General features: G+C 37.5%; 54 protein-coding genes and 3 riboswitches (2 of these 57 cut by a window edge). Of the genes, 40 read left to right on the forward strand and 14 right to left on the reverse strand.

From position 1 onward, the window contains the following. Positions 1-550 carry the 5' portion of a response regulator gene (locus ACT2CV_RS02765; protein ID WP_464972547.1) on the reverse strand. The gene continues 32 nt to the left of window position 1, outside the view, so only the first 550 of its 582 coding nucleotides appear in the window; the start codon lies at positions 548-550; the stop codon falls past the left edge of the window. Next, positions 535-2,253, reverse strand: a complete 1,719-nt coding sequence (locus ACT2CV_RS02770) for a sensor histidine kinase (RefSeq protein ID WP_464972546.1) — start codon at positions 2,251-2,253, stop codon at positions 535-537. Before ACT2CV_RS02770 ends, ACT2CV_RS02765 begins: the two co-directional genes overlap by 16 nt. A gap of 148 nt (positions 2,254-2,401) precedes the next feature. On the opposite strand from ACT2CV_RS02770, the gene ttrB reads away from it, so the two are divergent. The 9 genes from ttrB (at position 2,402) to rplT (ending at position 13,003) form a co-directional block, all read left to right on the forward strand. Further along, a complete protein-coding gene (gene ttrB, locus ACT2CV_RS02775) occupies positions 2,402-3,130 on the forward strand; it encodes a tetrathionate reductase subunit TtrB (protein ID WP_464972545.1) in 729 nt (242 codons plus the stop codon). 1 nt (position 3,131) lies between these two features. After that, positions 3,132-4,193: an NrfD/PsrC family molybdoenzyme membrane anchor subunit gene (gene nrfD / locus ACT2CV_RS02780; RefSeq protein WP_464972544.1), complete on the forward strand. Its 1,062-nt coding sequence runs from the start codon at positions 3,132-3,134 to the stop codon at positions 4,191-4,193. Continuing rightward, positions 4,186-7,275, forward strand: a complete 3,090-nt coding sequence (locus ACT2CV_RS02785) for a molybdopterin-dependent oxidoreductase (protein ID WP_464972543.1) — start codon at positions 4,186-4,188, stop codon at positions 7,273-7,275. Before nrfD ends, ACT2CV_RS02785 begins: the two co-directional genes overlap by 8 nt. A 261-nt stretch (positions 7,276-7,536) precedes the next feature. Beyond that, complete coding sequence (thrS, locus tag ACT2CV_RS02790; protein WP_464972542.1) at positions 7,537-9,468, forward strand: threonine--tRNA ligase; 1,932 nt, start codon at positions 7,537-7,539, stop codon at positions 9,466-9,468. Positions 9,469-9,704: 236 nt separating this feature from the next. Continuing rightward, entirely contained in the window at positions 9,705-10,658 is a 954-nt protein-coding gene (locus ACT2CV_RS02795; protein WP_464972541.1) for a bile acid:sodium symporter family protein, read from the forward strand. A gap of 111 nt (positions 10,659-10,769) precedes the next feature. Then, positions 10,770-11,582 carry a D-hexose-6-phosphate mutarotase gene (locus ACT2CV_RS02800; RefSeq protein ID WP_464972540.1) on the forward strand — a complete coding sequence of 271 codons (813 nt, stop codon included), beginning with the start codon at positions 10,770-10,772 and terminating at the stop codon, positions 11,580-11,582. Positions 11,583-11,735: 153 nt separating this feature from the next. Beyond that, a complete protein-coding gene (infC, locus tag ACT2CV_RS02805; protein ID WP_464972539.1) occupies positions 11,736-12,254 on the forward strand; it encodes a translation initiation factor IF-3 in 519 nt (172 codons plus the stop codon). 109 nt (positions 12,255-12,363) lie between these two features. Further along, positions 12,364-12,561 (forward strand): 50S ribosomal protein L35, encoded by a 198-nt coding sequence (rpmI, locus tag ACT2CV_RS02810; protein WP_005596065.1) that lies wholly within the window; start codon positions 12,364-12,366, stop codon positions 12,559-12,561. A gap of 88 nt (positions 12,562-12,649) precedes the next feature. Next, positions 12,650-13,003 (forward strand): 50S ribosomal protein L20, encoded by a 354-nt coding sequence (gene rplT, locus ACT2CV_RS02815; RefSeq protein WP_006249240.1) that lies wholly within the window; start codon positions 12,650-12,652, stop codon positions 13,001-13,003. A 241-nt stretch (positions 13,004-13,244) separates the two neighbouring features. Here the strand turns inward: rplT and arcA are convergent, their stop codons facing one another. Together arcA and ribA are read right to left on the reverse strand one after the other, a co-directional pair. Beyond that, entirely contained in the window at positions 13,245-13,952 is a 708-nt protein-coding gene (gene arcA / locus ACT2CV_RS02820; RefSeq protein ID WP_464972538.1) for a two-component system response regulator ArcA, read from the reverse strand. A gap of 144 nt (positions 13,953-14,096) precedes the next feature. Beyond that, on the reverse strand, positions 14,097-14,759 hold the full coding sequence (gene ribA, locus ACT2CV_RS02825; RefSeq protein ID WP_464972537.1) for a GTP cyclohydrolase II: 663 nt from the start codon (positions 14,757-14,759) through the stop codon (positions 14,097-14,099). Between the two features lie 70 nt (positions 14,760-14,829). Here ribA and ACT2CV_RS02830 point away from each other — a divergent pair, with 70 nt between their 5' ends. Beyond that, entirely contained in the window at positions 14,830-15,585 is a 756-nt protein-coding gene (locus tag ACT2CV_RS02830) for a phosphatase PAP2 family protein (protein ID WP_464972536.1), read from the forward strand. Positions 15,586-15,599: 14 nt separating this feature from the next. After that, on the forward strand, positions 15,600-16,511 hold the full coding sequence (gene nagK, locus ACT2CV_RS02835) for an N-acetylglucosamine kinase (protein ID WP_464972535.1): 912 nt from the start codon (positions 15,600-15,602) through the stop codon (positions 16,509-16,511). Positions 16,512-16,575: 64 nt separating this feature from the next. On the opposite strand, the gene purU is transcribed toward nagK, so the two are convergent. Next, positions 16,576-17,415 (reverse strand): formyltetrahydrofolate deformylase, encoded by an 840-nt coding sequence (gene purU / locus ACT2CV_RS02840; RefSeq protein WP_464972534.1) that lies wholly within the window; start codon positions 17,413-17,415, stop codon positions 16,576-16,578. Positions 17,416-17,456: 41 nt separating this feature from the next. Beyond that, the gene (locus tag ACT2CV_RS02845; protein WP_464972533.1) at positions 17,457-17,858 is read right to left on the reverse strand and encodes an H-NS family histone-like protein; all 402 of its coding nucleotides are present in this window, start codon (positions 17,856-17,858) and stop codon (positions 17,457-17,459) included. A gap of 168 nt (positions 17,859-18,026) precedes the next feature. Continuing rightward, positions 18,027-18,197: riboswitch (Lysine riboswitch) on the forward strand. A 109-nt stretch (positions 18,198-18,306) separates the two neighbouring features. Between ACT2CV_RS02845 and ACT2CV_RS02850 the strand changes: the two genes are divergently transcribed. From ACT2CV_RS02850 to torA, 5 genes are all read left to right on the forward strand, one after another. Next, a complete protein-coding gene (locus ACT2CV_RS02850; RefSeq protein WP_464972532.1) occupies positions 18,307-19,845 on the forward strand; it encodes a Na+/H+ antiporter NhaC family protein in 1,539 nt (512 codons plus the stop codon). Between the two features lie 277 nt (positions 19,846-20,122). Next, positions 20,123-21,859, forward strand: a complete 1,737-nt coding sequence (locus ACT2CV_RS02855; protein ID WP_464972531.1) for an acetolactate synthase 3 large subunit — start codon at positions 20,123-20,125, stop codon at positions 21,857-21,859. Then, the gene (ilvN, locus tag ACT2CV_RS02860; protein WP_464972530.1) at positions 21,852-22,343 is read left to right on the forward strand and encodes an acetolactate synthase small subunit; all 492 of its coding nucleotides are present in this window, start codon (positions 21,852-21,854) and stop codon (positions 22,341-22,343) included. The genes ACT2CV_RS02855 and ilvN overlap by 8 nt, the downstream gene beginning before the upstream one ends. A 348-nt stretch (positions 22,344-22,691) precedes the next feature. After that, the gene (locus ACT2CV_RS02865) at positions 22,692-23,810 is read left to right on the forward strand and encodes a NapC/NirT family cytochrome c (protein WP_464972529.1); all 1,119 of its coding nucleotides are present in this window, start codon (positions 22,692-22,694) and stop codon (positions 23,808-23,810) included. Between the two features lie 2 nt (positions 23,811-23,812). Further along, positions 23,813-23,948, forward strand: a riboswitch (molybdenum cofactor riboswitch). Between the two features lie 18 nt (positions 23,949-23,966). Beyond that, entirely contained in the window at positions 23,967-26,453 is a 2,487-nt protein-coding gene (gene torA / locus ACT2CV_RS02870; protein WP_464972528.1) for a trimethylamine-N-oxide reductase TorA, read from the forward strand. 59 nt (positions 26,454-26,512) lie between these two features. Here torA and ACT2CV_RS02875 read toward each other — a convergent pair whose 3' ends face one another. Together ACT2CV_RS02875 and dnaK are read right to left on the reverse strand one after the other, a co-directional pair. Beyond that, entirely contained in the window at positions 26,513-27,781 is a 1,269-nt protein-coding gene (locus ACT2CV_RS02875; protein ID WP_464972527.1) for an O-acetylhomoserine aminocarboxypropyltransferase/cysteine synthase family protein, read from the reverse strand. Between the two features lie 102 nt (positions 27,782-27,883). After that, the gene (gene dnaK, locus ACT2CV_RS02880; RefSeq protein WP_464972526.1) at positions 27,884-29,785 is read right to left on the reverse strand and encodes a molecular chaperone DnaK; all 1,902 of its coding nucleotides are present in this window, start codon (positions 29,783-29,785) and stop codon (positions 27,884-27,886) included. A gap of 267 nt (positions 29,786-30,052) precedes the next feature. Between dnaK and ACT2CV_RS02885 the strand changes: the two genes are divergently transcribed. Then, the gene (locus ACT2CV_RS02885) at positions 30,053-31,495 is read left to right on the forward strand and encodes a YdgA family protein (RefSeq protein WP_464972525.1); all 1,443 of its coding nucleotides are present in this window, start codon (positions 30,053-30,055) and stop codon (positions 31,493-31,495) included. A 42-nt stretch (positions 31,496-31,537) separates the two neighbouring features. Here the strand turns inward: ACT2CV_RS02885 and ACT2CV_RS02890 are convergent, their stop codons facing one another. Further along, the gene (locus ACT2CV_RS02890; protein ID WP_464972524.1) at positions 31,538-32,284 is read right to left on the reverse strand and encodes a YdcF family protein; all 747 of its coding nucleotides are present in this window, start codon (positions 32,282-32,284) and stop codon (positions 31,538-31,540) included. A 127-nt stretch (positions 32,285-32,411) separates the two neighbouring features. Between ACT2CV_RS02890 and ACT2CV_RS02895 the strand changes: the two genes are divergently transcribed. The 7 genes from ACT2CV_RS02895 to ACT2CV_RS02925 are packed head-to-tail and all read left to right on the forward strand — an operon-like array spanning position 32,412 to position 39,334. Continuing rightward, complete coding sequence (locus ACT2CV_RS02895) at positions 32,412-33,380, forward strand: polysaccharide pyruvyl transferase family protein (RefSeq protein ID WP_464972523.1); 969 nt, start codon at positions 32,412-32,414, stop codon at positions 33,378-33,380. Between the two features lies 1 nt (position 33,381). Beyond that, a complete protein-coding gene (locus tag ACT2CV_RS02900) occupies positions 33,382-34,590 on the forward strand; it encodes a lipopolysaccharide biosynthesis protein (protein ID WP_464972522.1) in 1,209 nt (402 codons plus the stop codon). 1 nt (position 34,591) lies between these two features. Next, positions 34,592-35,377: a glycosyltransferase family 25 protein gene (locus ACT2CV_RS02905; protein WP_464972521.1), complete on the forward strand. Its 786-nt coding sequence runs from the start codon at positions 34,592-34,594 to the stop codon at positions 35,375-35,377. Next, entirely contained in the window at positions 35,365-36,537 is a 1,173-nt protein-coding gene (locus ACT2CV_RS02910) for a hypothetical protein (RefSeq protein WP_464972520.1), read from the forward strand. Before ACT2CV_RS02905 ends, ACT2CV_RS02910 begins: the two co-directional genes overlap by 13 nt. Then, on the forward strand, positions 36,537-37,418 hold the full coding sequence (locus ACT2CV_RS02915) for a glycosyltransferase family 2 protein (protein WP_464972519.1): 882 nt from the start codon (positions 36,537-36,539) through the stop codon (positions 37,416-37,418). Before ACT2CV_RS02910 ends, ACT2CV_RS02915 begins: the two co-directional genes overlap by 1 nt. Further along, positions 37,418-38,227, forward strand: a complete 810-nt coding sequence (locus tag ACT2CV_RS02920) for a glycosyltransferase (RefSeq protein WP_464972518.1) — start codon at positions 37,418-37,420, stop codon at positions 38,225-38,227. The genes ACT2CV_RS02915 and ACT2CV_RS02920 overlap by 1 nt, the downstream gene beginning before the upstream one ends. A gap of 9 nt (positions 38,228-38,236) precedes the next feature. Beyond that, positions 38,237-39,334, forward strand: a complete 1,098-nt coding sequence (locus ACT2CV_RS02925) for a lytic murein transglycosylase (protein WP_464972517.1) — start codon at positions 38,237-38,239, stop codon at positions 39,332-39,334. A gap of 77 nt (positions 39,335-39,411) precedes the next feature. Here ACT2CV_RS02925 and ACT2CV_RS02930 read toward each other — a convergent pair whose 3' ends face one another. Further along, entirely contained in the window at positions 39,412-40,434 is a 1,023-nt protein-coding gene (locus ACT2CV_RS02930; protein ID WP_464974042.1) for a branched-chain amino acid aminotransferase, read from the reverse strand. 426 nt (positions 40,435-40,860) lie between these two features. Here ACT2CV_RS02930 and ACT2CV_RS02935 point away from each other — a divergent pair, with 426 nt between their 5' ends. Genes ACT2CV_RS02935 through truA form a run of 4 tightly spaced genes read left to right on the forward strand, consistent with a single transcriptional unit; the run spans position 40,861 to position 44,067 of the window. Further along, on the forward strand, positions 40,861-41,745 hold the full coding sequence (locus ACT2CV_RS02935) for a transcriptional regulator GcvA (RefSeq protein WP_464972515.1): 885 nt from the start codon (positions 40,861-40,863) through the stop codon (positions 41,743-41,745). Continuing rightward, the gene (locus ACT2CV_RS02940; RefSeq protein WP_464972514.1) at positions 41,745-42,167 is read left to right on the forward strand and encodes a DUF423 domain-containing protein; all 423 of its coding nucleotides are present in this window, start codon (positions 41,745-41,747) and stop codon (positions 42,165-42,167) included. Before ACT2CV_RS02935 ends, ACT2CV_RS02940 begins: the two co-directional genes overlap by 1 nt. Continuing rightward, positions 42,160-43,260, forward strand: coding sequence for a 23S rRNA (cytidine(2498)-2'-O)-methyltransferase RlmM (rlmM, locus tag ACT2CV_RS02945; RefSeq protein ID WP_464974011.1), 1,101 nt, complete (start codon positions 42,160-42,162; stop codon positions 43,258-43,260). Before ACT2CV_RS02940 ends, rlmM begins: the two co-directional genes overlap by 8 nt. A 15-nt stretch (positions 43,261-43,275) precedes the next feature. Next, positions 43,276-44,067, forward strand: a complete 792-nt coding sequence (gene truA / locus ACT2CV_RS02950; protein WP_464972513.1) for a tRNA pseudouridine(38-40) synthase TruA — start codon at positions 43,276-43,278, stop codon at positions 44,065-44,067. Between the two features lie 38 nt (positions 44,068-44,105). On the opposite strand, the gene bioB is transcribed toward truA, so the two are convergent. Then, the gene (gene bioB / locus ACT2CV_RS02955) at positions 44,106-45,113 is read right to left on the reverse strand and encodes a biotin synthase BioB (protein WP_464972512.1); all 1,008 of its coding nucleotides are present in this window, start codon (positions 45,111-45,113) and stop codon (positions 44,106-44,108) included. A 245-nt stretch (positions 45,114-45,358) separates the two neighbouring features. Between bioB and accD the strand changes: the two genes are divergently transcribed. Both accD and folC read left to right on the forward strand, forming a co-directional pair. Continuing rightward, positions 45,359-46,261: an acetyl-CoA carboxylase, carboxyltransferase subunit beta gene (gene accD / locus ACT2CV_RS02960; RefSeq protein WP_464972511.1), complete on the forward strand. Its 903-nt coding sequence runs from the start codon at positions 45,359-45,361 to the stop codon at positions 46,259-46,261. 19 nt (positions 46,262-46,280) lie between these two features. Next, the gene (gene folC, locus ACT2CV_RS02965; protein ID WP_464972510.1) at positions 46,281-47,612 is read left to right on the forward strand and encodes a bifunctional tetrahydrofolate synthase/dihydrofolate synthase; all 1,332 of its coding nucleotides are present in this window, start codon (positions 46,281-46,283) and stop codon (positions 47,610-47,612) included. Positions 47,613-47,641: 29 nt separating this feature from the next. Here folC and ACT2CV_RS02970 read toward each other — a convergent pair whose 3' ends face one another. After that, positions 47,642-48,280: a histidine phosphatase family protein gene (locus ACT2CV_RS02970; protein WP_464972509.1), complete on the reverse strand. Its 639-nt coding sequence runs from the start codon at positions 48,278-48,280 to the stop codon at positions 47,642-47,644. Between the two features lie 35 nt (positions 48,281-48,315). Between ACT2CV_RS02970 and ACT2CV_RS02975 the strand changes: the two genes are divergently transcribed. Both ACT2CV_RS02975 and ACT2CV_RS02980 read left to right on the forward strand, forming a co-directional pair. Then, on the forward strand, positions 48,316-48,975 hold the full coding sequence (locus ACT2CV_RS02975; protein WP_464972508.1) for a TIGR01621 family pseudouridine synthase: 660 nt from the start codon (positions 48,316-48,318) through the stop codon (positions 48,973-48,975). Between the two features lie 99 nt (positions 48,976-49,074). Then, positions 49,075-49,416: a YegP family protein gene (locus ACT2CV_RS02980; RefSeq protein ID WP_464972507.1), complete on the forward strand. Its 342-nt coding sequence runs from the start codon at positions 49,075-49,077 to the stop codon at positions 49,414-49,416. 15 nt (positions 49,417-49,431) lie between these two features. On the opposite strand, the gene ACT2CV_RS02985 is transcribed toward ACT2CV_RS02980, so the two are convergent. Then, a complete protein-coding gene (locus ACT2CV_RS02985; RefSeq protein ID WP_464972506.1) occupies positions 49,432-50,364 on the reverse strand; it encodes a gluconeogenesis factor YvcK family protein in 933 nt (310 codons plus the stop codon). Between the two features lie 190 nt (positions 50,365-50,554). Next, a riboswitch (molybdenum cofactor riboswitch) is annotated at positions 50,555-50,693 on the forward strand. Here ACT2CV_RS02985 and moaA point away from each other — a divergent pair. From moaA to ACT2CV_RS03015, 6 genes are all read left to right on the forward strand, one after another. Further along, a complete protein-coding gene (gene moaA, locus ACT2CV_RS02990) occupies positions 50,682-51,692 on the forward strand; it encodes a GTP 3',8-cyclase MoaA (protein WP_464972505.1) in 1,011 nt (336 codons plus the stop codon). (Overlaps the previous riboswitch by 12 nt.) Before the next feature lie 10 nt (positions 51,693-51,702). Next, the gene (moaC, locus tag ACT2CV_RS02995) at positions 51,703-52,179 is read left to right on the forward strand and encodes a cyclic pyranopterin monophosphate synthase MoaC (RefSeq protein ID WP_464972504.1); all 477 of its coding nucleotides are present in this window, start codon (positions 51,703-51,705) and stop codon (positions 52,177-52,179) included. Positions 52,180-52,203: 24 nt separating this feature from the next. Beyond that, on the forward strand, positions 52,204-52,449 hold the full coding sequence (gene moaD, locus ACT2CV_RS03000; protein ID WP_464972503.1) for a molybdopterin synthase sulfur carrier subunit: 246 nt from the start codon (positions 52,204-52,206) through the stop codon (positions 52,447-52,449). Next, the gene (gene moaE, locus ACT2CV_RS03005; RefSeq protein ID WP_464972502.1) at positions 52,450-52,902 is read left to right on the forward strand and encodes a molybdopterin synthase catalytic subunit MoaE; all 453 of its coding nucleotides are present in this window, start codon (positions 52,450-52,452) and stop codon (positions 52,900-52,902) included. It begins immediately after the preceding gene. 186 nt (positions 52,903-53,088) lie between these two features. Beyond that, on the forward strand, positions 53,089-53,892 hold the full coding sequence (gene xthA, locus ACT2CV_RS03010; RefSeq protein ID WP_464972501.1) for an exodeoxyribonuclease III: 804 nt from the start codon (positions 53,089-53,091) through the stop codon (positions 53,890-53,892). A gap of 12 nt (positions 53,893-53,904) precedes the next feature. Then, positions 53,905-54,708 carry a TIGR01619 family protein gene (locus tag ACT2CV_RS03015; RefSeq protein WP_464972500.1) on the forward strand — a complete coding sequence of 268 codons (804 nt, stop codon included), beginning with the start codon at positions 53,905-53,907 and terminating at the stop codon, positions 54,706-54,708. Positions 54,709-54,756: 48 nt separating this feature from the next. On the opposite strand, the gene sixA is transcribed toward ACT2CV_RS03015, so the two are convergent. Then, entirely contained in the window at positions 54,757-55,215 is a 459-nt protein-coding gene (gene sixA / locus ACT2CV_RS03020) for a phosphohistidine phosphatase SixA (RefSeq protein ID WP_464972499.1), read from the reverse strand. Positions 55,216-55,420: 205 nt separating this feature from the next. On the opposite strand from sixA, the gene pyk reads away from it, so the two are divergent. Together pyk and sspA are read left to right on the forward strand one after the other, a co-directional pair. Then, positions 55,421-56,860, forward strand: a complete 1,440-nt coding sequence (pyk, locus tag ACT2CV_RS03025; RefSeq protein WP_464972498.1) for a pyruvate kinase — start codon at positions 55,421-55,423, stop codon at positions 56,858-56,860. A gap of 201 nt (positions 56,861-57,061) precedes the next feature. Continuing rightward, positions 57,062-57,671 carry the 5' portion of a stringent starvation protein SspA gene (gene sspA, locus ACT2CV_RS03030; RefSeq protein WP_464972497.1) on the forward strand. 29 nt of this gene lie beyond the right edge of the window, so only the first 610 of its 639 coding nucleotides appear in the window; its start codon is at positions 57,062-57,064; the stop codon falls past the right edge of the window.

Below are 57,671 nucleotides of genomic sequence, written 5' to 3' on the forward strand. Positions count from 1 at the left end.
CCGCAATAGTTTGTGCCTGCATTTTCTCCATAATATGTGAACGATGTACTTCCACTGTTCTTATAGAGATATTGAGTGTTTCTGCAATTTGTCTATTAATTTGTCCTTGTAATAATAAATTTAAAATTTCAATTTCTTTATTACTCAATTGCTGATAACAAGTTTGAATGTGGTGACGTTGTGTATTGGCTAGCGTTTTTTCTGTTGCTAATTTTAACGTAGCCTGTAATTGTGAAAACTGAACAGGCTTTTGTAAGAAGTCCACTGCACCTTGTTTTAAGCCTTGTACGGCCATTGAAACATCAGCATAAGCAGTCATGATAATGACTGACATAGTGCTTTGTTTTTCACATAAAAATTGATGTACTTGTCTACCATCAAGCTCAGGCATATTCATATCTAAAATGACTATGGCTGGCTCGAAGTGTGATGCGTTTTCGATGAATTCTTTACTCTTCGACCAAGTTTTCACTTGATATCCTGCTTGTTCAAGTAAAAAGCGAGTAGCATCCAAGACATTAAGATCATCATCTACTAAATGGATCTGCATTTTTCCTCCTTCACCAAAGTTAAAATCACCTCGGCGCCTTGTTTATCTTGGCGATTTTGTAGGTGAATATCACCTCCAATAGTGTGAATTAAACGTTGACATAATACTAAACCTAAGCCTAAACCTTGATTTTTACTGCTACGAAAAGGTACGAAAGGAAAACGTAACTCAGTATCACTAAATCCGGTACCGTTATCTAAAATATGGATGTTAATTTTTTTATATGAAGGATTAACAACAATATGAATTTGACTTGAATGTGCTTGTGAAGCATTTAATAAACAGTTACATAAAATTTGTTCTAATAGAGTAGGTTGTATTCTTATTTTTAATTTTTCAGGGCAACTCAATTGTATTTTACTCATAGCGCTATGTTGCAATGTCATAAAATGGATTGTGCGTTGCAAAAATTTTTTCAGCTCAATACACTCTATATTTTCATTATTTTTTCTTTTTACCCAATCCATCAAATTACGAATAATGTCGGCTGTTTTATCCACTTGGTTAAGGATCTTATCTAAAATTTCCATAGACTTTTTATCTTGTTGTAGTTGTGGTAGATATTTAACGCCCTCGACATACATTCTAATGGCAGATAAAGGTTGATTAATTTCGTGGGCAATGCCTGCGCTCATTTCGCCTAAAATACTTAAACGATCTGCTTGAATAAGTTGTTGTTCATACTGACGCATTTCCTCGTAAGCAGTTTGTAGTGCCTTGCTTTTACGATAAATTTGAATCCTAATCCAAAGATAATTTAATATTAATAATAAGACGATGATAATGATCCAAAATCGATATTGATAAAACCAGTAGCGTAAGCTATCCCATAAATTTTGTTGTGGATGTTTATGTAATTGGCGCAATAGGCTGTCTGCTTGACTGGTGGAATAAGGCGGTGTCCATTGTGGTAAGTGCGGTGGAATTTCACTGAGTAATAGACGAACTAACTGCGCTGCCAGTGATTCTGGCACTTGTGGCATGGCAGCCAGCGACCAATTAGGCAGTAACACCGTGCTAGCAAGGCAATCTAGATCATTCGTTTTACTGTCTAATAAACGGAAATTTTCACTTTTAATTGTCCCTTCTTTCACTAATTCCTCAAAAATACAAACGGGAACAATGGCGCCATCTACTTTTTTCTCTTGTAGTAAAAGTAAAGTGTTATCAACCGGGAAACCAGTAAAAACAAGTTTAAAATCTTTATTTTCAATGAGTCCTTGTTGATAAAATTCGTTATAACCTAATAAAAACCCACCAAAGGCATTTTTTCCAACAGCGCTAATAGTATGAGATTTTAAATCTGACAGTTGCTTAAAATCGCTGTCTTGACGTACAAAAATAGCGCTACCAATTCTTCCTCGACTATGTTGACGAATTTGGCGAGGAGACATCAGAGTCACTAACCAACGTACCGTATTATTATTTTTTAAGTAAAAGAATTGAGCTTGATTCGTGAGAATAAAATCTACACCTTGTGCTTGCTCTTGTTCAAGATCGTTTAGATCGAGAGTGACAAGAGAAAAATATTGTTCAGGTAATTGTTGATTGAGCCAATCAATCCAAGGCTGCCATGTGGTGTGAGCATGAGAGACACCTCGTTGTGCTAATATGCCAATACGCCATTCCTGTGCGTATAGGATGCTAGGTAGTAAAGTACAGAACAAAATAAAGCTTTTCAAAAATAGACCGCACTTTTTCACATTTGTTTCCTTTTTTTGATAGAGATCAAATTCACTTATTTTTTATGTGGAAAACCACAATGGTTTTCTTAGTTAGATTACTGAACAATACGTGAAAAAAAATGATAACTCAATGGAATTATATGGGGAATGATACAAGGGGGAGGAAATGCAAGTAACAAAACGGACTTTTTTGAAAAGTTTATCTGCTTTAACTGTGGGGCAGGCTTTTATTCCTTTCAGCCAAGCTGAAAGTCAATTTCAACCTAAACGGCGTGCAGGTAATGAAAAACATCGTTATGCTATGTTGATCGATTTAAGACGTTGTATTGGTTGCCAATCTTGTACAGTGAGCTGTGCTGTAGAAAATAACATTCCAATTGGACAGTTTCGTACTACTGTTCGTCAGTATGAAGTGAGCTATGCACAACAAGTGAATAATGTGTTGTTACCTCGCTTATGTAATCATTGTGATAATCCTCCTTGTGTGCCCGTTTGTCCTGTACAAGCTACTTATCAGCGTAAAGACGGGATTGTAGTGGTTGATAACAAGCGTTGCATTGGTTGTGCTTACTGCGTGCAAGCTTGCCCTTATGATGCGCGTTTTATCAATGAGGAAACTAAAACGGCAGATAAATGTACATTTTGTGCCCATCGCTTAGAAGTAGGATTATTACCTGCTTGTGTGGAAAGTTGCGTTGGTGGTGCGCGTATTATCGGCGACCTGCTTGATCCCAATAGCCAAATTAGCCAAATGGTAAAAGAATTTAAATCTCAACTTAAAGTACTAAAACCTGAATCAGGCACATTACCTCAAGTATTTTATTTAGGACTTGATGATGCCTTTGTGAGCCAAGTGCAAGGGCAACCTATGTTATGGCAAGGAAAGGAGGCATAGTATGACTATTCGTGAAATTCTTGTTGAACCACAGGGTGTTACATGGTTACCTTGGGCTGTAAGTTATTTTTTCTTTATTGGACTATCGTTTTCCTCTGTATTTATTGCTTTTTTTCTTTATCAGCGTGAAAAGCACATAAGTAAAGAATTTATAGCGATTGGCGTTGCGTTGGTTTGTGCTTTTGTTGCATCTATAGCTTTAATAGCTGATCTGCACCAACCAAGCCGTATAATAAATTTTTATTTACATCCAACACCTTGGTCATGGATGGCATGGGGCGCTTTATTTTTACCATTCTTTATTTTCTGTCTATTAACCTATTTTGTTTGTTTATTGCGTCAAGTTATCCCCATGGACATATTGCCGAAGTGGTTACACGTGCTTTATAAAGGGCAATTGAATTTACCTCGTTGGGTATCAGTATGTCGTCTTTCTAGTCTGATATTGGGCTTATTAATCTTACTTTATACCACCATGGAAGTATTTGTTGTGGCTGCTCATCCATTATGGCATCAGTATTGGTTAATGCCATTGATTTTATTTAGCGTTCTACCAACTGCCAGTATGCTTTGTGAATTTTGTATTCAGCTCTGCTTACCTACGCAGACGTCAACTTTATTACATCGTATAAACTTAGTGAGTTTAGTACTTTTAATCTGTTCGATAATTGGTCTCTATTTCTTCTCAAATCAGACCGCACTGCAGCTCACTCAACTTTGGCAGTCTAGTGGTTTACCTTTAATAATTTGCTTGTTGATTGGCCTATTAATGCTTTTTGTAAGCTTACCAAATAATTTCATCACTCGTTTACTAAACTTATTGATGGCTGTAGGTATGACTTGGCTCGTGCGTTGGGTGCTGCTCATTCAAGTGCAATTGTTATCTAAATATAGTGCAGCCATTCATCCATATACATTAAATTGGGAAGTGGATGGCATTATCGGCATATTGGCTATGTTCAGTTTATGGTTTTTTATTACCTTTGTATTCTGGCAATATGTTTATAGACAACTTTACTTACAGAATGGTGTGCAATCGATGGTAGGGGGACAATATGAATAAGCAAAAAAGAAATTTGTTAAAAGGTGGGTTAGCGGTGGGCACAGCCACTGCATTTTGTGCGGGCTATGTCCCTAAATTAAAAGAAATTGCCGTAGGTCTTACAAAAGGTACTTCGGGAGAAGTAACAAAAGATGCTATTTATGGCAATGCCTTAACTCCTGAATATCAAGTTAAAGATGGACAACTGATTGGTAATAATCAACAAGTTGTGTGCAATACACAATGTATGGGTTGTTGGACATTATGTGGTTTACGTGTACGCGTGGATGTCGAACAAAATAAATTGTTACGTATTAACGGCAATCCTTATCATCCACTTTCTGCCGAAAAATATATCAATTTTAATCAACCAGTTCGTGAGGCAGAGTTAAGCGTAGCAGGGGAAAATGGATTAGTGCAACGCTCAACGGCTTGTGCGAGGGGTTCTGCATTTTTAGAAGGTATCAATAGCCCTTATCGTATAACTCAACCTTTAAAACGCGTCGGTAAACGTGGAGAGGGGAAATGGCAAACTATCAGTTTTGAACAGCTTGTTGACGAAGTTGTCAATGGAGGGGATTTATTTGGTGAAGGTCATGTGGAGGGCCTAAAGTCAATTCGTGATTTAAAAACCCCTGTGGATCCGATAAATCCAGAGTTTGGTGCGAAAGTAAATCAGTTAATGGTTACTTTCGCAGGTCCTGAAGGACGGCAACCTTTGCTTAAACGTTTTGCTAATAACAGTTTTGGTACCATTAATTTTGCTTCTCATGGCTCTTTTTGCGGATTATCTTATCGTGCAGGTTCTGGAGCATTTATGAATGATTTAGATAACAATGCTCATGCGAAACCTGATTGGGATAATGCCGAGTTTATTTTATTTATGGGAACATCGCCAGCTCAAGCAGGAAATCCGTTTAAACGTCAGGCAAGACAATTAGCAAAACAACGTACGGAAGATAATTTTGATTATGTCGTCGTGGCACCACGTTTAGAATTAAGTTCTATTAAAGCTACGGATAATAACCGTTGGATTCCTATTATACCTGGGACGGATCTTTCTTTATCATTAGCTATGTTACGTTGGATTATTGAGAATGAACGCTATAATGCAGACTATTTACGCATACCAAGTGAAACAGCAATGCAGCAAGTAAATGGTGCCAGCTTTTGTAATGCCACCCATTTATTTATTGCCGATCAAACAGATAAAAATTATGGAAAAGCCCTTCGTATTCAAGATTTACAAGATGTTGCAGAACCTGAAAAAGCGGAAGATGGCGATATTATGGTTAAAGACGGTGTCAGTGGTGAATTTATCCCATCGCGTCAATGTCAAAGTGCGGTACTTTTTGTGGACGATTTGGTTCAGTTGAAAGATGGCAGAGAAATCAGAGTAAAATCCGCTTTGCAATTATTAAAAGAATCTTGTTTTGAACAGCCCCTTGAAACCTATGCCGAGCAGTGCGGAGTGCCAGTTGATACTATTATTCAATTGGCCAAAGAATTTACTTCTCATGGTCATCGTGCCTCAGTAGTTACCCATGGTGGAACCATGCATAGTAATGGATTTTATACTGCGTGGGCTATTTTATTGCTCAATGCAATGGTGGGCAATATGAATAAAAAAGGCGGCATGAGTATGTCTGGTGGCAAATTTAAAGATTTTGGTGGTGGTCCTCGTTATGATTTAGCCAATTTTGACAATATGGTCAAACCGAAAGGTATTAATTTAGCACGCAGTAAAAAGTCGTATGAAAAATCTTCTGAGTTTAAACGTAAAGTTGAACAAGGGCAGAATCCTTATCCTGCAAAAGCAGCTTGGTATCCTTTTGCAGGCGGGCAAATGTCTGAAATGATTACCTCTGCTTTACAAGGTTATCCTTATTCCCTTAAAGCATGGATTAGCCACATGAGTAATCCATTGTATGGGATGACGGGAATCCATCATATTACAGATGAAAAACTGCGTGAACCGAAAATTTTACCGCTATTTATTGCGGTGGATGCCTTTATGAATGAAACTACAGCAATGGCAGATTATATTGTGCCAGATACGCATAACTTTGAAAGTTGGGGGTTTAGTACACCTTGGGCTGGCGTGCCAACTAAAACAAGTACAGCTCGTTGGCCTGTGGTAGAGTCAATAAATGGAAAAACTGCAGATGGTGAAACCATCTGTATGGAAAGTTTTATTATTGCCATTGCGAAAGCCATGAACTTAGCAGGGTTTGGTGACAACGCAATTACAGATAAACAAAAAAATTACTATCCATTGAATCGCTCTGCAGACTTCTTTTTACGTGCTGCTGCTAATATTGCCTATGATGGTAAAGAGCCGGTAAACGATGCTTTACCCGAGGACTTATTATTGACAGGAGTTCAGCGTCTGATGCCACAATTTGAGCAGATCTTAAAGCCCGAAGAAGTGATGAAAGTAGCAAATATTTATTGTAAAGGGGGACGTTTTGCTCCTTATCAAAGTGCATGGCAAGAAGACAATATGCAAGCCAAATGGAAAAATTGTTTGCAAATTTGGAATGAAAAAGTAGCTACTGCAAAACATGCACAAACAGGTAAGCATTATCATGGTTGTCCAACCTATTTTGAACCACAATTTGCTAATAATAGTACGGTTGAAAGTCGCTATCCATTAGCACAATGGCCATTTAAATTGGTTTCATTTAAATCCAATTTAATGAGCAGTATTACCGCACCTTTATTAAGACTACATAGCATTAAGCCTGATGGCATTGTTGCCATGAACGAACAAGATGCACAGCAATATGGATTTAGTCATGGCGAATTAGTGCAATTAGCCACACCAGGTGGACAACAGCATGTTCAGATCATCCTCATTGAAGGCGTGATTAGAGGCACTATTGCCATTGAGCATGGTTATGGCCATAAACAATTGGGGGCTACAAGCTATGTGATTGATGGTAAAGAAATTCAAGGTCATACTCAAATTAAACGTGGCGTGAATATCAATGCTCTTGGGGTGTTGGATGATACTAAAGAAATTGCATCACCTTGGGTAGATTGGGTATGTGGTTCAGCTGTAAGACAGGGGATTCCTGCTAAATTAACGAAATTGACTTAATTTACAGCTTAATTTTTCACTCTGTTTTTATTTAATTACATTAATAAAATGGCACAACTAAGCCAAATAGATCTCTATTGGGAGAACGCTATTTAAGTTTTCAAGCTCATAAAAATTGTGCTAAAATGCACCGCACTTTTGCTCACACATTGTAGGTGTATATCAAAAGTGCGGTGCGTTTTGACGCACTTTTTTATTTATCATTAGTTTAGAAATCAACAAGTAACCTCTCGTATGGGTTACCACTGTAAAGGAAAAATTATGCCAATTATTACCCTTCCAGACGGCTCTCAACGCCAATTCGATAATCCTGTTTCAGTTTTAGAAGTTGCCCAAAGCATTGGGGCAGGGCTTGCCAAAGCAACCATCGCAGGGCGTGTGAACGGCGTGCGTCGTGATGCCTGCGACATTATCAGCGAAGATGCTTCTCTGGAAATTATTACTGCAAAAGATGAAGACGGTTTAGAAATTATCCGCCACTCCACTGCCCACTTGCTCGGTCACGCTATTAAGCAACTTTTCCCTGATGTGAAAATGGCAATCGGTCCGACTATCGACAATGGCTTTTATTATGATGTGGATTTAGACCGTTCTTTAACGCAAGAAGATATTGATGCCCTTGAAAAACGCATGCTAGAACTGGCGAAAACCAACTATGATGTGGTAAAAAAAGTGGTTAGCTGGCAAGAAGCCCGTGATACCTTTGAACGCCGTGGCGAGCCGTACAAAATGGCGATTTTAGATGAAAATATCGACCGTTGCGACACGCCAGCACTTTATCATCACGAAGAATATACCGATATGTGCCGTGGGCCACACGTTCCCAATATGCGTTTCTGCCACCATTTCAAATTGATGAAAATCGCAGGGGCGTACTGGCGTGGCGACAGCAAAAACAAAATGTTGCAACGTATTTACGGCACCGCGTGGGCAGATAAAAAACAATTAAGCGAATATTTAACCCGTTTGGAAGAAGCGGCAAAACGTGACCACCGTAAAATCGGTAAAGCCTTAGATTTATATCATATGCAAGAAGAAGCACCAGGTTTGGTGTTCTGGCACAACGACGGCTGGACGATTTTCCGTGAGCTAGAAACCTTCGTGCGTACCAAACTCAAAGAGTACGATTATCAGGAAGTAAAAGGTCCGTTTATGATGGACCGTGTGCTGTGGGAAAAAACAGGTCACTGGCAAAACTACGGCGATTTAATGTTCACCACTCAATCAGAAAACCGTGAATATGCAATCAAACCGATGAACTGCCCAGGTCACGTTCAAATCTTTAATCAAGGCTTGAAATCTTACCGTGATTTGCCAATTCGTATGGCAGAATTTGGTTCTTGCCACCGTAACGAACCGTCTGGTTCTCTGCACGGCTTAATGCGTGTGCGTGGCTTCACTCAAGACGATGCTCACATTTTCTGTACCGAAGAACAAATCGAAAGCGAAGTAACAGCCTGTATCAAAATGGTGTACGACATTTACAGCACCTTCGGCTTCCAAAACATTCAAGTGAAACTTTCCACTCGCCCTGAAAAACGTATCGGTGCGGACGAAATGTGGGATCGTGCGGAAGAAGGCTTAGCAAATGCTTTACGCCACAATGGCTTGGAATACGAAATCCAAGAAGGAGAAGGGGCATTCTACGGGCCGAAAATTGAATTTGCCTTGCGTGACTGCTTAGATCGTGAATGGCAATGCGGTACTATCCAGCTCGACTTCGCCCTACCAGGTCGCTTAGATGCGTCTTATGTGGCGGAAGACAACGGTCGCCGGACTCCTGTAATGATCCATCGTGCGATTTTAGGTTCTATCGAACGTTTCATTGGTATCATCACCGAAGAATACGCTGGTTTCTTCCCAGCGTGGCTTGCACCAACTCAAGCTGTGGTTATGAACATCACCGACAGCCAAGCGGATTACGTGCAAAACGTGGTGAAAGCCTTGTCTGATGCTGGCTTGCGAGTGAAATCGGATCTTCGTAACGAAAAAGTAGGCTTCAAAATCCGTGAACACACCTTACGCCGTGTGCCGTATATGCTCGTTTGTGGCGATAAAGAGATCGAAGCGGGCAAAGTGGCAGTGCGTACTCGCAAAGGTGCAGATCTCGGTACCTTCACAATTGCAGAATTCACCGAAATGCTCAAAAAACAAGTGTATTCTCGTGAATTGAAATTGTTTGGCGAAGAGTAAATCCTCTTTATCTGTAAAAGTGCGGTTAATTTGACCGCACTTTTTTATAATAAGATTTTATCTAAAAAAGTGACTATTTATTACAAAATAATCTAATTATATTGCGGATATTTTAAATGCATTGATTGACATCTAAGATATTTATGGTAATTATTAAATGTACTTGCTTACAGGATTTAGCAAGTACATTTTTTTATATTTTTAACTTATATAACCACTTTAATAAGGAATCTAGCATGTCGTTTTTAAAGCAACTTAGTCGGTTATTGTCAAAATATACCGCACTTTTTATTATTTTATTAGCTGGGGTGACGTTTTTTAAACCTGAACTTTTTACTTGGGTAAAAGGGGATGCGCAAGTACTTATTCTTGGCTTAATTATGCTTTCTATGGGGATGACCTTAGGCGTTGATGATTATAAAATTCTTGCTCAGCGTCCCTTAGATGTTTTTATTGGTACAGTGGCACAATATAGTATTATGCCATTCGTTGCTATCAGTATTGCAAGATTCTTTGACTTATCGCCAGAACTGACGTTAGGATTAGTCTTAGTAGGTTGTTGTCCAGGTGGTGTTGCCTCTAATATTATGAGCTTTTTATGTAAAGGCGATGTGGCATTTTCCGTTGGAATGACCACTGTCTCAACTATTTTTGCACCAATTATGACGCCATTATTGCTCAACTTTTTAGTGGGTGAAACAGTGGATATGGACGGTTGGGCAATGTTCCGTTTTATGTTATTAGTTACCTTATTGCCTGTTGTAGTTGGCTCTCTTTTAAATATTACATTGCAAAAATACAAATGGTTCCAAGATTTGCGTGAATTAATGCCAGGTGTAGCGGTGATTAATTTTGCATTCATTGTTGGTGGTGTTGTTGCTGTTCATGGCAATAAATTCTTACATATCGGCTTTATTATTTTTGTTTGTATCCTATGCCATAATGTGATTGGTTATGTTTTAGGCTATTTGGCTGGCAAAGTTGTTGGCATGAGTAAAGAGAAAAAACGCACATTAGCTATTGAAGTTGGGGTACAGAATGCAGGATTAGCAACAGGATTGAGTGGTAAATTCTTCCCAAATACTGCGGAATCTGCAATTGTTTGTGCTGTTTCTACTGTATGGCATTCTGTTTCAGGCACTGTATTAGCCAATCTATTTATCTGGTGGGATAAACGAAGCAGTAAATAATCTTTGTTCAAGTAAAAGTGCGGTGAATTTCACCGCACTTTTTTATTGGTGGTGATAAAAGGACAAAGAGAGTATGATTGAGCATAAAACATGACATTGAGAGGTGCTTCTATGAACATTGAAAAAGTAAAACAACTATCGCCAGAATTAGCGTTGTATCAATATAATCAAATTCCCGTATTGGAATTAAAACATGCGGTTGGCGAAGCGAAAATTGCGTTGCAAGGCGCACAATTATTAACTTGGAAAGCTAAAAATGAAACTCACTCTGTTTTATGGTTAAGTGATATAGATCCTTTTACTTTAGGTAATGCGATTCGTGGTGGAATTCCTATTTGCTATCCTTGGTTTGGTGCAGCAAAACAACCTGCTCATGGCACTGCACGTATTGCATTGTGGGAACTCAGTGATTATGAGATTTCATCTGAAAAAGTGCGGTTAATTTTTTCCTTATTTGATCAACAAATTTTGCAAGCAAAAGTGGAAATGCAATTTAGCGAACATTGCCAAGTTACCTTCACACATTGTGTCGCTGAACCTGCTCAATTAGCATTACATAGCTATTTTCAGGTGGGCGATATTACGCAAGTTGAAGTCAATAATTTGCCAACGACGGTATTTAATAGCTTAACTCGTGAACAAGATACGGTGCCTGCAACACGCCAAATTGATCAAACAATTGATGCAATTTATCGTTTAGAGCAAACAACACATTATATCAATGATAAGAAATTGCAGCGTCAAATTGAGATTGAACATCAAAATGCCACAGAAATGGTATTGTGGAATCCATGGCATAAAGCAACAAGTGGTATGAAAGCAGAGGATTATCAACAGATGTTATGTGTGGAAACCGCTCGAATTCATACTGAATTGCAATCAGGCGAGAGTGTTTCTGTTTTATTAAAAGTGAACAAAAAATAGTTGTGTTTGCATTGCATAAATCTGCGAGATCGAGTAGAATCTTGCACGTTTTGTTTATTTTTGAACAGTAATTTATTTTCTTCTGAATTGCAGATGAAAGCCTAAGAAAACCAATAGAGGAATAAGACTATTAAAACCGTAAAAAAAGCACCAGTGACGAATCGCCCTAATCGTATTAATGACGAAATTAGAGTGAAGGAAGTTCGTTTAATCGATCAGGATGGCGAGCAAGCAGGTATCGTTTCTATTCAACAAGCCTTATCTATGGCAGAAGCTGCTGAATTAGACTTAGTTGAGATTAGTCCTAATGCCGAACCGCCAGTGTGCCGTATTATGAATTACGGTAAATTCCTTTATGAAAAAGGCAAAGCTGCAAAAGAGCAGAAGAAAAAGCAGAAAGTTGTACAAGTGAAGGAAATTAAATTCCGTCCTGGTACAGACGAAGGCGACTATCAGGTAAAACTACGCAGCCTGATTCGCTTTTTAGAAGAAGGGGATAAAGCTAAAATCACAGTTCGTTTCCGCGGACGTGAAATGGCTCACCAAGACATCGGACTAGATGTGTTAGAACGTGTGAAAAATGATTTAGCTGACATTTCTGTGGTTGAATCAGCACCGGGAAAACTTGAAGGTCGTCAAGCGGTGATGGTGTTAGCCCCTAAGAAGAAGTAATTAGCGCAGTTCAAGTAATAAAGTGCGGTTAATATTTTTGTTGTTTTTAACCCTATTTTATTCGCCTAATTATATGTATTAACGTTAAACAATGCGGAGTTATTAAACAATGCCTAAAATTAAAACAGTACGTGGTGCTGCTAAACGTTTCAAAAAAACAGCGTCTGGCGGTTTCAAACGTAAACAATCTCACTTACGTCACATTTTGACTAAGAAAACGACTAAGCGTAAACGTCACTTACGTCACAAATCAATGGTAGCGAAAGCAGACCAAGTTTTAGTAGTAGCGTGCTTACCATACGCATAAGCGTTTGATTAAGTACAACGTACGATTAGTAAATTTTTAGTTTTTAAAATGTGGGCAAACGCCCAATAGACAATTAGGAGATAAAATAATGGCTCGTGTAAAACGTGGTGTTATTGCAAGAGCACGCCATAAGAAAGTTCTTAAGGCTGCTAAAGGTTATTATGGTGCACGTTCACGCGTGTATCGCGTTGCTTTCCAAGCAGTAGTTAAAGCTGCACAATATGCTTACCGTGACCGTCGTCAGCGTAAACGTCAATTCCGTCAATTATGGATTGCTCGTATCAACGCGGCAGCTCGTCAAAACGGTTTATCATACAGCAAATTCATCAACGGCTTGAAAAAAGCATCTGTTGAAATCGATCGTAAGATCCTTGCTGATATCGCAGTATTTGACAAAGTGGCTTTCGCAGCATTAGTTGAGAAAGCAAAATCTGCTCTTTAATTTTAAAGAATAGAGAATTAGGACGCGAAAGCGTCCTTTTTTATTTGTATTGATTACTCTACACAGATAGTGTTTTTGAGATTTTTTACTCAATAGTAATCAATTTTTACGTTGATATTGCCACAAATATTACAGGCAAATAAATCCCCTTAACTTTATTGAAAGGTAAGGGGGTAAATTAAAATGGTATAATTGTTTTTTGTAAGAGTTAAATAAAACTCATAAAAAAATACCGCACTTTTTATTCTAATTCGCCGCAAAAGCGATAGCCTTCGCCATGAATAGTGGCAATAATTTCTGGTGTGTCTAAATGATCTTCGAAGTGTTTGCGAATTCGACGGATTGTGACATCAACGGTGCGATCATTTTCTTTTAAGTCACGACCTGTCATTTTTCTCAACAACTCTTCGCGAGTTTGAATTTTGCCTGGGTTCTGGCAAAAGTGTAACATTGCGCGGAATTCACTACGAGGCAGTTTGAGGATATCACCTTCAGGATTAATTAAGGCATGTTGGTTAATATCTAAGGCCCAACCATTAAAACGATAATATTCAATATTTTTATCCTGATATTTATCATCTTGCATGGTACGTTGTAACAAATTACGAGCACGAATCGCTAATTCTCTCGGGTTAAATGGTTTTGTAATGTAGTCATCTGCGCCAATTTCTAAACCCAAGATTTTATCTACTTCATTATTTCTTCCTGTTAGGAAAATTAATGCGGTATTGGTATTTTCACGTAATTCCCGCGCGAGCATTAAACCATTTTTGCCGGGTAAATTAATGTCCATTACAACCAAATGGATTTCTTGATTAAGTAAAACGCGATGCATTTGAGAACCATCGCTTGCCTCAAAAACATCATAGCCCTCAGCTTCAAAAATACTTTTCAGTGTGTTTCGAGTGATGGTTTCATCTTCAACAATTAAAATCTGTGGAGTAGTCATGCTTTATCCTTAATCAAAATTTCCATTTACAACATGTTACTACGATAAACTTTTCATATTGTATGAATGTAACAATCTTGCAACAATAAAAATTAACAGCTAGTTGATGTTTTTATGATCTATATCATGAAATGTTAACATTAGTTATTTGCTTTTATCTGTCTGAGGAATTTCAGATTGGCAATGTGGGCAATTTAAAAAATGTTTTTCGTTATTATGCACGATATAGTGCCCCATTTTTTTCGCTTTGGTATCTAAATAGTCGGTGTTATAGCGATTTTCCCCTACATTGAGCGCGACACGTTCTACAATATTGATTCCTGCTTTGCGCATGGTTTCAATTTTATTGGGATTGTTGGTTAATAAACGTACTTGATTAACCCCTAATAATTCAAAAATATCGGCGCATACTGCAAAATTACGTTCATCAGCAGCAAAACCTAAAGCTAAATTTGCTTCGATAGTATCCATACCTTGATCTTGTAGGGCATAGGCACGAATTTTATTAATTAACCCAATGCCACGACCTTCTTCCCGATGATAAATCAATACGCCTCGCCCTTCCTCACTGATTTGACGTAAAGCACTTGCAAGTTGAAAGCCACAATCACATTTTAAGCTGTGCAATGCATCGCCGGTCAAACATTCAGAATGAATACGCGCAAGCACTGGTTGGTTATCATCAATTTTTCCCATTACTAAGGCAACATGTTCTTTTTTTGTATCAGGAAATTCAAATCCAACAATTTTGAAAATACCAAATTCGGTGGGTAAAGTGGCTTCAGTTACAAGCTGAATTTTTGCCATAAGATAAATCCTTATTTTTCTTTTACTTTTGTAATGTTAGAATAGCTTTTATTTTCATAGGATAATTACTATGTTAAAACGTTTGTCATTATATACTTTTTTACTTTGTCTTGTTCCACTTTTTGCTTGGATTTTTTCATGGCAGTGGAATGGCGATGCCAACCTCACTTCTTTTGATTATTTTTTATATTGGATAACTGAAACGGGGAGTGTGCCTTACGCATTAATTACCTGTGTTTTCTTTGTTTTCCTATTTTTACCTCTTTTCCCAACGAAAACACAATGGATAAGTGCGGTATTAATTATGGTTGTTTCCATGATTGTTACTCAAGGTATTAAAACAGCAGCGAAAACAGTTTTTGCAGAGCCTAGACCTTATGTGGTTGCTTTAACTCAGCAAAGTGATATATCAGAAGATTATTTTTATGATCAAACAAGAGATCAACGAGCAGAAATCGTCAATCAATTTTATGTAGATAAAGCCGATGTACCGACTTGGTTGGTTAAACATAGAGCCAATGAAACGGGCTATTCTTTCCCTTCGGGCCATACGATTTTCGCTGCTAGCTGGTTGTTGTTAGCGGTTGGTTTTACGCAGATTGTTGGTCGTCATCCTTTCTTTACATTAGGAATGTTGTTATGGGCGGTGTTGATGTTAGTTAGCCGTTTACGTTTAGGTATGCATCATCCGATTGATTTACTTGTGAGCACCTTATTAGCTTGGCTTGTTCACCTTGTGTTGTTTGCAATTGTACAAAGTCATAATACAAAATTAGAGCAATTGGTTAGAAATTTACTGAAAAAATGCCACATAAACATTCAGTAATAAGTGAGGACATAATGCTATACGGATTAGATATTGGCGGCACCAAAATTGAATTAGCTGCTTTTAATGAAAAGCTAGAAAAATTACATTCTGAACGGGTAGAAACACCAAAAGAAAGTTATGAAGATTGGCTAAATGTCATAGTCGATCTGGTGAATCGTGCCGATGAAAAATTTGGCTCAAAAGGAACTGTGGGATTAGGTTTGCCGGGTTTTGTTAATCATGATACGGGATTAGCAGAAATTACTAATATTCGTGTGGCAGATAATAAACCTATTCTAAAAGATCTTTCTGAACGTTTAGGACGAGAAGTAAGAGCCGAAAACGATGCGAATTGCTTTGCTTTATCTGAAGCATGGGATAGTGAAAATCAGCAATATCCTTTTGTATTGGGATTAATTCTAGGCACAGGTTTTGGCGGAGGATTAGTTTTTGACGGCAAAGTCCATTCAGGCAAAATTGGCATGGCAGGCGAGTTGGGGCATTTACAGTTAAACTATCATGCAATGAAATTATTAGGTTGGGACAAAGCGCCTATTTATGAATGTGGTTGTGGTAATAAAGCTTGTTTAGATACTTATTTATCAGGACGTGGTTTTGAAATGCTATATCGCGACATTCAAGGCGAAGCATTATCTGCAAAAGAAATTATCCAACGTTTCTACGATAATGATAAAAGTGCGGTGCAATTTGTCGAACTTTTCGTAGAATTAGCTGCTGTTTCTATTGGCAACATTATTACTGCTTTGGATCCACATTTAATAGTATTAGGCGGCGGATTATCTAATTTTGACCACTTATATGATGCCTTACCAAAAGCCTTACCAAAACACTTAATGCGTTCAGCGAAGGTGCCATTAATCAAAAAAGCCAAATATGGTGATTCAGGTGGTGTTCGTGGAGCAGCTGCGTTGTTTTTGAAATAAAATAGATAAAACCATAAAAAATAAGACCGCGCTTTTTTAAAGTGCGGTCTTATTTTTATAAGATTTATAAAACAATTGTTTTATTTTGGAAGACAAATAAACGGTCATGTAGGGCGAGATCTAAAGCGCGCGTTAATACGGTTTTTTCTACATCTCGACCTGCTTTCATCATGGCTTCGGCTGAGTAGGTGTGATCCACATCGATAACATTTTGCATAATAATTGGTCCTTCATCCAATTCATTATTAATGAAATGTGCGGTCGCACCAATAATTTTCACACCTCTTTCATAGGCGCGCTTATAAGGGTTTGCACCAATAAATGCGGGTAAGAAGGAATGATGAATGTTAATCACACGATTTGGATAACGAGCGACAAACTCAGGATTTAATACGCGCATATATTTTGCCAGCACGATTAAATCAGGCTCATATTGATCAATTTTTTCGGCCAGTAATCGATCATGTTCAACTCGGCTTAAACCTTCATGGCTGACACAATGGAATGGCACATCAAACCGCTCAGCCAATGTTCTTAAACAATCATGGTTACCAATTACCGCAGCAATTTCAACATCTAAACCACCATAATAAGTTTTCATTAAAATATCGCCTAAGCAATGGGCTTCTTTTGTCACTAAAATAACAATACGTTTTTTACGATCTGCATTAATTAAACGGCAATTTGTTCCTTCTGGTAAACTAAATTTTAAATCCGCTAACAAGGTTTCTTCATTAAAAATACCTTGTAATTCTGTGCGCATAAAAAAATGTTTCGTTTCAAAATCAACAAATTCATTGTTATGAATAATATTTAATTGATGCTTATAACAAATATTCGTAATTTTAGCGATAAGTCCTTTATCATCTGGACAATCGGTTAGCAGAATTTTATTTTCAATCATGCAAGTTTTCCATCGATTAAATAATAGAAAATTGGTATTACTTAGATTTTAAATGCGTCTAATGTTTTACCAGAATCTAATGCTTTTTGAATGGCTTTTGGTGTGCGACCTTGTCCTGTCCAATACTTTTCATTACCTTGTTCATCGACATATTTGTATTTTGCAGGAAGTGGTTGACGTGCTTTTCTAGGTTGTTTTTGTGATACTGAATCTAAATTTAATTCAGATAAACTAATACCTTGTTGTTTTAGTTCTTCTCTGTATTTTTTTATTAATTCTTCACGCTCTTTTTGTTTTAAAAGATTAGTTTCTTCCGCTTGGCGTTTTTCCTCTACAACACGTTGGAATTTCGCCAAAATAGATTCAGCTTGTTTTAAATCAACTTGTTCTAAAAGTGCTCTTAAACTATGTAAGTTATTTAATGATTTGATTAAGTCTGTCATTTGTTATTTTCCTAAATAAGTGAATGAAATTAATAACTGAATAATCATAACTTCATTATTATTTGTTGTAAATATTTTATTATTTTCTCATTTTTCTGAGAAAATTTATCAAAATTTTTGAGAATTGATCTTGCATTTTACAATTATTCAGTTAATCTAAGAGCAACCTACATAGGTAGAGGTGCGACTATTATAAGTACTTTTTCTGAGTGGATAACGATGAAGGAAAAGGAAAGGAATAGCCGCCGAAATCAATAAAAAGTCATTTTTATTGGTTGGTAACGTTACCGAAAGGGACGCTACTGTCATAGTTCATAACTATGGAGCGCTACTGTTAGGGTTGGTTTTCTCTTACCTACCTTTTATTTTAATTATTTCAACTTTGTTGTCCTGAAGTATTTAAGTCAGTAGTTTTCCTTTTATTTATTTACTTTTTAGGTATAACAAAATGGAACTCTTAGATTTCTCAACTTCAATTTGGTCGGTCGTACCACCAGTATTAGCCCTTAGCTTAGCCATTATTACTCGTCGAGTATTATTGTCTTTAAGCCTTGGTATTCTTATCGGAAGCTTAATGTTATCTGATGGTAGCATTTCAACCGCATTTTCTTATTTAACAGATCGCGTTTCTTCGCTTTTATATAGTTTTGATGAAAACGGACAATTTGCGTTAAATGATAGCAATGTGCATATCATTATTTTCTTATTATTACTCGGTATTTTGACCGCACTTTTAAGTGTATCTGGTAGTAATCAAGCCTTTGCTGAATGGGCACAAAAACGCATTAAAGATCGTCGTGGTGCAAAATTAATGGCAGCGTGCCTTGTTTTTGTTACTTTTATTGATGACTATTTCCATAGCCTAGCCGTAGGCGCGATTGCTCGCCCTGTAACAGATCGCTTCCGCGTTTCTCGTGCAAAATTAGCCTATATTCTTGACTCAACTGCCGCACCAATGTGCGTTATGATGCCAGTGTCAAGTTGGGGTGCTTATATTATGACCCTAATTGCAGGTTTATTAGCAGAACACGCGATTACAGGTTATACCCCTTTTGGTGCATTTATTACCATGAGTGCGTTAAACCTATATGCAATCTTCTCAATGATTATGGTGTTCGTTGTTGCTTATTTTGCTTTTGATATTGGACCGATGGCACGTCATGAAAGATTGGCTTTAGAACAAGCGGATGCAGCGAATGAAAATGAAGATCAAGTGAAAGGTCATGTGCGTAATTTAGTATTACCAATTGTTGCATTGATTTTAGGCACTGTGGCAATGATGATGTACACAGGGAACGAAGCACTTGCAGCTGATAATAAACCATTTGATGTTTTAGGTGCGTTTGAAAATACCACTGTTGGTATTTCATTAGTAGTCGGTGGCGTAACCGCATTAGTAGTGTCTACATTATTAATCATTGCAAACCGTAACGTGAGTTTCAATGAATATGCGAAAGCTTATTTATTAGGCATGAAATCAATGATGGGCGCAATTGCTATCTTATTCTTCGCTTGGACAATTAACAAAGTAGTAGGGGATATGCAAACGGGTAAATACCTTTCCACTTTGATTTCAGGTAATTTAAATGCAGCCTATTTGCCAACCTTATTATTCATTTTAGGGGCAGCAATGGCATTCTCAACTGGTACTAGCTGGGGAACCTTCGGTATTATGTTACCAATCGCGGCTTCTATCGCAGTAAATGCGGCACCTGAATTATTATTACCTTGTTTATCAGCTGTTATGGCGGGGGCGGTATGTGGTGACCATTGTTCTCCAGTATCAGATACCACAATTTTATCTTCAACTGGGGCAAAATGTAATCATATCGACCACGTTACGACACAATTGCCTTATGCTTTATTGGTTGCTTTCGCTACCTGTATTGGTTATTTAGTGATTGGTTTTACTCAATCAGGTTGGTTAGGTTTTGCTGCAACAGCAGGCGTATTAGTACTTAGCGTACTTATTGTTAGAAAACGTTAAAATGTGATCTGAATCACAAAGTTAGATAAAATATTAAATTTTTAAAATTTTATAAAATACGGCTTTATCGCCGTATTTTTTTATATTTAGCGGTCTTGTTTTTATTTTATATTGTTCATTCTTGTTATTTTAGATTTAAGTTCTGATTTGTGGTATTTTCTTGCGTAAAAAAGCAATAGACAACTTAATAAAATAAAGTACACTGAGTTTAACTGTGTTAAAAAGCAAATGATTTTAAACAAAACTAAAAAAGTGCGGTTAAAAAGGGAGTGATTTTATGAAGAAATTGTCTGGCGCAGAAATGGTAGTGCAATCTTTGCGAGATCAAGGGGTAAAATATTTATTTGGTTATCCAGGTGGTTCCGTATTAGATATTTATGATGCAATTCACACCCTAGGGGGAATTGAACATGTTTTGGTTCGCCATGAACAAGCGGCGGTTCATATGGCTGATGGTTACGCACGTTCAACAGGCGAAGTGGGGTGTGTATTAGTCACTTCAGGTCCGGGTGCAACTAATGCGCTAACCGGTATTTTTACAGCTTACACTGATTCTGTGCCTTTAGTCATTCTCAGCGGACAGGTAATGTCACATTTGATTGGTACGGATGCTTTCCAAGAATGTGATACTGTTGGATTAAGCCGACCAATTGTAAAACACAGTTTTATTGTTCAGCGTCCAGAGGATATTCCGACAATTATCAAAAAGGCCTTTTATATCGCCTCGACAGGTCGTCCTGGCCCTGTATTGATTGATATTCCAAAAGATATGGTGAATCCAGATAATAAATATCCTTATGAATATCCTGCGGAAGTGAATTTGCGTTCTTATAACCCAACTATTCAAGGACACAAAGGACAAATAAAAAAAGCCTTAAAGGCACTTTTAGTAGCGAAAAGACCAGTGATGTTTATTGGTGGTGGTGTTATTATTGGTAACAGTAGTGACAAGGTCACTCGCTTTGCACAACAATTAAATTTACCTGTTACTTCTTCTTTAATGGGCTTAGGTGGCTATCCGGCGACCGATCGCCAATTCCTTGGCATGTTGGGTATGCATGGCACTTATGAAGCCAATACAGCAATGCATAATGCCGACTTAATTTTAGGGGTAGGGGTGCGTTTTGATGACCGTACCACAAATAACCTTGCTAAATATTGCCCAAATGCAAAAGTGATTCATATTGATATTGATCCAGCATCCATTTCAAAAAATGTACCTGCTGCGATTCCAATTGTTGGTAGTGTGGATAATGTGTTCAGCGAGTTTTTATCCTTATTGCAAGATGACAACTTAGCTAAATCACAGTCCGATCTTACAGAGTGGTGGCAAGAAATCGAACAGTGGAAAGCGAAAAAATGCTTGGAATTTGACCGCACTTCGCAAGAGATTAAACCTCAAGCAGTTATTGAAACTATTTATCGTTTAACCCAAGGTGATGCCTATATTGCATCAGATGTAGGGCAACATCAAATGTTTGCCGCATTGCATTATCCGTTTGATAAACCACGTCGTTGGATTAATTCAGGTGGTGCGGGCACCATGGGATTTGGTTTCCCTGCGGCAATAGGGGTGAAATTCGCTCATCCAGATTCTACGGTGGTTTGTGTTACAGGTGATGGCTCAATTCAAATGAATATTCAAGAGCTTTCCACCGCAACCCAATACAATATCCCAATTGTGATTGTCAGTTTAAATAACCGCTTCTTAGGCATGGTAAAACAATGGCAAGATTTGATTTACTCAGGTCGCCATTCACAAGTGTATATGAATTCCTTACCGAATTTTGCCAAGTTGGCGGAAGCCTATGGCCATGTTGGTATTCAAATCGATCGCGCGGATGAACTTGAACAAAAATTGACAGAAGCTTTTTCCATTAAAGATCGTCTTGTATTTGTTGATGTCAAAGTGGATGCAACGGAAAATGTGTACCCGATGCAAATTCGCGGAGGTGCAATGGATGAAATGTTATTAGGCAAACCAGAAGAGAACGAAGGAGTAGAAAATGCGTAGAATTTTATCTGTATTATTGGAAAATGAATCTGGGGCATTATCAAGAGTCATCGCTTTGTTTTCTCAACGTGCCTTTAATATCGAAAGTTTAACGGTGGCGCCAACAGATGATCCAACACTTTCTCGCATGACCATTGAAGCCTCAGGCGATGAACGTGTGCTAGAGCAAATCGAAAAGCAATTACATAAATTAGTGGATGTGTTTAAAGTCATGAATTTAAGTGATTGCGAATATGTGGAACGAGAAGTGATGTTAGTCAAAATCCGCGCCACAGGTGCAATGCGTGATGAAATTAAACGTCTGGCGGATATCTTTCGTGGTCAGATCGTGGATGTTACTGCGAAAACATATACCATCCAACTGACTGGCACCAAAGATAAACTTGATTCTTTTGTACAAGCCATCACTGAACAAACCAGCATTTTGGAAATCGTGCGTTCTGGCTTAATCAGCCTATCACGCGGTGAGAAAAATATGCTGTAAATTGCCATTCAGTCATAAAAGTGCGGTGGAAAAATAAAGAGTTTTTCACTTTGCGCTTAATAACAATAAGTAAAATCTCCATTGAACTAGCAATAGCAATGGAGATTTTTTGTAACGATGTTTACCTTAAATAAACCAACCTCAGTATTAAAAAACATCAACGTTTTCCACCGCACTTTTTTACTTTTCTTTTATATAAATCTATTTATAACGACTATTTGATTTATGTCAAAAATCACGCCTGTTTTTCTTTCAAATAGGGGCAAGAATTTTCTTTCTGGTGACAGAAAATATATAGTAACTACCACTTATGAGTTATTTTGTATTTATGAGAATTTGGAGTGAGATATGCTTAAATTTAATAAAAAAACAATATTAAGTGGTTTAGCGCTTATGGTGTTAGGTGCAGTTTGTTTGGGGGGCGTGCAATTTATTATGCATAAAACCAATACGCAGGAATTTTGTGTGAGTTGCCATGCTATGTCTTATCCAAAAGAGGAATGGGAGGGCAGTGTGCATTTTTCCAATCGTAAAGGGATTCGGGCGGAATGTTCGGACTGCCATATTCCTGAAGGCGGAATGCATTATGTGAAAGCGAAATTTATTGCGCTTAAAGATTTGTGGTACACCATTGTTGATGACAAATTACCTGATCAAGAAGCGTATGAAAAACATCGCTTAGCCTTGGCGCAGCATGTTTGGGAAGATATGAAAAAGAATGATTCGATGACCTGTCGCAGTTGCCACAGTTTTGATGCAATGGCTTTATCTGAACAAACGGAATCTGCACAAAAAATGCATAAGTTAGCGTTGGAAACCAAACAAACCTGTATTGATTGCCACAAAGGTATTGTGCATTTTATGCCAGATATGCCACAAGATAATAGTGCTGCTGGTGAGCTAACGAAACATGCAGGCGAATTTAGTGCGACGGATAAAATGCTTTATTCCTTATCCATGACCAATACGCAATTAGTGAATGGTGGCGAAGTACGCTTAATGCCTTATACCGAATTGACAAATTGGAAAGAAGAAAATGGCAAAGTAACAGCTAAAATTCAAGGTTGGCAACAGGTTGGTGCTGAATCAGTGGTTTATATGCAAAAAGGCAAACGCATTATGCTCGCCTTGTTAGGTGATGATGCTAAAGATAAAGTGCAAGTATTAAATACGGTTTATGATGAAGTAACAGCTTCTGATTGGAAAGAAATTTCATTTGAAATCACCGCACTTAAAGAAACCTTAACTGCCAATATTAAAGCATTAAATGCTTTTGGTAATAATTTGAATGATGTGCATTGTGGTAGCTGCCATGCGCCGATTTCTGCGGAACATTATACGGCGAATCAATGGATTGGCGTGGTGAATTCAATGAAAGATCGTACTGCCATGGATGCGGATCAAGTACGCGCTGTAACGATTTATTTGCAACGTAATGCAAAAGATATGATAGGGGTAACCCACTAATTATTTTAACTGGACTCCGAGCTTGTTGCCCTAAGTCGAAAGATATGGTCGCAATGCCAGTGGTATAAGGTTACCACCATGGATAAGCTAGAAATAGGTTATCCTCCCAAATTGGAAAGGTGTCTTAATTTTAACTTACTCAATATGAGGTTTAATATGAAAGAGAAAGAAAAAATTAATGCAAAACGTCGAGATTTTCTGCGTAATTCTTCTTTGGGGGTCGCTGGTGCGTCATTGACGACAGGCTCTGTGAGTTCATTATTTTCTGCTCCCGCTCAAGCAGCTGAAAGTCATACTGTATTGACAGCTGCGCATTGGGGAGCGTTGGGTGTTGTGGTTGAAGATGGAAAAGTGGTGAAGTCAGGCCCTGCATTTGAACCTGTGGTGGAAAATGAATTGCAATCAGTGGTTGCAGATCAGCTTTATACAGAAGCTCGCGTGAAATATCCGATGGTGCGTAAAGGTTATTTAGAAGGTAATAAAGATAATAGTCTGCGTGGTCGTGATGAATGGGTGCGTGTATCTTGGGACAAAGCTTTTGAATTGGTGGATGCTGAATTTAAGCGTATTCGTTCCGTTGAAGGTGGCGGAGCAGAGCATATTTTCGGCGGTTCTTATGGTTGGAAAAGTTCTGGCTCATTACATTCTTGCCGTACCTTATTACACCGCTATTTAAATGCAACCGGTGGTTTTGTTGGGCATAAAGGGGACTACTCAACAGGGGCTGCTCAAGTGATTATGCCTCATGTGTTGGGAACTATTGAAGTGTATGAACAACAAACCAGTTGGGAAACCATTTTATCTGACAGTGATATTGTGGTGCTTTGGTCTGCTAACCCAATGACAACTTTGCGTATTGCATGGACTTCAACAGACCAACAAGGTATCGCTTATTTCAAAAAATTAAAAGAAAGTGGCAAACGCATTATTTGTATTGACCCAGTGAAAAGTGAAAGTTGCGAATTCTTAGGCGCAGAATGGATTCCAATTCATACTGCAACAGATGTGCCATTAATGCTTGGTATGGCGCATACTTTGGTTTCTGAGAATAAACATAATACGGAATTCCTGAAAAAATACACAACAGGTTATGACAAATTCGAAGCCTATTTATTAGGTAAAGAAGATGGTCAAGTTAAAGACGCTGAATGGGCAAGTAAAATCTGTGGTGTGCCTGTTGATGTAATTAAACAATTAGCGCGTGACTTTGCTTCTAAACGTACTATGTTAATGGCGGGTTGGGCGATGCAACGTCAACGCCATGGCGAACAATCTCATTGGATGTTGGTGACATTGGCTTCTATGCTTGGTCAAATTGGTTTACCTGGTGGTGGTTTCGGTTTAAGTTATCATTATTCTAATGGTGGTGCGCCAACAGCAACAGGCGGTAGCTTAAGCTCAATTTCAGCAACATTGGAAAACAATAGCGCAAATACGGGACAATCTTGGTTAGCGAAAACCTCATCATTGAGTTTCCCATTAGCTCGAATTGCTGATGTTTTACTCAATCCAGGCAAGAAAATTCAATACAATGGTACAGAAGTGACCTATCCTGATATTAAATTAATTTATTGGGTGGGTGGTAATCCATTTGTTCATCATCAAGATACCAATTTATTAGTCAAAGCGTGGCAAAAACCAGATACAGTGATTGTCAATGAAATTTATTGGACACCAACTGCACGTATGGCAGATATTGTGTTGCCAGCAACTACGAGCTATGAGCGCAATGACTTAACCATGTCTGGCGATTATGCGTCTATGCATATTTTCCCAATGAAAAAAGTGGTTGAGCCACAATTTGAAGCGAAAAGTGACTATGATATTTTCGCTGAATTAGCGAAACGCGCTGGGGTAGAAGATAAATTCACCGAAGGTAAATCTGAAATGGATTGGTTAAAATCCTTCTATCAAGATGCCTTTGATGGTGCGCGTAAAAATCGTGTGTTAATGCCTAAATTTGAGAAATTCTGGGAAGAAAATAAACCTATTACTTTCAACGTAAGTGAAAAAGCGAAAAAATGGTTACGTTATGGTGAATTCAGAGAAGATCCATTACTCAATCCATTAGGTACACCTTCAGGTAAAATTGAAATTTTCTCTGATGTTGTGGCAAAAATGAACTACGATGATTGCAAAGGTTATCCATCTTGGATGGTGCCAGAGGAATTTGCCGGTAATGTAACTGAAGAATATCCTTTAGCATTAGTGACACCGCATCCTTACTACCGTTTGCATAGCCAATTAGCACAAACTTCACTACGTGAAAAATATGCAGTGAATGATCGCGAGCCAGTGTTAATTCATACTGAAGATGCACAAAAACGCGGTATTGCGAATGGCGACATCGTACGAATTTTCAGTAAACGAGGTCAAGTGCTAGCGGGTGCTGTGGTGACTGATGGCATTATCAAAGGCACTGTGGCATTGCATGAAGGGGCTTGGTATGATCCAATGGATCTTGGTGCGAGTGAGCAACCATTATGTAAAAACGGTTGTCCTAACGTATTGACCATGGATATTGGTACTTCAAAATTAGCGCAAGGTAACTCAGCAAATAGCTGTATTGTTCAGCTTGAGAAATTCACCGGCGAAGCGCCAGAAGTAACCGTATTTAAGCAACCTAAAATGGCAAAAGCTTAAGTTAATATGAAAGCAAAAGTGCGGTGAAATTCACCGCACTTTTTTGTTTTCGATATTTTTTATTTACTTGCTTCAAAAGCTTGCTGTAAATCAGCGAGGATGTCATTAATGCTTTCAATACCACAAGAAAGGCGAATTAATCCTGCGGAAATCCCCGCTTTTTCTAACTCAGCTTCATTTAATTGACGATGCGTTGAACTGGCTGGATGTAAGGCACAAGTGCGAATATCTGCCACATGCACTTCACGAGAAATTAATTTTAAGGCATTTAGCCATTTTGCTGCAGTTTCACGCGTGCCTTTAATTTCAAAGGAAATCACACCGCATAAGCCATTCGGCAAATATTTTTGTTTTAAATCATAGTCTTGAGAATTACTTAATCCCGGATAATTGACTTTTACCACCTGAGGATGTTGTACAAGGAATTCAGCAACAGCTTGTGCATTTTCATAATGGCGTTGCATACGAACCGCAAGGGTTTCCATGCCAAGATTAAGTAAAAAACTGTTTTGTGGTGCTGGAGTGGCGCCTAAATCACGCATTAATTGCACACGCGCTTTTACAATATAGGCTGCTGCACCAAAAGATTCCGTATAAACTAAACCATGGTAAGTTTGATCTGGTGTGCTTAATTGGGGAAATTTGCCATTATTCCAATTGAAGTTACCACAATCAACAATAGCACCGCCAAGCGCCACTGCATGACCATCTAAATATTTGGATGTGCTATGAATAATAATATTTGCACCAAATTCAATAGGGCGACAGAAATAAGGCGTAGCAAAGGTATTATCAACTAATAGTGGAATATCTGCTGATTTTGCTAAAGCAGCAAATTTTTCAATATCTAATACCCGTAATGCAGGGTTAGCAATAGTTTCTGCAAAAACAGCTTTTGTATTTGGGCGAATCGCTTTTTTCAATTCCTCTAAAGGCAAATCTTGATCAACAAAGGTTACATCAATCCCCATTTTTTTGAACGTGTGGGCAAAGAGATTATAGGATCCGCCATAAATATAAGAAGCAGAAATAAAATGATCGCCAGCTTCAAGGATATTTAACATCGCGTAAAATACAGCCGCTTGCCCTGAAGCAGTACACATGGTTGCCACACCACCTTCAAGTGCGGTTAATTTTTCTTCCGCTGCGTTAGTGGTTGGATTAGACAAACGCGTATAGAAATATCCAGACGCTTGTAAATCAAATAACTTACCAATTTCTTCTGCAGAATCATAGGTATAGGTTGTACTTTGTACAATTGATTGAACGCGAGGTTCTCCGTTTTTAGGCTGATAACCAGCGTGTAAACATTGTGTTGCGAAATCCATATTGTCTTCCTTGTTTATTATTATTTGAAAAAAGATTCAGATAATATATATGATAAAAGGGCGTATTGCTACGCCCTTATATTTTTAAGATTAAAAGTAAAATTATTTATCTTTCACTTCTTCAAATTCTGCATCAACGACATCATCATTTGGTTTACCACCTTGCGCTTGTTGTGCTTGCGCTTCAGGTTGTGGTTGAGCAGCTTGCATTAATTTCTCAGAAACTTGAATTAATGCTTGTACTTTCGCTTCGATATCCGCTTTATCTTCACCTTTCGCCGCCGCTTCTAAATCTGTAACCGCTTTTTCGATTGGTGCTTTATCTTCAGCTGATAATTTATCGCCCACTTCGCTTAATTGTTTACGCGTACCATGAACTAAATGATCTGCTTGGTTACGAGCCTGTACTAATTCTTCAAATTTACGGTCTGCTTCCGCATTTGCTTCTGCATCACGTACCATTTGTTGAATTTCTTCATCGCTTAAACCTGAAGAGGCTTTAATCGTAATTTTTTGTTCTTTATTAGTACCTTTATCTTTTGCAGATACATGGATGATACCGTCCGCATCAATATCAAAGGTTACTTCAATTTGTGGCATACCACGTGGCGCAGGGTTGATACCCTCTAGGTTGAATTGACCTAAAGATTTATTATCTGCTGCACGTTTACGTTCACCTTGAAGTACGTGAATTGTCACCGCACTTTGATTATCTTCAGCCGTTGAGAACACTTGTGATTTCTTAGTCGGAATCGTGGTGTTTTTCTCAATTAAGGTTGTCATCACGCCACCCATGGTTTCAATACCTAATGAGAGTGGAGTAACATCTAATAATAGAACATCAGTTACGCTACCTGATAACACACCGCCTTGTACTGCTGCACCTACTGCAACTGCTTCATCTGGGTTTACGTCTTTACGTGGTTCTTTACCGAAGAACTCAGCCACTTTTTGTTGAACTAATGGCATACGAGTTTGACCACCCACAAGAATCACATCATCAATTTGTGAAACACTTAATCCTGCATCATTTAATGCCACTTTAACAGGTTCCATTGAACGTGCCACTAAATCTTCCACTAATGCTTCTAATTTCGCACGTGTTAATTTAATGTTTAAGTGTTTTGGACCTGTTGCATCTGCAGTGATGTATGGCAGATTTACATCGGTTTGTTGTGCTGATGAAAGTTCGATTTTCGCTTTTTCGCCAGCTTCTTTTAAACGTTGCATCGCTAATGGATCGTTACGTAAATCTACACCTTGTTCTTTTTGGAATTCATCTACTAAATAGTTAATGACGCGGTTGTCGAAGTCTTCACCACCTAAGTGTGTATCACCATTGGTTGCTAATACTTCAAAGGTTTTTTCGCCACCTACTTCATCAATTTCAATAATAGATAAGTCGAATGTACCACCACCTAAGTCATATACTGCGATAGTTTGGTTGCCTTTACCTTTATCTAAACCATAAGCTAATGCAGCTGCAGTTGGTTCGTTAATGATACGTTTAACTTCTAAACCTGCGATACGACCAGCATCTTTTGTTGCTTGACGTTGCGCATCGTTAAAATATGCAGGTACTGTAATAACCGCTTCTGTTACGGTTTCACCTAAAAAATCTTCCGCTGTTTTCTTCATTTTTTTCAATACTTCAGCAGAGATTTGTGGAGGTGCTAATTTATCGCCTTTTACATCAACCCAAGCGTCTCCATTATCCGCTTTGATAATTTGGAATGGCATAATGTTTACATCACGTTGTACTTCTTGATCTTCAAAACGACGACCAATTAAACGTTTGATTGCAAATAACGTATTTTTCGGGTTTGTTACTGCTTGGCGTTTTGCTGGTTGACCCACTAAAATTTCATTATCATTCGTATAAGCAATGATTGACGGGGTTGTGCGATCGCCTTCTGCATTTTCAATTACGCGAGGTTTGTCGCCATCCATTACAGCCACACAAGAGTTGGTTGTACCTAAGTCAATACCAATAATTTTTCCCATTTGTTTTTCTCCTAGTTTTAAATCTGTTTTCACAACGCTTTTGTTATGAGCTTGCTTGCTATACAAAATGTGGATTGTTTTTCTCTTTTCAAGAGCATTTTTAAAAATTTTTGTTTTTATTTTATGCCATTGATATAAAAGATAAGCTTCACATGGGTAACAAAATAAGGCTGAATTTTGTGATTTCAAGAGAAAAGTTAATAAAAATTCACCGCACTTATGCTAAGATAGCCAAAATATAACCATTCTTTTTAGTAGGAAATTGAAATGAAAAAATCAACGATTGCATTAGCGGTTGTCGCTATTTTGGGAAGCGTTTGGGCGGGTGGTGCTTGGTACACAGGTCAAAAAGCGGAAGCTGAATATCAACGCCAAATTGAAGTGGCAAATACCAAATTAAAACAACAAACCTTAACGAAAGACGTAGATGGCATGAATTTCTATGCACAAATTGAAAATGTTAAATTTGAGCGTGGATTTTTTAGTTCAGATTATCGTTATGATTGGGTAATGAAAATCAATGATATGGATTTCAATCTTCCACTTGAAGGTAAGTTTTATCATGGTCCAATCCCATTAAATCATTTAACGCAATTTAATTTAATGCCAGTGATGTTTTCTGTTACAGGACAACTTGTGAACAATGAACAAACACGAGCAATTTTTGAAGCGACAAAGGGCAAGTCTCCGTTCTTTTCTCAAGCTGCTGTTTCTTATGATCTTCAAACCAAAGGCTATGTTGATATCAATTCAGGTAATATGAAGTCATCGGGCGTTGAAGCCAATTGGGATAATGGCAAAATTAAGTTTGATGTAGATAAAAATGGACTTGGCAAATCAGAAATGGAGATGCCTAAAGCTGATTTATTATTGTCAATAAACGATCCTAGATTGGCCACCATTAAAATAACAATTGATGACCTAAAAGCGCATTCAGATGTGAAAAGTACTCAGTTTTCAACGTTATTTGATGGTTTTGTGAAAGCAAATATTGGACAAATTCAATATGATTATACTTATCACGAAAATGTGCCTGAAAAATCAAGAGTGCAAAATTCGGTATTTAAGAATATTGCTCTTGATTATAATAGCAAGTTAAACAACGATTTTATTGATAATGGTATTAAGCTAGATTTTGAATTTTTTGCCAATGAACAAGCATTAGGTAAATTTAAATTGAATGCAGAAGTGAATCATTTATTGGCTTCTGCGACAGATGAAATACAAAAAATATCTGCGGATAATGAAGCAGAATACCAACGTTTAGGTTTAGAGGTATTACAAAATGAACCGCACTTAAAAATTGATGAATTAAGTGTAACCAATGAAAAAGGAAAAATTGAAGCGGACTTAAATATCAATGTGGCGAAAGTGGATTTAGCAAAAGTAAATTCAGCGCCTTTGAGTTTATTTAAAGAACTAGCTTTACATGCTAAAGCAGATAAACAAGCTATTAGCCATTTATTAAATCAATTAATTCAAGTGGGCAAAGCTAATATGGATAAAGCAAAATATGAGAAAAACATCGAATTAGCAGTGGACTCTTGGATTGATGAAGCGAAACAACAAGGCATACTCATTGAGAAAGAGGGTAAATTGACCTTAAACATTGAAGCTCAAAAAGAAGGTCTTAATTTTAATGGCTATGTAATTTCAGAACAAGACCTAAAATTCTTCTTACTCGGCGTACTAATGAAATTTGCTCATTAAAACGAAAAAAGTGCGGTGAATTTCACCGCACTTTTTTATTCATTAAAATTTTTCTTTCCAATAGCCTAACCATTCTTTCAGCAATTGCATGTTGGCATTGATTGCGCCGGCTTGAGGGATAAAATGCATATAATTAAGTCCGTAGCTTTCTGGGGTAACGCCATTTCCTACACTAGCAGGTAGAACAATAAATCCTTCGCGTTCGAATAACAATTTGGCACGTTGCATATGCCATTGATTTGTGACCAAAATAATTTTTTTTATACCTTCTCGTTCAAGCATTTCATAACTGAATTTGGCATTTTGTATGGTATTTAACGCGCGTTCTTCCAACCATTTCGGTTTAATGCCAAAAAAGGTAAATAATTCTTGCCCCATGACTGCCGCTTCAGAATTGCCATTTGGACTGGCACCACTGATTAAAATAGGTAATTCAGTTTCTTTATGTAAATAAGCCGCATAACGCATACGTTCTAGCACTAATCCCGGAACAGTTAAGCTACGGTAAAGTTCTTTGCTATCTCGTAGTCCACCGCCTAGTACGACAATGGCTTGGGCTTGTTGGTAATCTGCAACGGTTAAGTTATCCTCTTTGGTTAGGCTATCATTGAGCCATTGAGCCGTATAGGGAATGCTGACAATGTACAATATGCCAATGCTGAGAAAAGCACTTAAAAACGCCATTTTCTTGCATTTAAATAATAAACATAACAGAGCAAAAATGCCCAAAATAATGACGTTAAAAGGGGGAAGTGCAATCGCACTAAGTAATTTAGTTAATTCAAACATAATCGTCCTTAAAATAGGCTAAAAGTGCGGTTATTATTACGGAAATATTGCACGAACTCAATCACTAAAATACTGTCAAATAATTAGCCAAAATGCTATGATATGGCAATTTTTTAGGAAGGTAAAAATGAACCCAATTCTCGTTGAATTAAAACAAAAATTACAAAAAATTGAACAACTCATTGTTGATAAAAATGACGTGCTATATTTCGATTATCCGCTGCATTTAAATGTGGGAGATTTATTAATTTATGCAGGAACTGAACAATTTTTTAAAGATTATCAGATTAATGTTCGTTTAAGACGTGCATTACAAGCGTTTGATATTGAAGAAGCAAAAAAATATGTAACGGAAAAAACCACGATTCTTTGCCATGGTGGTGGAAATTTTGGTGATCTTTATCCGAGCATTCAAAAAATGCGTGAAGATTTAGTGCAGGCATTTCCAAATAATCGCATTATTTTAATGCCACAAACCGCGCATTTTTCTCATTCTCAAGCTATGCTTGCTTCCGCTGCAATTTTTTCTCAGCATAAGGATCTGCATTTATTTGCCAGAGATACAAAAACCTTTGCGCTTATGCAAGCGAACTTTTCAGTCAATACTTATTTATCACCAGATATGGCGCATCAGCTGTATGGCATTTTGCCACAGAAAAATGTACAACAAAAAACAGGGAAAATCCTTTATTTTTTGCGTAAAGATATTGAAAAAAGTCATATTGAATCTGAAGTGCAGGCGAAATTATCCAGTAATGATGATGTGAAAGATTGGGAAGATATTTTATTACCAAGTGATTTGAAATTTGAATTATGGTGTAGCCGTTTTTCTAAACTTGCTAATAAATTTAAATTACCATTTGTTAAAAATAAAGTTAACGATCTTTGGTATCAGCATGCTTTAAAAGTTATCCAACGTAGCCAAGATATTTTCTTAAACTATGATGAAGTGGTAACAAGCCGTTTGCATGGGCATATTTTTTCTTGCTTATTAGGTCTGCCAAATCAAGTCTGTGATAACTCTTACGGTAAGAATACGGGCTATTATCATCAATGGACGCAAGAGATTAGCTACACAAAATTATATGAAATCTAGTATGCATTTAATTAAATTAATTAGTGTTACTTTGCTAAGTATGGTGCTGACAATGGTCAGTGCCTTTATTCTTGCCCGTTTTTTGTCCGTTGAAGATCGTGGTTTACACCAATTATTTATTACTTCCGTATCCTATGTGGTTACCATTGCAACCGGTGGAGTCGGTTTCGCCTTAGTGTTAAGCATGCGTAATAAGCAATATCAAGGATGGCAAGGCTATTTAGTCGCCTTTTTGATTTTATCTTTAGTTGTTGCTTGTCTTGCCTTAGTTTTATTTGATTTTACCAATTATTCCGTATTGTTTATCGTCAATGTTGTGTTAACTGCTATTGCGACCGTTACTTTAGAAAAAAGTAAAAGCGATCCTGCGTTACGCATTTATCGCAAAATTACCTTGCAACAACCAATTTTGTTGGTCGCCGTTTATGGTATTGCTTATTTAATTTTAAAAGAGCAACCTTTGGTGATTGCGCTCTATTTATTTACCTTGTATAGCTTGGTGCAAGCCTTGTTATGCTTGCATTATTTATACCAAATTCATCGTGGATTTATTCAGCATAACCCAGTTCAACCTATTGATAAAAAATTCTTTTTTACTACTTGGTTTAAACAAAATTTATTACAGCTGTTTGGTGCAACGACCGTTAATTTAGATAAATTTTTGATTACATTATTTATGGGCAACTATGTGCTAGGGCTTTATACGGTCTGTATTGCTTTTGATAGTTTGCTTACCCGTTTTATTAATATGTTGGCGGATTATTATTATTCAGGCTTAATTAATCATTTAAATCGACTCAAAGCGGTATTGGTAATTGTGGTGTTAATGAGTATTTCTGCGGTTATTTTAGTACCGTTATTGGCCGAACTTGTTATCGTCTTTTTCTTTAGTGCGAAATATGCTGAGGTCGCGCCAATTTTAGTTTGGTTTATTATTAATTCGATTTTGGCGGGATTATCTTGGGTGCTATCGCAAAATATGCTATTGCAAGGTAAACAAATCTTATTATTTACTCGTCAATTGATTTCTATTGTGGTGTTTACCCTTTTATTTTATGTGTTTAGAGAACAACAACTTTATGGTGTGGCTTATGCCTTAATTGGCGCGAGTGCAACCCGATTAGTGATTTCAATTATTTATTATTTTAAATATCCGATCACAGATTTATTAAACAAAGAACAAAATTTAGAACAAAAAAGTGCGGTGTAAAATGAGAAAGTTTTTAATTTCCTTAGCAAAAGATGTACAACGTCGAGAGCTATTTTTCTCCCAACCTGATACGGCGGATTTTGAAGTGTTTGATGCCGTCAACACAATGAGTTGGTCAGAGGAACAGCTAGAAAGTTATTTTGATATCGACAGTTTTAAATTAGCTTATGGTCGTGCCGCAACTAAAGGTGAAATCGGTTGTACATACAGTCACTTAGATGTGTATAAGCTGATTATAGAAGATGAAAACATTGGTGAAGACGAATATGCACTTGTTTGTGAAGATGACGCCTTATTTGCCGCAAATTTTCAGCAAAATTTAACCGCACTTTTACACCAAAAGCCAAAGGCCGATATTATTTTAGTTGGTCAGTCAAAAATTGCAGATTTTAATGACAAGGAACTTTGCATTAATTATCCAACCACTTTTAAGTCATTACAAAAAAGTATTGAAGGTACGCCTTATCGCTATGCTTATCCTTATAAAAATTATTTTGCCGGCACCGTTGCTTATCTAATTAAAAAATCGGCTTGTCGCCGTTTTTGGCAGGAAGTGGAACAAAGTTGTTCAGTGTATTGGCTTGCTGATGATTTTATTTTATTTGGTAAAAGATTTGGCTTGGATATTGTTGTTGTACGTCCCTTAATGGTGATTGAGAATCCGGTGTTGGTGAGTAATTTATCGAGCACAAGGGCTGAAAAGAAAAATAATTTAGCTAAAAAACTCATCAAGTTTCCAATGAAGAAAGTCATGGCGATCATGAGAAATTTATCATGTCCAGTTTAATCAGTCTCTTTTACCTTTATGATCCTTGGTTATGGCATATCGTCCGCATGAGTTTGGTGGCGGGCATTTTTGCTACGCTGTTGTTAGGCTATAAATGGTATAAAAAAACATTAAAGCAATTTGTAGTGCCAGTGGATAGCCTTCTGGTAATTTTAGCGTTAATTGCGATTTCTGTTGTTCCTATGTTAATCAATGGCACCCATGAATTGGGTGTGGTTAGCATGTATGTTAAAGCATTGATTTTATTTGTCTTTGGTATTGTTATTTATAATTTGTTTTATCATAAACAAACAGGACAAATGCAGTTCATCAACGATCTCAAAATAGGGGTTGGTGTGCAATCTGCGCTAGGTTTACTTGCCTTAATGGGCATCCCATTATTTATTAGTATTGCGTTGGGAACAAATGCGGATTATTTTCTACCGCGCTTTCAAGGTTCAGAACAGGAATATCGCCTATATAATTTCACTTCTTCGGCGTTTTTCCAACTCAGTGCATTTTATTTAATGCTGTTTCACTTTTTATTAGCCTATGCGCATAAACAACATAATTTAAACCCTGTTTATGTATTTTTATTGCTTTGTATTGGTTTGATTTCGGGCAGAACTTTTTTAGTTTTTTCGGTGGTAAGTTTGGCGTTGTATTTTAAATGGCGTTATTTACCAGCCATTATTGCTTTTGCTGGACTTGTACTATTCCTAGTCATTGTGTATCCAACGAATATCTATGTTGAACATGCCTTAGAACCAGTGATTAATCTTATTCAAGGCGGACAGCGTTTAAGTTCTTCAACGGATACGCTCATGAATAAGCATTTGTTTATGCCTCAGTTAAAGCAATTCATTATGGGCGATGGGCAATATTATGTGAACGGGATTAGCTATTATGGTGGTTCGGATTCAGGCTTTATTCGTCAAGTGTTATATGGTGGCGTCGGTTATATGCTGGCTTGTTTACTTTTTACCGTTTACTTCATCAAACGTATTGCGGATAACTGGTTTAATGGCAGCTGGAAATTTATTTTATCAACGCTATTTTTATTAAGTGTATTGAATGTTAAAGCGGATACCTATGCTTATCCGGGAATTATGTTTATTTTTCTAATGTTTATCTCTTTATTTGGTCATAAAGGGAAACAATTTCTATTTGAGCAAAAATAATGTTTAGTATTATTGTCCCTTCTTATAATCGCAATGCTGAAGTGAATGCATTGCTAGCAAGTTTAGCACAGCAAACGGTGCATAATTTTGAGGTGATTGTCATCGATGATTACTCACCAAATCCCATAAAAATAGACCGCACTTTTGATTTTGATGTCACGCTTATTCGCAACCAAACGAATTTAGGTCCTGCGCAAAGTCGCAATATTGGTGCGGACGCAGCGAAAAATGATTGGCTTTTGTTTTTAGATGATGATGATCGTTTTGCAGATAATAAATGTGAAATTTTAGCTGCAAATATCGCTGAAAATGCACAGTGCAATTTTCTATATCATCCTGCAAAATGTGAAATGGTGAACGAAGGCTTTTTCTATACGACAAGTCCATTTCCACCATCAGAGATAACCTTGGATAATATTTTATTAGCCAATAAAATTGGTGGGATGCCGATGATGTGTATTCAGAAAGCATTTTTCTTTCAATTAGGTGGCTTAGATACTCAATTAAAATCTTTGGAAGATTATGATTTTGCGTTGAAATTAGCCTCTAGTCCTGATTTACATGCCATATTAGTGGCTGAGCCATTAAGTATTTGTGCATTTCATACCAAACGTTCTAGCGTATCAACGAATACGACTAATACAGAACAGGCAATAAAAATTATTGCGGAACGCTACGTGACGACGTCACAACAAAAGCACAATTTTGCCATTAATTCTTTGTATATGTTAGCTTATCCCAATGCGATGAACCTTTCTCGTAAAGCGGCAAGCTATTATTTTAAGATGTTTAAATTAAGCCATAATGTGAAGCATTTAATTATTGCCATTGTGAGCTTTATTTCTCCAAGTTTAGCCATTAATTTAAAACGGTTCGTATAATGAAATTTTCAGTATTAATGTCCTTATATATTAAGGAAAAGCCTGCTTTTTTAGCAGAAAGTTTGCAAAGCCTCGTTGAGCAAACATATCCAGCGGATGAAATTGTCATTGTGTTAGATGGTCCAATTACCGCTGAATTAGAAAATGTATTAGCGGAGTTTGCGCCCAAATTACCATTAAAATTAGTGCCTTTAGCGCAAAATATGGGATTAGGAAAAGCGCTAAATGAAGGCATTAAACAGGCAAGCAATGAATGGCTATTTAGAATGGATACCGATGATATTTGCTATCCTCAGCGTTTTGAAAAGCAAGTTGAATTTATTCAAAACAATCCAGATGTTGTTTTGTTTAGTACGCAAATAGCGGAGTTTGATGAAGATCCAAATCAAATTATAGCGATTCGAGAAGTGCCAGTGGGCTACGAAAATATTGTGAACTTCAATCGCTTGCGTTCGCCATTTAATCACATGACGGTAGCTTATAAAAAATCAGTGTTAGAAGAGGTTGGCGGTTATCAGCACCATTTATTTTTAGAAGATTATAATTTATGGAATCGTATTATTGCTAAAGGCTATAAAGTAGGCAATTTATCTGAGGTGCTACTTTATGCAAGAACGGCTGGAAATGCGATGTTTAGTCGTCGTAGAGGATTGATCTACGCAAAAAGTGAATGGAAACTTTATCAGTTGAAACAACAGCTTGGAATTCAAAATGGGTTGTCTGGATTCGCTACATTTTTACTGCGTACTTTACCCAGATTAATGCCTGTTTGGCTTGTAAAATTAATTTATAAATTTGTTCGTAAATAGGAAAGCTTAATGAAAACTTTATTAAAATCCACCGCACTGTGTCTTGGTTTCGCATTGGTAGGCTGTTCTTCTCAGACAACAAATCATGGATCATTATCGCCATTGGCCGAAAACGCGGTGTATAACAAAGACCGTAATCTCAGCCATTTTAATGATTATGTGCAATTTTTGAAACGTAAAGCGGCAGGTCAGGGCGTTTCAGCTAAAACATTAAATGCACAGCAGAATATTCGTTACATAGAAAGTGCGGTGCGTTTAGATCAAAAACAAGCGGGTAATGCGGCGAGACGAAAAAATCAGCCTCCATTGCCACCTAATCCAAATGGTGCAACGAATTACATTAATAAGCATTTAACACAAGGCAAAGTGAATAAAGCAGAAGAAAATTATTGGGATGTCCGCACTCAGTTGCAAAAAGCCAGTAAGCAATATGGCGTACAGCAAGAGTTTATCTTAGCTTTATGGGGAATGGAGAGTAGTTTTGGTTATTACCAAGGTAACTACGATGTGTTATCTGTACTCGCCACATTAGCCTTTGATGGTCGTCGTGAAAAATTATTCAGTAAAGAATTTATTAATGCGATGAAAATGCTCGATCAAGGTCATTTAGATCGTGCGAAAATGTTAGGCTCATGGGCAGGAGCCATGGGGCAAACGCAATTTATGCCAACATCTTATTTAAATTATGCGGCAGATGGTGATGGAGATGGTCGCAAGGATATTTGGCGCAATGAATATGATGTTTTTGCGTCCATCGCTAACTATTTGCATACAGTGGGTTGGAATGACAATTTACCTTGGGGCGTTGAAGTCGTTTTAAATCAACCGCTTGATTTATCCATGGCAGGAACTGAGAAAAATAAAGCACGCTCATTGGCTTATTGGCAATCTCAGGGCGTGATGTTAAAAAATGGCAATGAAGCGCAAAAATTAAATGCATTATCCAATGCTGATTTGTGGCTTGTTCGTCCAGATAAAGAGGTTGGACGCGCATTTTTAGTTTCTAACAACTACCGCACAATCCTAGATTGGAATCGTTCTAATTATTATGCGTTAAGTGTCGGAATGTTTGCTGATCGTATTAAGCAAGCGTTGTCATTGCAGTAATAATCAAAATTAGATTTCATCTTTATAAATAATTTAGGCATAGTAAAAACTATGCCTAAATTTTTAATATCAAGTAATTATTCCACTTTAACAATCCAACCTTCTGGCGCAGGTTTATCGCCAAATTGGATGCCCACAAGTTCATCGTAAAGTTGACGAGTTACAGGCCCCACCTCTGTTTCTGAGTAGAAAACATGTAATTTATCATTATATTGAATACCACCAATTGGCGTGACCACCGCTGCTGTACCGCAAGCGCCAGCTTCAGCGAAATTATCTAATTCATCAATATACACATCACCTTCAATGGCTTCCATTCCAAAACGTTCTTTAGCTAAATAGAGAAGTGAATATTTAGTAATACTTTCTAAAATAGAAGGCGATTTTGGCGTGATAAATTTATTATCTTTAGTGATACCAAAAAAGTTGGCTGAACCTACTTCTTCAATTTTAGTATGAGTAGTTGGATCTAAATAAATACAATCTGCAAAGCCTTGTGCTTTTGCCTGTTTACCTGGATACAAACTTGCTGCATAGTTACCACCGACTTTCGCGGCACCTGTACCTTGTGGCGCGGCGCGATCATAATGAGAAACCATGAAATTGGTTGGTTTTAAGCCACCTTTAAAATAAGCACCAACAGGGCAAACAAAAATAGAGAAGATATATTCCGGCGCAGGACTTACTCCAACATTGTCACCCACACCAATGACAAAAGGACGCAAATAAAGGGTAGCGCCAGAACCATAAGGACCCACCCATTCTTCATTGGCTTTAACCACTTGTTTACACGCATCGATAAACATTTCTACTGGAATTTCAGGCATTAATAAACGGCGACAGCTACGTTGCAGGCGTTTACCATTTTCATCTGGACGGAATAAATTAATTGAACCATCTTTAGTACGATAAGCTTTTAAACCTTCAAAACATTGTTGACCATAATGTAATGCAGTAGAACCTTCGCTAATATGTAAAACATTATCAGTGACTAATTCGCCTTTCTGCCATTCACCATTTTTCCAATAGGCTAAATAACGATAATCTGTTTTAATATAATTAAATCCAAGGTTATGCCAATCAAGATCTTTCATAGATATATCCTTTAAGTTGTCATTTGCAAAGCTGTTAAGATTTGATAAATCTACACCATTATCATAGGCTTGAAAACAATTATTTGAGATTTTGCGAGCGGAAGTGTAAAATTTTAACATAAAAAAACACCGCACTTTTGTGCGGTGTTGTATCCCTAAAAACAGGGTAAAATATACAGGAAGTTAATGAATTTCTAATTAGCTACTAGAAATTCAGTTCGGTTGCCCGAACAATATGCAAACACAACATAATACTTAACTAAAAGTCGGAACTCTTAATCAATTAAGGAATTACCAATCATTAAGTATGGCGGTAGTATAGGGATTAGATTGAAGTCAGACAAATGAGAAATTTTTATCTGATGGATAAAAAAAACTAATCCTTTCCGAATATAAATTATTATTACAAAAATTAAGATTAGAGAGAAAACTATGTTTAAACGTTTGCCTCCCCTGAATTCACTGAAAGCGTTTGAAAGTGCTGCAACCCACTTAAGTTTTACTAAAGCAGCGGATGAGCTCTTTGTGACCCAAGCTGCAGTGAGCCATCAAATAAAACTGTTAGAAGATTTTTTAGGCATATCGCTCTTTATTCGAAAAAATAGAACCTTAGAATTAACCGATAAAGGCAGAATTTATTACAACGAAATTTCCGCTATTTTGCATAAATTAGCGATGGTTACCGAAGATTTAGTTTCTACGGGCAAGTCTTATCTTAATATTAGCGTCCCTCAAACCTTTGCGATTCAATGGCTTGTTCCTCGTCTTATGTACTTTAATCAGCAACATCCTGATATTGAAGTTCGAATACGTGCCACCGAGCAAGACGAAGGATTATTAAATAAAGATATTGATGTGGCTATTTATTATGGCTACGGAAACTGGGATAATCTGCAAGTCGAGTTATTAGCAAATGCCAATCTGGTGATGTTGGCATCGCCAAAGTTATTAGCTGAAATGCCAGTGAATTCGCCAGAAGATTTGCAATTGCATAAACTCATTCATATTCATACCAGAGAAAACTGGCAGATGATGTCCCATCATTTGAATATCGATTTACCCAATGTGCAGCAAGGCGCGTTATTTAGTCATACATTTATGGCATTACAAACCGCGGTTTATGGGCAAGGTCTTGTGATTGCGAATCAAATGTTAGCGCAACAAGAAATTGATCGGGGCAATTTGCAAATTGTGTGGCCAACTTCATTATTAGATCCAAAATCTTTTTATGTGGTAAATAGCCAAACAAGGCATAATGAAAAAATTATTCAAACATTTCGTGATTGGATCGTGCAAGAAATACATAAGGAAAATTAATGGGAAACCGCTTTTTATCTTTAGCCGCTTTAAGTGGCTTTATTGTCGTGGCCTTTGGTGCCTTTGCCAGCCATGCATTACAAAAACAATTTGACATGCAACAATTAGTTTGGCTTGAAACTGGTTGGAAATATCATGCTTTTCATACTATTGCATTATTGGTATTAGGTTTTTATCTGTCAGCAACAACACACCAACCTCAGCCAAAATGCCGTAAAAGTGCGGTGAATATTATTGGATTTTCTTGGACAATAGGCATTGTTGCCTTTAGTTTTTCTCTTTATGCCATGGCAGTATTCAATACCAAATCTATGGCGATGATTGTGCCAATGGGCGGTATTGCATTTTTAGTGGGATGGGCAACCTTATTTTATGTTGCTTTGCGTTCAAGTGTAGCGAAAAAGGGAAATGAAATTGAATAAATTAGCCTTATATTGTCGTGCTGGCTTTGAAAAAGAAGTGGCCGTAGAAATGACTGACAAAGCTGCTGAACGTGGTGTATTTGGTTTTGCGCGTTTACAGGAAAATAGTGGCTATGTGATTTTTGAATGTTACCAAACGGGTGAAGCCGATCGTTTAGCGCGTGAGATTCCCTTTCAACAACTGATTTTCGTCCGCCAGATGATAGTAGTCTCTGATTTATTGGATGAGCTTAACCCAGAAGATCGCATTAGTCCTATTATTGAAAAATATCAACAAATTGCACCGCACTTTGCTTCGCAATTAACGCATAGCGCAGATATTTTGGTGGAAACTGCGGATACCAATGAAGCAAAATCGCTGTCCACCTTTTGTCGTAAATTTACGGTGCCGTTGCGCCAAGCGTTGAAAAAACAAGGCTGGTTGCAAGGTAAATCCAGTAAAAAAGGAATTACATTGCATTGTTTATTTACTGCCTCTCATGCTTGCTATGTTGGTTATTCTTACAATCACAATCATTCGACTCATTTTATGGGTATTCCTCGCTTGAAATTCCCTGCTGATGCGCCGAGCCGCTCAACGTTAAAATTAGAAGAAGCAATTTTAACCTTTGTACCAAGAGAAGATGAAACTAAGCGTTTAAATGAAAATATGATTGGTGTTGATTTGGGCGCTTGCCCAGGCGGTTGGACATATCAATTGGTGCGTCGTGGTTTGTTTGTGTATGCAGTGGATCATGGCAAAATGGCGGCTAGCTTGCATGATACTGGACGTATTGAACATTGTTCAGAAGATGGTTTTAAATTTCAACCACCTAAGCGTAAGAAAATCGATTGGCTTGTATGCGATATGGTGGAAAAACCAAGTCGTATTGCGGATTTGATCGGAAAATGGTTGCTGAATGGTTGGTGTAGAGAAACCATTTTTAACTTGAAATTACCTATGAAAAAACGTTATCAAGAAGTACAGCAATGCTTACAACAATTGTCGGATAAATTGAGGTCACAAGGGTTGGCATTTCAGCTACAAGCGAAGCATTTATATCATGATCGTGAAGAAATCACAGTGCATATTCAACTGAAAAGCGCGGTGTGATTTTTAGGAGTTTTAATGAAAATTGCGTTGGGAATTGAGTATAACGGCAAAAATTATTTTGGTTGGCAGCGACAAGATAAAGTCTTAAGTGTACAAGAAGAATTGGAAAAAGCTTTGTCATTTGTGGCGAATGAGCCAATTGAAGTTTTTTGTGCAGGGCGTACAGATAGTGGCGTTCATGGTACTGGACAAGTGGTGCATTTTGAAACCAATGTTATTCGTCCAGATAAAGCTTGGGCATTTGGTACCAATGCTAATTTGCCCGATGACATTGCAGTCAAATGGGCAAAGCCTGTACCTGATGATTTTCATGCTCGTTTTAGTGCAAAAGCTCGTCGTTATCGTTATATTTTATATAGCCACAAATTGCGTTCTGCCATTTTGCCTTATGGTGTTACACATACGCATTTGGCGTTAGATCATCAATTAATGCATCAAGCTGGACAAGCATTGTTGGGGGAGCATGATTTTTCTTCGTTCCGCGCGGCACAATGTCAATCCAATACACCTTGGCGCAATGTTCATCATCTGAATGTGTATCGTCAAGGAGATTATATTATCGTAGATATTCAAGCTAATGCCTTTGTGCATCATATGGTGCGCAACATTGTGGGCAGTTTGATGGAGGTGGGAGCAGGTCGTCAGCCGGTGGAATGGATGTCTTGGTTATTATCACAAAAAGACCGCACTTTAGCAGCGCCGACGGCAAAACCTGAGGGATTATATTTAGTGGATGTGATTTATCCACCTCAATTTGACTTGCCTAAAACAGCGTTAGGGCCTTTGTTTTTACCTCAACAGTTATAAAAAAGACCGCAAAAGTGCGGTCTATTTTTTATGAGTTTTTATTCTTCAGTTTGATAAGTTAAAGGATATAAATCTAATTTTGCCATTAGCAACTGATCATGATCTTCTTCTGGGTTTTCGGTAGTTAATAATTTGTCGCCATAGAAAATCGAATTGGCACCAGCCATAAAGCAGAGCGCTTGCATCGCTTCAGGCATATCGCTACGACCAGCAGAGAGACGTACAAAACTATTTGGCATAGTAATACGTGCTACAGCAATAGTGCGTACAAATTCCGTCCAGTCCAAATCTTCTGCATTTTCTAGCGGTGTGCCTTCCACTTTGATAAGTTGGTTGATTGGCACGCTTTCTGGTTGCGGATCTAAGTTAGCCAAGCTAGCAATTAACCCAGCTCGTTCAGGACGGGTCTCATTCATGCCCACGATACCACCACAGCAGACCTTTAATCCAGCATTACGCACTTTTCCAAGCGTATCCATGCGATCTTCATGATTACGAGTATGAATAATTTTGTTATAGCGTTCAGGATCTGTATCAAGGTTATGATTATAATAATCTAGCCCTGCGTCTTTTAAGCTTTCAGCCATACCTTCTTCTAATAAACCAAAGGTACCACAGGTTTCTAGTCCTAATTCTTTCACCGCACTGATAATTTTAGAAACGGTATCAATATCTTTCGGCTTTGGACCTCGCCAAGCAGCGCCCATACAAAAACGGCTTGCGCCACGCGATTTTGCAATACGCGCTTTTTCCACGATTTCTTCAACATCTAACATGGTTTGTCGTTCTAAGCCCGTATCATAGCGAGCTGATTGTGGGCAATATTCACAATCTTCAGGGCAACCGCCCGTTTTAATTGAAAGCAGGGTAGAGAGTTGAATTTCTTGTGGGTTGAAATGTTGGCGATGAACTTGTGCTGCTTTAAACACCAATTCCATAAATGGCATTTCAAATAATTCTTCCACTTGGCATTTGCGCCAATATTGTGCAGTTGGATGTGGGGTGAGCTCGTTTTTACCTTTTAAACGCAGATTGTAAGTCGTCATGTCATCTCCTTTTCTATGAACAACTTAAGAAAGAAGTTCGATTTTACTCATAGTATGAATATTGGTCAAATAGCGAAAGCTTTTTTAAAGGCTAAATAATAGATGAAAAACGCATTAAAAATAAACCGCACTTTTACAAAATAATTCTGATCAGATCTCATACTTTTCACAATAAAAAGATACTAAAAAGGCAAAAATTGTGGTTAAATAGGCAAGATTTTTATTTAGCAAATTTAAGGTTAAATATGAGCTGGATTGATAAAATTTTTAGTAAATCACCTTCATCTTCTTCAAGTAAGAAATCAAATGTACCTGAAGGTGTATGGACAAAATGTACTTCATGTGAGCAGGTTTTATATCGTGATGAATTAAAACGTCATTTGGAAGTTTGTCCAAAATGTGGTCATCATATGCGTATTGATGCACGTGAACGTTTAGAAGCGTTGTTGGATAAAGACAGCATTGTAGAAATTGCTGCTGATCTTGAGCCAAAAGATATTTTAAAATTCAAAGATTTGAAAAAATATAAAGATCGCCTTACAGCAGCACAAAAAGAAACAGGCGAAAAAGACGCATTAATTACCGTTTCTGGTACCTTGTATGGTATGCCAATTGTTGCCGCAGCCTCTAATTTCAGCTTTATGGGCGGTTCAATGGGCTCTGTTGTAGGTGCGAAATTTGTTAAAGCAGCAGAAGAAGCCTTAGAAAAAAATTGTCCTTTTGTTTGCTTTTCTGCAAGTGGTGGGGCTCGTATGCAAGAAGCCTTATTCTCATTAATGCAAATGGCGAAAACTAGTGCAGTATTAGCGAAAATGAAAGAAAAAGGTGTGCCTTTTATTTCTGTGCTAACAGATCCAACTTTAGGCGGTGTTTCTGCAAGTTTTGCAATGCTAGGTGATATCAATATTGCAGAACCAAAAGCATTGATCGGTTTTGCTGGTCCTCGCGTAATTGAACAAACAGTACGTGAAAAATTGCCTGAAGGTTTCCAACGCGCTGAGTTTTTATTAGAGCATGGTGCGATTGATATGATTGTAAAACGCTCAGAAATGCGTGAAAAATTAGCAAGCGTATTAAGTAAATTAATGCATTTACCTTCGCCGTTTGTTGAACCCGAATTACTTTTGGAAGATAAAAGCGAAGCATAAATAAACACAGGATAAACTGATGTTACATAATGTAAAAGCCATTTCGCCAACGCTGAATTCAAGCCTAGACGAATGGCTTTCTTATTTAGAAAATAGTCATTTTAAAGCAATTGATTTAGGCTTAGAACGGATTAAATCTGTTGCGCAAGCGTTGGATTTGTCACATCCAGCACCTTATGTTATTACAGTTGGTGGCACCAATGGCAAAGGCACAACTTGTCGTTTGTTGGAAACCATTTTATTAAATGCGGGTTTAAAAGTCGGCGTTTATTCTTCTCCGCATTTGTTACGTTATAACGAAAGAGTGCGAATTCAAAATCAAGAGCTTGATGATCAACAACATATTCAATCTTTTGATTTTATTGAGAAAAATAAAACCCAATCCCTCACTTATTTTGAATTTAGTACCTTGTCTGCATTGCATTTGTTTAAACAAGCCAATTTGGATGTGGTCATTTTAGAAGTGGGATTAGGTGGTCGTCTGGATGCAACCAATATTGTTGATAGCCATTTAGCTGTCATTACCAGTATTGATATTGATCACGTTGATTTTTTAGGCGATAGCAGAGAACAAATTGGCTACGAAAAAGCGGGGATTTTTCGTGCGAATTGCCCTGTGGTGATTGGCGAACCCGATGTACCAAAATCAATGACCGATCATGCAAATTCATTAAATTGTTCTGTTTTCTGCCGTAATCAACATTGGCAATTTGAAACTTCTGAGCAATCTTGGTGTTGGCAAAGTGAAAAAGTGCGGTTAGAAAATTTACCGTTTTGCCAAATTCCGTTAGCTAATGCCGCTACCGCTTTAGCAGCAATTCAATGCTTACCTTTTGCGATTTCAACGGATCTGATCAAACAATCCTTACAACAAGTAGAATTGGTTGGTCGTTTTCAACGCATTAAACCTGAAGCGCTTAATCCAATTGCAAAATTAGCGCAGAAAAATTTGGCTGATTTACCACAAGTGATTATTGATGTGGGGCATAATCCACATGCAGCACGTTATTTAGCAGAAAAATTAACCGCACTTAAAACAGAAATCAAGGGCAAAATCATTGCTGTATGCGGTATTTTGAAAGATAAGGATGCGCAAGGTGTGATTGCCCCATTATTGCCTGTGATTGATCATTGGTATTCTGTGGGTTTAACAGGATATCGTGGACAAACAGGGGAAGAATTGTTACAAAAATTGCAACATTATGCACAACTTGAAGGAAAGACACTATCGGCGCAAGCGGCAGAATCTGTCTTATTAGGTGTAAAAAATGCGGTGCAAAATAGCACAAAAAATGATTTACTACTTGTGTTTGGCTCTTTTTATACCGTTGGGGAATTTTTGCAAATTTAGCGATAATAAAAAAGGGCGATTGCCCTTTTTTAAATTAAATGTGTTGCATCGTTCACCTTTTCAACAATAAATCGTGATTCATTTTCATCTTGATGATAATGCACCACTGAAATTGAGGTGTTTTTTAACGACGCACAATATTTTTTTTCTCGGTGAGTTTGCCAAGTTGCACCCTGTAATAATGCGATTAACAAGCGTAATGTATGCCCATGTGATACCACTAGAATATTGCCTTCATGGTGAATTTTGATGATATCTTGTAATGCACTATAAGCACGTTCCGCCAATTGTTGCCAAGTTTCACCGCCATTGCAAAGTGCTTTGTAATTAGCGGGTTCGTTCAGCATTTGTTGAAATTCTTCTAGCTGTTTAATTTGGGTAACATCTTGACCTTCCCAACTACCGAAATGGTGTTCATTTAATCCTTTGTGTTGAAATAATGGAATGGGGCGTTGTGCTAAGATATGTTGTGCGGTATCGATGGTGCGTTGTAAACAGCTTGAATAGGCAGCAACGAATGGAATATGGGATAAGGCGACGCCAGTTTTTATTGCACCTTGAACACCTTCTTCTGTGAGGTCGGAATTGCCTGAACCCTGTACTAAACCTTGTTCATTCCAAAGGGTGCGTCCATGGCGAATAAAATAAAAGGTTAATGCTTTTTTCATTATAGGCTTCCTTAACATAAAAAGGGGGTAAATTTATGATTGAAATTATATATCAACATTCAGATTTTATCATTATTAATAAACCCGCAGGGTTATCCGTTCATAAAGATGATGGGCAGAAAGGTTTAACTCAACTGGTTGCGGAGCAATTACAATTACCACAGGTTTGGCTAGTTCATCGCTTAGATAAAGCCACATCGGGTTTGTTAATTTTAGCCTTAAATGCACAAAGTGCTGCAAATTTTGGTGTGATGTTTGAACAACATCAAATTAAGAAAACCTATTTGGCATTATCCATGCAAAAACCAAAAAAGAAGCAAGGATTGATTATTGGTGATATGGAAAAATCCCGACGTGGAGCATGGAAACTTTGTCAAAGCCGAGAAAATCCAGCGATTACACGATTTTATTCCATAAGTTGCGAACCGAATCTACGTTTATTTGTGTTAAAACCACAAACAGGTAAAACGCACCAATTAAGAGTGGCAATGAAAAGTTTAGGCAGTCCAATTTTAGGTGATGCGCTTTATGGCGGAAATGTTGAAAATATTGACCGCACTTATTTGCATGCTTATGCCTTAACATTTAATTATCGTAATGAACCATTACATATCATTTGTCCTGCAAAGTGCGGTGAATTTTTTAATAAAAATACGGTACAGCAACAAATTGAGCAGTTAGATTTAAATCACTGAATTTTTAGCAAAAAAGAGTTGAAAATTTCAGCTAATCACTTATGATTTGAATGTGGAAAATCCTTTCCATACTACACAAACTTAATAAGGAAAAACAAAATGGCATTAGGTTGGTATGAATTAAAATTAGCAAATGACGGACAATTTATGTTCAATTTGAAAGCAGCAAACAGTCAAGTGATCTTGACGAGCGAACTATACAAAAGTCGTGCAGCTGCGGAAAATGGCATTGCTTCTGTACAAAAAAATGGCGTAGATGAAAGCAATTTTGAATTTAGAATGACAAAAAGCGATCAGCCGTATTTCATTTTAAAAGCAAAAAATCATCAAGAAATTGGTCGTAGCCAATATTATTCTTCACAAGAAGCAGCGAAAAAAGGTGTTCAGTCTGTAATGAACAACGCTGCAACAACAGAGATTAAAGATTTAACTGCAGAATAATTCAAGTAAAGCCATTCATTTGAATGGCTTTTCTTTTAACTCTCCAATCATTTCATTAATTGCATTACATAAACGATCTCTATCGTGACGATAAATCACATCGTCAGCATTTAATTTTCGAGCCAACACATTGATATGGGATAAATTTGCTTCCTGAGCCAGCTCTGGCGGTGTAATCACGCCATGAATAATAGGTTTACCAATTAGGCGATGAACCCAATCAATACGATCTTTAAGAGATAAGCGGGCGGCAGGGCTATGCTCAATTCCTAAATTATCAATAAAAATTATTTTTGCTGCGGTGATTTGTAGTGCATTGATAATTTCGGGTAAAAGAAGCGTTGGCATAATACTAGTAAGAAAACTGCCAGGACCTAATAAAATGACTTCTGCTTGTAAAATCGCATTGACAGCTTCGGCTGAAGCGGGAACCTGAGGTGATAAAAATAAAGATTGCGGTACTTCATTTAGGTTATCGATTGCCACTTCGCCAAGAATTTGCTCGCCAGAATGAAGCGTAGCACCTAAATGAACGGGCTGATCGGACATTGGCAATAAATAAGATTTAACGCGTAGGAAATTACGAATAAGATTAATGGCTTCAGTTGGGCGGATATGCATATCTTCTAAAGCTTTTAAGATTAAATTACCCAAATTATGTCCTGCGAGTTCGCCGGTACCGCCAAAACGATATTCAAAAACAGAAGAAGCAGTGGTTGGATTCGCGATAATTTGATTCAGGCAATTGCGTAAATCCCCCCAAGCAATGCCGCCATGAGCATCACGAATTCTGCCAGTTGAACCACCATTATCAGTAGTGGCAACAATGCCTGTTAATTTTTCTTTAAGGAAACTAAGTGATGACATTATGCGTCCCAATCCATGTCCTCCACCAATGGCGACAATATGTTGGAGCTGCTGTAAATGTGGGTGTTGCTGTTCTGTCATTCATTCGTCCTTCTGAAAAGTGCGGTGATAATTTACCATTTTTTACTCATTTCAAAAAACACTATTTTTTATTTAGATGGTTATATATTTTTTTATACAAAACTAAATCAAAAAAAGATGAGATTTATACCACAATCCAGTGAATTTCAGGCTTTTATATTGTACTTATAGTTTAACTCTTTTAGAATAAAACCAATTTTAGTACCGAGCTTGTGTGCCTAAGTTCTATGAGAATAGGGCAGCAATGCCAGCAATGAAATCTATTGCTCAGGGATATGTTGGAAACAATCTATCCTATTTATTTATAAAGGTATCTTATGCAAACTATTCCAATTCGACATTTGGACAATCGATTAGTCGATCCTTTTCAACGTGAATATTATTATTTGCGTTTATCTATTACAGATGTGTGCAATTTTCGTTGCAACTATTGTTTACCTAATGGTTATCAACCCAATCCAGAACGAGATAAATTTCTTTCTTTAGATGAAATCCGCCGCGTAGTGCAAGCTTTTGCTGCCATGGGAACGGAGAAAGTTCGGATTACGGGCGGAGAGCCGACGTTACGCAAAGATTTTATCGAAATTGTTGAAAATATCACCGCACTTAATCAAATTCGTAACATTGCGTTGACTACCAATGGCTATCGCATGGCTAAAGATGTGGATGCGTGGCAAAAAGCAGGTATTACTTCAATTAATGTCAGCGTTGATAGTCTTGACCCTCGCCAATTTTACAGTATTACTGGCGAAAATAAATTTCATGATGTAATGAAAGGTATCGATCGTGCTTTTGAAATTGGTTATAAAAAAATCAAAGTCAATTCAGTATTGATGAAAGATTTAAACCATCATGAATTTGATCAGTTTTTAGCTTGGGTAAAAGACCGACCTATCCAAATGCGATTTATTGAATTAATGCAAACGGGTGAAATGAACCATTTCTTTGAAAAATATCATCTTTCTGGGCAAATTCTGGCAGATAAATTAATTAAACAAGGTTGGCAATTATTGCCAAAAGCGCGTTCTGATGGGCCAGCAAAAGTCTTTGCTCATCCTGATTATCAAGGTGAAATTGGTTTGATCATGCCTTATGAAAAGAATTTCTGTGCAAGCTGTAACAGATTACGGGTTTCCGCCAAAGGCAAATTACACCTTTGTTTATTTGGTGAAGAGGGCATTGATTTGCGTGATTTGTTACAAAATGATCAACAGCAACCTCTTTTGCAAGCAAAAATTTTCTCTGCGTTACAGGGTAAGCGTGAACACCATTTCTTGCACCAGGGTGATAGCGGTATTCGAACAAATTTAGCCACCATTGGCGGATAAAAGGAAAATTATGACAGAATTTACACATATTAATCATAATGGCGAAGCCAATATGGTGGATGTTTCAGGAAAACAAGATACGGTGAGAGAAGCGCGTGCAGAAGTTTATGTGACAATGTCACCAGAAACATTAGCGTTGATTATGTCGGGCAATCATCACAAAGGAGATGTATTTGCCACCGCTCGTATTGCAGGAATTCAAGCAGCAAAACGTACTTGGGAACTTATCCCATTATGCCATCCTTTGTTATTATCCAAAGTCGAGGTAAATTTAACCGCACTTCCTGAAAGTAATCAGGTGAGAATTGAAAGTCTGTGCAAATTAACGGGCAAAACTGGGGTAGAAATGGAAGCTTTAACTGCCGCAAGCGTAGCCGCATTGACTATTTACGATATGTGTAAAGCGGTACAGAAAGATATGATTATTTCTGGCTTACGTTTGTTGGAAAAGTGCGGTGGAAAATCAGGAAATTTTATTGCTAAATAACGCAGCGAAATAAGAGACGAAATCATGTTGAATATATTATTTTTTGCCCAAACAAGAGAGTTGATTGGCGTAGAGAAAATGACGCTAGAAGCGGATTTCCAAACCGCAGATCAAGTACGTGCGCATTTAGCACAGCAAGGCGATAAATGGGCATTGGCATTGCAAAAAGACAAATTATTGGTCGCAATTAATCAAACCCTATTACCTCTTGAAAGCGCGGTGAAATCTGGCGATGAAATTGCCTTTTTCCCACCTGTAACGGGAGGCTAAATGCAAGATATTCAAATTTGTGTGCAACAAGCACCTTTTGATCAAAATAAAATCTATCATTGGCTTTCTGAACAACATTCTGTTGGTGCGACCACCATTTTTGTGGGTAAAGTGCGAGATTTAAATTTGGGCGATACGGTGTCCAGTTTATTTTTAGAACATTATCCTGCCATGACAGAAAAAGCCCTCACCGAAATTGTGATGGAAGCCAAACAACGCTGGGATATCCAACGAGTTGCCGTTATCCATCGTATTGGTTTATTGCAAACGGGTGATGAAATCGTATTAGTGGGCGTCAGTTCTGCACATCGAGGCGATGCCTATGCTGCCAATGAATTTATTATGGATTATCTTAAAACCAAGGCGCCATTTTGGAAAAAAGAGCAAACCAACCATGGCGAACGCTGGATAGAAGGTCGTGAAAGCGATCAACAAGCCGCACAAAAATGGTAAAAGAAAGGCTAGGTATTTCCTAGCCTTATTCATAACCATGTCATTTTTCCCATTCAAACTCCAATAATATTGCCAGTTTTGTCTATGGCTTTAGCAGCGTTTTGGATAAAACTTCACAAAAATACACCGCACTTTTACTTAAAACACAGTATAATAGCCCGACGAAATATAGAATAAGAGAACAGTATGAAATTTATATCTTTTAATATCAATGGATTAAGAGCAAGACCTCATCAGTTAGAAGCGATTATTGAAAAATACCAACCTGATGTATTAGGTCTGCAAGAAATTAAAGTTGCCGATGAGCAATTTCCTTATGAATTAGTGGAGCATTTGGGTTATCACATTTATCATCATGGGCAAAAAGGGCATTATGGTGTGGCATTGTTATGCAAACAAGAGCCTGTAGCGATTCGTAAAGGTTTTCCTACCGATGATGCAGATGCGCAAAAACGCATTATTATGGCGGATTTAGAAACAAAGTTTGGTTTATTGACGGTGATTAATGGTTATTTTCCGCAAGGAGAAGCGCGTAACCATGAAACGAAATTTCCAGCTAAGCAAAAATTCTATGCAGATTTACAACAATATTTAGAACAAGACCATACAAAAGAAAATCCTATTCTCATTATGGGTGATATGAACATTAGTCCAACAGACTTAGATATTGGTATTGGCGAAGAAAACCGCAAACGTTGGTTGCGTACTGGCAAATGTTCCTTCTTGCCAGAAGAACGTGAATGGTATCAACGTTTGTATGATTATGGTCTAGCAGATACTTTCCGCCATTTAAATCCTACAGTAAATGATCAATTTTCGTGGTTCGATTATCGCTCAAAAGGCTTTGATGATAACCGCGGTTTACGCATTGATCATATTTTGGCAAATCAACATTTGCTTGAGCGTTGTGTTAACACAGGGATTGCATTGGATATTCGCGCGATGGATAAGCCGTCTGATCACGCACCAATTTGGGCTGAATTTAAATAAAATAGGGATATTATGGATCTACAACGAGATATCAATGAAGCGTGGAAATCGTACCGTACTTGGTTAAATGAGAAGCCTGCGATTGTTTCCGTTAATATGCGATTAATAGAGAAATTAATGGACAAGCAGCCGGATGAATATGTGCAAATTGCTTACGTTTATCGCAATTATGAAGCGGATGAAAAAGGTTTGCCCGAAGACGATTGTTGTAGTGATGTGTTTAGCCACCTTATGAAAACCATTGCTCAAATGCAAGCGTTACCAAATGTGTTGTACGCAGGACATGTGCTATCGGGCGGACGTAGTCAAATTTTCCTCTATTTCAATGATAAAGCTGATTTTTTAGAAGCATTAGAACAAGTAGAGTATGATGAATTGGTTATTCAACAAGATACAAATTGGGATACCTATTTTGAATTTTTGATGCCAAGTCCATTGGAAGAAAAATTCAGCCAAACGGAAGAAACCTTAAGTATTTTATCTCGTGAAGGTATTGATTTATCTGCGACTCACACAATTGAACACCGTTTCCATTTTGTCGAAAAAGAAGATATTGAACGTTTTGTGGAAAAATGTGCTTTATCGGAAGTACGTTTCGATACCTTAAAATATACGGAAGATCCAGTTCAAATTTTTGATGACATAGTAGAAATGGAAAATGTCTATTTGGTCAAAGTTCAGCAAGAAATGGCATTTAATTCAAAGGAAATTTTTAGTGTTGTTGAATTTTTTGAACAAATGGCAGAGGAGTTTTCAGCACAATACTTAGGCTGGGAATTTGATTATTCGGCGCATAAAGGCAAATACTTGAATTAAGATGGGCGAGGAAACTCGCCCAAAACTTTTCTTTTTTTCACCGCGCTTTTACGGTCTTTTTGATTGTAAAATGGTTGCTCTGTCTTCATTCCATTCTAATTCAGCGATAGTGGCAGGTAAAAATGACACATTATTTTTACCGCATAATTCTAAAATAATGTCACTGACTAGGGGTAAATGCGAAATAAGTAAAAGCTGTTTTACCCCTTCCGCGCGTAATACATTTAAATAAGATGCAACGACTTCTGCGCTGCCATATGGCGTAATGCCATCCCAAGTTTCCATTTTATGCGTTAATTGTTGTTCAAAAACCTGATTGACCAGAGCAAAGGTTTGTTGTGCACGAACAAAAGGGCTCACCAATACCTTATCAAAGGAAAGTGCGGTGTTTTTTAACCAAATTCCTTGCGAATGACTGGATTGTTGTCCAAATTGCGTTAACGGGCGTTCAGCATCTGATTTTGCAAAGATTTCCGATTCGCCATGACGCATAATAAAAATTTTCATAAAAACCTCAGGAAAATACTCGTCGTCAAATATTAATCGTAACTTTATATAAAAGTCAAAAAGAAATTTTATGTAGTTTTTCTAGCTTTAAATAGGGTTTAGGCATATAATGTGCGACAGTTTTCTGACCAGAAAGTAGGCGATAAGCTTTGGTTAGATTGAGTAAAATGATTTAAATTGATGGCAAAAAATAACGGAGAGCGTAATGTCAAGAAAATTAAGAAGAACGAAAATTGTATGTACAATGGGGCCTAGCACAGATAAAGGAAATAATTTAGAAAAAATCATTGCAGCGGGTGCTAATGTTGTACGTATGAACTTTTCTCATGGTACGCCAGATGATCATATCGGTCGTGCAGCAAGAGTACGTGAAATTGCAAAAAGATTAGGTAAACAAGTTGCAATTTTAGGTGACTTACAAGGTCCGAAAATTCGTGTATCTACTTTTAAAGAAGGCAAAATTTTCTTGAATGTTGGCGATAAATTCGTTTTAGATGCAGAATTACCAAAAGGCGAAGGTCATCAAGAAGCTGTTGGTTTAGACTATAAATCATTGCCACAAGATGTGGTTCCTGGCGATATTTTATTATTAGATGATGGACGTGTTCAATTAAAAGTCTTATCCACTGAAGGTGCAAAAGTATTCACTGAAGTAACTGTTGGTGGTCCTTTATCTAATAACAAAGGGATTAACAAATTAGGCGGTGGCTTATCTGCTGATGCCTTAACTGAAAAAGATAAAGCAGATATCATTACTGCAGCTCGCATTGGTGTGGAATATTTAGCGGTGTCTTTCCCTCGTTCAAGTGCAGATTTAAACTATGCCCGTCAATTAGCAAAAGAAGCAGGTTTAGATGCGAAAATCGTTGCGAAAGTAGAGCGTGCGGAAACGGTTGTTGATCAAGCTGCAATGGATGACATTATTTTAGCGTCTGACGTTATCATGGTTGCACGTGGTGACTTAGGGGTTGAAATCGGTGATCCTGAATTAGTTGGTGTTCAAAAGAAATTAATTCGTCGTTCTCGTCAGTTAAACCGCGTTGTGATTACCGCAACTCAAATGATGGAATCGATGATCAGCAATCCAATGCCAACTCGTGCGGAAGTTATGGATGTTGCAAACGCAGTATTAGATGGTACGGATGCAGTAATGCTTTCAGCCGAAACAGCTGCAGGTCAATATCCATCAGAAACAGTTGCTGCAATGGCAAAAGTGTGTTTAGGTGCTGAGAAAATGCCAAGCATTAACGTTTCTCGTCATCGTGTAGATGGTGAATTCACCACAATTGAAGAATCTGTTGCGTTCTCAGCAATGTATGCAGCGAACCATATGAAAGGCGTTGCAGCAATTATTGCGATGACAGCTTCTGGTCGTACAGCAAGATTAATGTCTCGTATTAGTTCTGGGTTACCAATCTTTGCGTTATCTAAAAATGAAAAAACATTAAATCTTTGTGCATTATACCGCGGTGTAACACCAATTCATTTTGATAATGAAACCCGCTCAGCAGAAGGTGCTCGTATTGCAGTACAAATGTTGAAAGAAAAAGGTTTCTTAGTTTCTGGTGATTTAGTTTTATTAACTCAAGGCGATGCGTTGAGTAATGGTGGTACTAATACTTGCCGCACATTAATTGTTGAGTAATAAATAAGATAGACGTAAAAAACGGTGAGAAATTCACCGTTTTTTTATAGGTATATATTTTATCTATCCGTTGATCCTACCAGTAAATTTCAGTAAAACTTGGAAATTAAAGCAAGATTTATGCTATAATAGTCGCCCCTTATATTGAGGGTACTGAATTTTAATCACCATTATATTCTATTTTAGTCGTCGGAGGACTAGATGAGTAGCGCTGCAAACAAACGTTCAATAATGACTCTTTTTTCTGATAAATCAGATATTTACTGCCATCAGGTTCGTATAGTTTTGGCAGAAAAAGGTGTAGCGTATGAAACAGAGCAGGTGGATCCTCAAATGGTCTCTGAAGATTTAATGGAATTAAATCCTTATGGTACTGTACCGACTTTAGTTGATCGTGATTTAGTGCTATTTAATTCTCGCATTATTATGGAATACCTTGATGAGCGTTTTCCTCATCCACCATTAATGCCAGTTTATCCAGTAGCTCGTGGTAAAAGTCGTCTTTTAATGATGAGAATTGAGCAAGACTGGTACCCAACCTTATTAAAAGCTGAAAAAACTGAAGGCGCAGATCGAGATAACGCATTAAAGCAATTAAAAGAAGAAATGCTTGCTATTGCACCTATTTTTAATCAATTCCCGTATTTTATGAGTGAAGAATTTAGTTTAGTGGATTGCTATATCGCACCATTATTATGGCGTATGCAAGAACTAGGCGTGAAATTTACTGGTACAGGAAGCAAAGCGTTAAAAGCCTATATGGATCGTGTATTTGATCGTGATTCATTCCAACAATCTGTTGGCAGATTAA

The sequence above is a fragment of the Reella acinonychis genome (genome assembly GCF_052384575.1).
In the GTDB taxonomy this organism is placed as follows: domain Bacteria; phylum Pseudomonadota; class Gammaproteobacteria; order Enterobacterales; family Pasteurellaceae; genus JBQSUQ01.

Coding starts and splice junctions, on each gene's coding strand:
- dnaK (WP_464972526.1), bottom strand. CDS start 29,785: ATGGGAAAAATTATTGGTATTGACTTAGGTACAACCAACTCTTGTGTG.
- ACT2CV_RS02920 (WP_464972518.1), top strand. CDS start 37,418: ATGAAATTTTCAGTATTAATGTCCTTATATATTAAGGAAAAGCCTGCT.
- ttrB (WP_464972545.1), top strand. CDS start 2,402: ATGCAAGTAACAAAACGGACTTTTTTGAAAAGTTTATCTGCTTTAACT.
- ACT2CV_RS02985 (WP_464972506.1), bottom strand. CDS start 50,364: ATGACAGAACAGCAACACCCACATTTACAGCAGCTCCAACATATTGTC.
- ACT2CV_RS02910 (WP_464972520.1), top strand. CDS start 35,365: ATGTCCAGTTTAATCAGTCTCTTTTACCTTTATGATCCTTGGTTATGG.
- moaD (WP_464972503.1), top strand. CDS start 52,204: ATGTTGAATATATTATTTTTTGCCCAAACAAGAGAGTTGATTGGCGTA.
- moaC (WP_464972504.1), top strand. CDS start 51,703: ATGACAGAATTTACACATATTAATCATAATGGCGAAGCCAATATGGTG.
- ACT2CV_RS02900 (WP_464972522.1), top strand. CDS start 33,382: ATGCATTTAATTAAATTAATTAGTGTTACTTTGCTAAGTATGGTGCTG.
- ACT2CV_RS02940 (WP_464972514.1), top strand. CDS start 41,745: ATGGGAAACCGCTTTTTATCTTTAGCCGCTTTAAGTGGCTTTATTGTC.
- ACT2CV_RS02895 (WP_464972523.1), top strand. CDS start 32,412: ATGAACCCAATTCTCGTTGAATTAAAACAAAAATTACAAAAAATTGAA.
- ACT2CV_RS03015 (WP_464972500.1), top strand. CDS start 53,905: ATGGATCTACAACGAGATATCAATGAAGCGTGGAAATCGTACCGTACT.
- rpmI (WP_005596065.1), top strand. CDS start 12,364: ATGCCTAAAATTAAAACAGTACGTGGTGCTGCTAAACGTTTCAAAAAA.
- ACT2CV_RS02795 (WP_464972541.1), top strand. CDS start 9,705: ATGTCGTTTTTAAAGCAACTTAGTCGGTTATTGTCAAAATATACCGCA.
- ACT2CV_RS02785 (WP_464972543.1), top strand. CDS start 4,186: ATGAATAAGCAAAAAAGAAATTTGTTAAAAGGTGGGTTAGCGGTGGGC.
- sixA (WP_464972499.1), bottom strand. CDS start 55,215: ATGAAAATTTTTATTATGCGTCATGGCGAATCGGAAATCTTTGCAAAA.
- ACT2CV_RS02935 (WP_464972515.1), top strand. CDS start 40,861: ATGTTTAAACGTTTGCCTCCCCTGAATTCACTGAAAGCGTTTGAAAGT.
- ACT2CV_RS02830 (WP_464972536.1), top strand. CDS start 14,830: ATGTTAAAACGTTTGTCATTATATACTTTTTTACTTTGTCTTGTTCCA.
- ACT2CV_RS02980 (WP_464972507.1), top strand. CDS start 49,075: ATGGCATTAGGTTGGTATGAATTAAAATTAGCAAATGACGGACAATTT.
- rplT (WP_006249240.1), top strand. CDS start 12,650: ATGGCTCGTGTAAAACGTGGTGTTATTGCAAGAGCACGCCATAAGAAA.
- ACT2CV_RS02975 (WP_464972508.1), top strand. CDS start 48,316: ATGATTGAAATTATATATCAACATTCAGATTTTATCATTATTAATAAA.
- accD (WP_464972511.1), top strand. CDS start 45,359: ATGAGCTGGATTGATAAAATTTTTAGTAAATCACCTTCATCTTCTTCA.
- thrS (WP_464972542.1), top strand. CDS start 7,537: ATGCCAATTATTACCCTTCCAGACGGCTCTCAACGCCAATTCGATAAT.
- ACT2CV_RS02855 (WP_464972531.1), top strand. CDS start 20,123: ATGAAGAAATTGTCTGGCGCAGAAATGGTAGTGCAATCTTTGCGAGAT.
- ACT2CV_RS02905 (WP_464972521.1), top strand. CDS start 34,592: ATGAGAAAGTTTTTAATTTCCTTAGCAAAAGATGTACAACGTCGAGAG.
- folC (WP_464972510.1), top strand. CDS start 46,281: ATGTTACATAATGTAAAAGCCATTTCGCCAACGCTGAATTCAAGCCTA.
- nagK (WP_464972535.1), top strand. CDS start 15,600: ATGCTATACGGATTAGATATTGGCGGCACCAAAATTGAATTAGCTGCT.
- xthA (WP_464972501.1), top strand. CDS start 53,089: ATGAAATTTATATCTTTTAATATCAATGGATTAAGAGCAAGACCTCAT.
- moaE (WP_464972502.1), top strand. CDS start 52,450: ATGCAAGATATTCAAATTTGTGTGCAACAAGCACCTTTTGATCAAAAT.
- moaA (WP_464972505.1), top strand. CDS start 50,682: ATGCAAACTATTCCAATTCGACATTTGGACAATCGATTAGTCGATCCT.
- ACT2CV_RS02915 (WP_464972519.1), top strand. CDS start 36,537: ATGTTTAGTATTATTGTCCCTTCTTATAATCGCAATGCTGAAGTGAAT.
- purU (WP_464972534.1), bottom strand. CDS start 17,415: ATGATTGAAAATAAAATTCTGCTAACCGATTGTCCAGATGATAAAGGA.
- ACT2CV_RS02845 (WP_464972533.1), bottom strand. CDS start 17,858: ATGACAGACTTAATCAAATCATTAAATAACTTACATAGTTTAAGAGCA.
- torA (WP_464972528.1), top strand. CDS start 23,967: ATGAAAGAGAAAGAAAAAATTAATGCAAAACGTCGAGATTTTCTGCGT.
- ACT2CV_RS02890 (WP_464972524.1), bottom strand. CDS start 32,284: ATGTTTGAATTAACTAAATTACTTAGTGCGATTGCACTTCCCCCTTTT.
- ACT2CV_RS02850 (WP_464972532.1), top strand. CDS start 18,307: ATGGAACTCTTAGATTTCTCAACTTCAATTTGGTCGGTCGTACCACCA.
- ACT2CV_RS02970 (WP_464972509.1), bottom strand. CDS start 48,280: ATGAAAAAAGCATTAACCTTTTATTTTATTCGCCATGGACGCACCCTT.
- ribA (WP_464972537.1), bottom strand. CDS start 14,759: ATGGCAAAAATTCAGCTTGTAACTGAAGCCACTTTACCCACCGAATTT.
- ACT2CV_RS02865 (WP_464972529.1), top strand. CDS start 22,692: ATGCTTAAATTTAATAAAAAAACAATATTAAGTGGTTTAGCGCTTATG.
- ACT2CV_RS02925 (WP_464972517.1), top strand. CDS start 38,237: ATGAAAACTTTATTAAAATCCACCGCACTGTGTCTTGGTTTCGCATTG.
- ACT2CV_RS02800 (WP_464972540.1), top strand. CDS start 10,770: ATGAACATTGAAAAAGTAAAACAACTATCGCCAGAATTAGCGTTGTAT.
- truA (WP_464972513.1), top strand. CDS start 43,276: ATGAAAATTGCGTTGGGAATTGAGTATAACGGCAAAAATTATTTTGGT.
- arcA (WP_464972538.1), bottom strand. CDS start 13,952: ATGACTACTCCACAGATTTTAATTGTTGAAGATGAAACCATCACTCGA.
- pyk (WP_464972498.1), top strand. CDS start 55,421: ATGTCAAGAAAATTAAGAAGAACGAAAATTGTATGTACAATGGGGCCT.
- nrfD (WP_464972544.1), top strand. CDS start 3,132: ATGACTATTCGTGAAATTCTTGTTGAACCACAGGGTGTTACATGGTTA.
- ACT2CV_RS02875 (WP_464972527.1), bottom strand. CDS start 27,781: ATGGATTTCGCAACACAATGTTTACACGCTGGTTATCAGCCTAAAAAC.
- ACT2CV_RS02885 (WP_464972525.1), top strand. CDS start 30,053: ATGAAAAAATCAACGATTGCATTAGCGGTTGTCGCTATTTTGGGAAGC.
- ilvN (WP_464972530.1), top strand. CDS start 21,852: ATGCGTAGAATTTTATCTGTATTATTGGAAAATGAATCTGGGGCATTA.
- bioB (WP_464972512.1), bottom strand. CDS start 45,113: ATGACGACTTACAATCTGCGTTTAAAAGGTAAAAACGAGCTCACCCCA.